This is a genomic window from Ancylobacter tetraedralis, assembly GCF_014195655.1.
Taxonomy (GTDB): Bacteria; Pseudomonadota; Alphaproteobacteria; order Rhizobiales; family Xanthobacteraceae; genus Ancylobacter; species Ancylobacter tetraedralis.
This window is the reverse complement of the sequence record NZ_JACICD010000004.1, coordinates 339,396-396,130: the sequence shown is the minus strand read 5'-3', so window position 1 is coordinate 396,130 and position 56,735 is coordinate 339,396. Positions and strand designations below refer to the sequence as shown.

51 protein-coding genes (2 of these 51 cut by a window edge) are annotated in these 56,735 nt (G+C 67.4%); 27 read left to right on the top strand and 24 right to left on the bottom strand.

What is annotated here, in order from left to right; all coding sequences use genetic code 11:
- Positions 1–655 carry the 3' portion of an SNF2-related protein gene (locus FHS55_RS23825; RefSeq protein ID WP_183190142.1) on the top strand. It extends 2,363 nt beyond the left edge of the window, so the window shows 655 of its 3,018 coding nt (coding positions 2,364–3,018); its start codon lies beyond the left edge, outside the window; its stop codon occupies positions 653–655.
- Between the two features lie 17 nt (positions 656–672).
- Here FHS55_RS23825 and FHS55_RS12875 read toward each other — a convergent pair whose 3' ends face one another.
- The 8 genes from FHS55_RS12875 to FHS55_RS12840 all read right to left on the bottom strand — a co-directional run bounded on the left by FHS55_RS12875 (position 673) and on the right by FHS55_RS12840 (position 8,909).
- Positions 673–2,769, bottom strand: coding sequence for a 3'-5' exonuclease (locus FHS55_RS12875; protein ID WP_183190141.1), 2,097 nt, complete (start codon positions 2,767–2,769; stop codon positions 673–675).
- Between the two features lie 117 nt (positions 2,770–2,886).
- A complete protein-coding gene (locus tag FHS55_RS12870; RefSeq protein ID WP_183190140.1) occupies positions 2,887–3,582 on the bottom strand; it encodes a flavin reductase family protein in 696 nt (231 codons plus the stop codon).
- On the bottom strand, positions 3,579–4,361 hold the full coding sequence (locus tag FHS55_RS12865; protein WP_183190139.1) for a GntR family transcriptional regulator: 783 nt from the start codon (positions 4,359–4,361) through the stop codon (positions 3,579–3,581). Before FHS55_RS12865 ends, FHS55_RS12870 begins: the two co-directional genes overlap by 4 nt.
- A gap of 30 nt (positions 4,362–4,391) precedes the next feature.
- A complete protein-coding gene (locus FHS55_RS12860; RefSeq protein ID WP_183190138.1) occupies positions 4,392–4,901 on the bottom strand; it encodes a nucleoside deaminase in 510 nt (169 codons plus the stop codon).
- A 22-nt stretch (positions 4,902–4,923) separates the two neighbouring features.
- Entirely contained in the window at positions 4,924–6,003 is a 1,080-nt protein-coding gene (locus FHS55_RS12855; protein ID WP_183190137.1) for an ABC transporter ATP-binding protein, read from the bottom strand.
- Between the two features lies 1 nt (position 6,004).
- Positions 6,005–6,826, bottom strand: a complete 822-nt coding sequence (locus FHS55_RS12850) for an ABC transporter permease (protein ID WP_183190136.1) — start codon at positions 6,824–6,826, stop codon at positions 6,005–6,007.
- A complete protein-coding gene (locus tag FHS55_RS12845) occupies positions 6,823–7,752 on the bottom strand; it encodes an ABC transporter permease (RefSeq protein ID WP_246340097.1) in 930 nt (309 codons plus the stop codon). The genes FHS55_RS12850 and FHS55_RS12845 overlap by 4 nt, the downstream gene beginning before the upstream one ends.
- A 26-nt stretch (positions 7,753–7,778) precedes the next feature.
- Complete coding sequence (locus tag FHS55_RS12840; RefSeq protein ID WP_183190307.1) at positions 7,779–8,909, bottom strand: ABC transporter substrate-binding protein; 1,131 nt, start codon at positions 8,907–8,909, stop codon at positions 7,779–7,781.
- 213 nt (positions 8,910–9,122) lie between these two features.
- Here FHS55_RS12840 and FHS55_RS12835 point away from each other — a divergent pair, with 213 nt between their 5' ends.
- The 7 genes from FHS55_RS12835 (at position 9,123) to FHS55_RS12805 (ending at position 18,456) form a co-directional block, all read left to right on the top strand.
- The gene (locus FHS55_RS12835) at positions 9,123–9,398 is read left to right on the top strand and encodes a hypothetical protein (RefSeq protein WP_183190135.1); all 276 of its coding nucleotides are present in this window, start codon (positions 9,123–9,125) and stop codon (positions 9,396–9,398) included.
- A gap of 240 nt (positions 9,399–9,638) precedes the next feature.
- Complete coding sequence (locus FHS55_RS12830; RefSeq protein ID WP_183190134.1) at positions 9,639–9,902, top strand: hypothetical protein; 264 nt, start codon at positions 9,639–9,641, stop codon at positions 9,900–9,902.
- 676 nt (positions 9,903–10,578) lie between these two features.
- Complete coding sequence (locus tag FHS55_RS12825) at positions 10,579–10,944, top strand: hypothetical protein (RefSeq protein WP_183190133.1); 366 nt, start codon at positions 10,579–10,581, stop codon at positions 10,942–10,944.
- A gap of 102 nt (positions 10,945–11,046) precedes the next feature.
- Positions 11,047–12,567, top strand: a complete 1,521-nt coding sequence (locus FHS55_RS12820; RefSeq protein ID WP_246340095.1) for a collagen-like domain-containing protein — start codon at positions 11,047–11,049, stop codon at positions 12,565–12,567.
- Positions 12,568–12,677: 110 nt separating this feature from the next.
- The gene (locus FHS55_RS12815) at positions 12,678–15,260 is read left to right on the top strand and encodes a peptidase domain-containing ABC transporter (RefSeq protein ID WP_246340093.1); all 2,583 of its coding nucleotides are present in this window, start codon (positions 12,678–12,680) and stop codon (positions 15,258–15,260) included.
- Positions 15,223–16,623, top strand: a complete 1,401-nt coding sequence (locus FHS55_RS12810) for an HlyD family type I secretion periplasmic adaptor subunit (protein WP_183190131.1) — start codon at positions 15,223–15,225, stop codon at positions 16,621–16,623. Before FHS55_RS12815 ends, FHS55_RS12810 begins: the two co-directional genes overlap by 38 nt.
- 12 nt (positions 16,624–16,635) lie before the next feature.
- A complete protein-coding gene (locus FHS55_RS12805) occupies positions 16,636–18,456 on the top strand; it encodes a tetratricopeptide repeat protein (protein ID WP_246340143.1) in 1,821 nt (606 codons plus the stop codon).
- 135 nt (positions 18,457–18,591) lie between these two features.
- On the opposite strand, the gene FHS55_RS12800 is transcribed toward FHS55_RS12805, so the two are convergent.
- A complete protein-coding gene (locus FHS55_RS12800) occupies positions 18,592–19,473 on the bottom strand; it encodes a hypothetical protein (RefSeq protein ID WP_246340091.1) in 882 nt (293 codons plus the stop codon).
- A gap of 77 nt (positions 19,474–19,550) precedes the next feature.
- Between FHS55_RS12800 and FHS55_RS12795 the strand changes: the two genes are divergently transcribed.
- The gene (locus FHS55_RS12795) at positions 19,551–21,623 is read left to right on the top strand and encodes a glycosyltransferase (protein WP_183190129.1); all 2,073 of its coding nucleotides are present in this window, start codon (positions 19,551–19,553) and stop codon (positions 21,621–21,623) included.
- A gap of 42 nt (positions 21,624–21,665) precedes the next feature.
- Here FHS55_RS12795 and FHS55_RS12790 read toward each other — a convergent pair whose 3' ends face one another.
- The 6 genes from FHS55_RS12790 to FHS55_RS12765 all read right to left on the bottom strand — a co-directional run bounded on the left by FHS55_RS12790 (position 21,666) and on the right by FHS55_RS12765 (position 27,157).
- Entirely contained in the window at positions 21,666–22,367 is a 702-nt protein-coding gene (locus FHS55_RS12790; RefSeq protein ID WP_183190304.1) for a Crp/Fnr family transcriptional regulator, read from the bottom strand.
- A 371-nt stretch (positions 22,368–22,738) separates the two neighbouring features.
- Positions 22,739–23,908, bottom strand: a complete 1,170-nt coding sequence (locus tag FHS55_RS12785; protein WP_183190128.1) for a M20 aminoacylase family protein — start codon at positions 23,906–23,908, stop codon at positions 22,739–22,741.
- A gap of 18 nt (positions 23,909–23,926) precedes the next feature.
- On the bottom strand, positions 23,927–24,721 hold the full coding sequence (locus FHS55_RS12780) for an ABC transporter permease subunit (RefSeq protein ID WP_246340142.1): 795 nt from the start codon (positions 24,719–24,721) through the stop codon (positions 23,927–23,929).
- Positions 24,722–24,792: 71 nt separating this feature from the next.
- Positions 24,793–25,515 (bottom strand): ABC transporter permease, encoded by a 723-nt coding sequence (locus tag FHS55_RS12775; RefSeq protein ID WP_183190126.1) that lies wholly within the window; start codon positions 25,513–25,515, stop codon positions 24,793–24,795.
- A 59-nt stretch (positions 25,516–25,574) separates the two neighbouring features.
- On the bottom strand, positions 25,575–26,357 hold the full coding sequence (locus FHS55_RS12770) for a transporter substrate-binding domain-containing protein (protein WP_183190125.1): 783 nt from the start codon (positions 26,355–26,357) through the stop codon (positions 25,575–25,577).
- A gap of 26 nt (positions 26,358–26,383) precedes the next feature.
- A complete protein-coding gene (locus FHS55_RS12765; protein WP_183190303.1) occupies positions 26,384–27,157 on the bottom strand; it encodes an ABC transporter ATP-binding protein in 774 nt (257 codons plus the stop codon).
- A gap of 457 nt (positions 27,158–27,614) precedes the next feature.
- Between FHS55_RS12765 and FHS55_RS12760 the strand changes: the two genes are divergently transcribed.
- From FHS55_RS12760 to FHS55_RS12740, 5 genes are all read left to right on the top strand, one after another.
- Positions 27,615–30,773, top strand: a complete 3,159-nt coding sequence (locus tag FHS55_RS12760) for an ATP-binding protein (protein WP_183190124.1) — start codon at positions 27,615–27,617, stop codon at positions 30,771–30,773.
- Entirely contained in the window at positions 30,773–31,993 is a 1,221-nt protein-coding gene (locus tag FHS55_RS12755) for a YcaO-like family protein (RefSeq protein ID WP_246340141.1), read from the top strand. Before FHS55_RS12760 ends, FHS55_RS12755 begins: the two co-directional genes overlap by 1 nt.
- Complete coding sequence (locus tag FHS55_RS12750; RefSeq protein WP_183190122.1) at positions 31,990–32,760, top strand: TfuA-like protein; 771 nt, start codon at positions 31,990–31,992, stop codon at positions 32,758–32,760. Before FHS55_RS12755 ends, FHS55_RS12750 begins: the two co-directional genes overlap by 4 nt.
- A 129-nt stretch (positions 32,761–32,889) precedes the next feature.
- Entirely contained in the window at positions 32,890–34,086 is a 1,197-nt protein-coding gene (locus FHS55_RS12745; RefSeq protein WP_210286961.1) for a gluzincin family metallopeptidase, read from the top strand.
- 121 nt (positions 34,087–34,207) lie between these two features.
- Positions 34,208–34,696: a hypothetical protein gene (locus FHS55_RS12740; RefSeq protein ID WP_210286960.1), complete on the top strand. Its 489-nt coding sequence runs from the start codon at positions 34,208–34,210 to the stop codon at positions 34,694–34,696.
- Positions 34,697–34,809: 113 nt separating this feature from the next.
- Here the strand turns inward: FHS55_RS12740 and FHS55_RS12735 are convergent, their stop codons facing one another.
- Positions 34,810–35,145 (bottom strand): hypothetical protein, encoded by a 336-nt coding sequence (locus FHS55_RS12735; protein WP_183190120.1) that lies wholly within the window; start codon positions 35,143–35,145, stop codon positions 34,810–34,812.
- A 348-nt stretch (positions 35,146–35,493) separates the two neighbouring features.
- Here FHS55_RS12735 and FHS55_RS12730 point away from each other — a divergent pair, with 348 nt between their 5' ends.
- Complete coding sequence (locus FHS55_RS12730) at positions 35,494–38,619, top strand: cyclic nucleotide-binding domain-containing protein (protein ID WP_183190119.1); 3,126 nt, start codon at positions 35,494–35,496, stop codon at positions 38,617–38,619.
- 147 nt (positions 38,620–38,766) lie between these two features.
- Here the strand turns inward: FHS55_RS12730 and FHS55_RS12725 are convergent, their stop codons facing one another.
- The 4 genes from FHS55_RS12725 to FHS55_RS12710 all read right to left on the bottom strand — a co-directional run bounded on the left by FHS55_RS12725 (position 38,767) and on the right by FHS55_RS12710 (position 41,865).
- Complete coding sequence (locus FHS55_RS12725; protein WP_210286959.1) at positions 38,767–39,537, bottom strand: amino acid ABC transporter ATP-binding protein; 771 nt, start codon at positions 39,535–39,537, stop codon at positions 38,767–38,769.
- A gap of 37 nt (positions 39,538–39,574) precedes the next feature.
- Positions 39,575–40,231 (bottom strand): ABC transporter permease subunit, encoded by a 657-nt coding sequence (locus FHS55_RS12720; protein WP_183190118.1) that lies wholly within the window; start codon positions 40,229–40,231, stop codon positions 39,575–39,577.
- A gap of 30 nt (positions 40,232–40,261) precedes the next feature.
- Positions 40,262–40,909, bottom strand: a complete 648-nt coding sequence (locus FHS55_RS12715) for an amino acid ABC transporter permease (RefSeq protein ID WP_183190117.1) — start codon at positions 40,907–40,909, stop codon at positions 40,262–40,264.
- 170 nt (positions 40,910–41,079) lie between these two features.
- Positions 41,080–41,865, bottom strand: coding sequence for a transporter substrate-binding domain-containing protein (locus FHS55_RS12710; protein WP_183190116.1), 786 nt, complete (start codon positions 41,863–41,865; stop codon positions 41,080–41,082).
- Positions 41,866–42,005: 140 nt separating this feature from the next.
- On the opposite strand from FHS55_RS12710, the gene FHS55_RS12705 reads away from it, so the two are divergent.
- The 8 genes from FHS55_RS12705 to FHS55_RS12670 all read left to right on the top strand — a co-directional run bounded on the left by FHS55_RS12705 (position 42,006) and on the right by FHS55_RS12670 (position 49,343).
- Positions 42,006–42,971 (top strand): LysR family transcriptional regulator, encoded by a 966-nt coding sequence (locus FHS55_RS12705; RefSeq protein ID WP_183190115.1) that lies wholly within the window; start codon positions 42,006–42,008, stop codon positions 42,969–42,971.
- Positions 42,972–43,102: 131 nt separating this feature from the next.
- Complete coding sequence (locus FHS55_RS12700) at positions 43,103–44,428, top strand: NAD(P)/FAD-dependent oxidoreductase (RefSeq protein WP_183190114.1); 1,326 nt, start codon at positions 43,103–43,105, stop codon at positions 44,426–44,428.
- Between the two features lie 19 nt (positions 44,429–44,447).
- Complete coding sequence (locus FHS55_RS12695) at positions 44,448–44,855, top strand: RidA family protein (RefSeq protein ID WP_183190113.1); 408 nt, start codon at positions 44,448–44,450, stop codon at positions 44,853–44,855.
- 182 nt (positions 44,856–45,037) lie between these two features.
- A complete protein-coding gene (locus tag FHS55_RS12690) occupies positions 45,038–46,396 on the top strand; it encodes an aminotransferase family protein (protein ID WP_183190112.1) in 1,359 nt (452 codons plus the stop codon).
- Positions 46,393–47,334 (top strand): 3,5-dioxohexanoate:acetyl-CoA acetone transferase, encoded by a 942-nt coding sequence (gene kce / locus FHS55_RS12685; protein WP_183190111.1) that lies wholly within the window; start codon positions 46,393–46,395, stop codon positions 47,332–47,334. Before FHS55_RS12690 ends, kce begins: the two co-directional genes overlap by 4 nt.
- Positions 47,335–47,359: 25 nt before the next feature.
- Positions 47,360–48,421, top strand: coding sequence for a histone deacetylase family protein (locus FHS55_RS12680; protein WP_183190110.1), 1,062 nt, complete (start codon positions 47,360–47,362; stop codon positions 48,419–48,421).
- A complete protein-coding gene (locus FHS55_RS12675) occupies positions 48,421–48,837 on the top strand; it encodes an acyl-CoA thioesterase (RefSeq protein WP_183190300.1) in 417 nt (138 codons plus the stop codon). The genes FHS55_RS12680 and FHS55_RS12675 overlap by 1 nt, the downstream gene beginning before the upstream one ends.
- A gap of 2 nt (positions 48,838–48,839) precedes the next feature.
- On the top strand, positions 48,840–49,343 hold the full coding sequence (locus tag FHS55_RS12670; RefSeq protein ID WP_343056140.1) for a GNAT family N-acetyltransferase: 504 nt from the start codon (positions 48,840–48,842) through the stop codon (positions 49,341–49,343).
- A 26-nt stretch (positions 49,344–49,369) separates the two neighbouring features.
- Here FHS55_RS12670 and FHS55_RS12665 read toward each other — a convergent pair whose 3' ends face one another.
- The gene (locus FHS55_RS12665) at positions 49,370–50,266 is read right to left on the bottom strand and encodes a LysR family transcriptional regulator (protein ID WP_183190109.1); all 897 of its coding nucleotides are present in this window, start codon (positions 50,264–50,266) and stop codon (positions 49,370–49,372) included.
- An 89-nt stretch (positions 50,267–50,355) separates the two neighbouring features.
- Here FHS55_RS12665 and FHS55_RS12660 point away from each other — a divergent pair, with 89 nt between their 5' ends.
- Positions 50,356–50,784, top strand: a complete 429-nt coding sequence (locus tag FHS55_RS12660) for a CidA/LrgA family protein (RefSeq protein WP_183190108.1) — start codon at positions 50,356–50,358, stop codon at positions 50,782–50,784.
- Positions 50,750–51,469 carry an LrgB family protein gene (locus FHS55_RS12655; RefSeq protein ID WP_210286957.1) on the top strand — a complete coding sequence of 240 codons (720 nt, stop codon included), beginning with the start codon at positions 50,750–50,752 and terminating at the stop codon, positions 51,467–51,469. The genes FHS55_RS12660 and FHS55_RS12655 overlap by 35 nt, the downstream gene beginning before the upstream one ends.
- 15 nt (positions 51,470–51,484) lie before the next feature.
- On the opposite strand, the gene FHS55_RS12650 is transcribed toward FHS55_RS12655, so the two are convergent.
- Genes FHS55_RS12650 through FHS55_RS12640 form a run of 3 tightly spaced genes read right to left on the bottom strand, consistent with a single transcriptional unit; the run spans position 51,485 to position 54,872 of the window.
- Positions 51,485–52,558, bottom strand: a complete 1,074-nt coding sequence (locus tag FHS55_RS12650) for a response regulator (RefSeq protein WP_183190107.1) — start codon at positions 52,556–52,558, stop codon at positions 51,485–51,487.
- The gene (locus FHS55_RS12645) at positions 52,555–54,333 is read right to left on the bottom strand and encodes a sensor histidine kinase (protein ID WP_183190106.1); all 1,779 of its coding nucleotides are present in this window, start codon (positions 54,331–54,333) and stop codon (positions 52,555–52,557) included. Before FHS55_RS12645 ends, FHS55_RS12650 begins: the two co-directional genes overlap by 4 nt.
- Positions 54,330–54,872: a molybdopterin-dependent oxidoreductase gene (locus tag FHS55_RS12640; protein ID WP_210286956.1), complete on the bottom strand. Its 543-nt coding sequence runs from the start codon at positions 54,870–54,872 to the stop codon at positions 54,330–54,332. The genes FHS55_RS12645 and FHS55_RS12640 overlap by 4 nt, the downstream gene beginning before the upstream one ends.
- 497 nt (positions 54,873–55,369) lie before the next feature.
- On the opposite strand from FHS55_RS12640, the gene FHS55_RS12635 reads away from it, so the two are divergent.
- Complete coding sequence (locus FHS55_RS12635; protein ID WP_183190105.1) at positions 55,370–55,897, top strand: hypothetical protein; 528 nt, start codon at positions 55,370–55,372, stop codon at positions 55,895–55,897.
- A 551-nt stretch (positions 55,898–56,448) separates the two neighbouring features.
- A protein-coding gene (ilvD, locus tag FHS55_RS12630) for a dihydroxy-acid dehydratase (RefSeq protein ID WP_183190104.1) crosses the window boundary here: on the top strand, positions 56,449–56,735 show its start. The gene runs 1,549 nt beyond the window's last position; only the first 287 of its 1,836 coding nucleotides appear in the window; its start codon is at positions 56,449–56,451; the stop codon falls past the right edge of the window.

Sequence of the window (56,735 nt, the reverse complement as noted above, 5' to 3'; positions counted from 1 at the left end):
GCTGCACGCGCTCCACGCCTTTCGCAGCATATCGCTGCATCCGCGCGGCGCCAACGATTGCGATCCCCTCGATCGCGGCTCGGTCGACGCCTGGCTCGGCCAGTCGGCACGCCTGGTCTATGCGGTGGATGTGCTCCAGACCATCCAGTCGCGCGGCGAGAAGGCGCTGGTTTTCATCGAGGACCTTGCCGTGCAGGCGCTGTTCGCGACCGCAATCGCCACGCGGTTCGGGCTCGACCGGCAGCCGGCCATCATAAATGGCAGCATTGCCGGCGAGCGGCGGCTGGAAATCGTCGAGCGCTTCCAGTCATCGCCCCGGCCCTTCGATCTTCTCGTTCTCTCGCCCAAGGCGGCGGGAATCGGCCTGACCATCACCGCGGCCAATCATGTCCTGCACCTGTCGCGCTGGTGGAATCCAGCCGTCGAGGACCAGTGCAACGACCGATGCTACCGGATCGGCCAGCACAAGCCCGTCACCGTGCACAATCCCATCGCGGTCCACCCCGACTATGGCGACGCCTCCTTCGACGTGCGCCTCGATGCGCTGCTGGAGAGCAAGCGCAAACTGTCGCGCGACATGCTGCTGCCGCCCGTGGGAGACGGCGACGTGTCGTCGCTTTTCGGGCAGACCGTTCGCGAGGGCGCCGGCGCCTGAAGGGGCCGCGTGCGCTCTCAGGGAAGAGCGGCCTCGGCCAGGAAGGGTGAGGGAATTGTCACCTGGTCGCCGATGCGGTGCGACGATGTCAGGATCAATCGCTTCTTCGCCCGGGTCATGGCGACGTAAAACAGCCGCCGCTCGCCCTCGATCGCCCGCTCGGACTTGGCGGTCCGCAGCGGCCAGATGCCGTCGACCACGTCGAGCATGGCGACGGTGTCGAATTCGCGGCCCTTGGCCCGCAATGCCGTCATGAGATGAACCGGCTTCTTCCAGAGCGCGTCCGCGCTGTCATCGGCGTCCATGCCCGGCAGCTTCACCAGCGTATCCTTGGCCTTTTCCAGATCGTCGACAAAGCCGTGGAAATCCTCCCCGTAGCTCTCCGAGAACTCCGCGAGATAGGCAAAGGGCGGATCGGCCAGGAAGATATCCTCGACGCCGCGCCCGTAATCCTTCTTGAAGCCGGAATAGAGCGTCTGCAGGGCTTCGATGGCGGCACGCACGGAAGGCGCGTGAATGAGCCGCCGCAGCTTGATGGCGAAATCGGCCGCCGTCGCGCCCTCGTCCACCTGCCCGCGAATGGTTCCGTCATAAGTCTCCAGCCGGTCGATGGCCGCGTCATAGGATTTCGGCCGCGCGGAGCGGATATGCCGCGCCATGGCATCGGCCTCCACCTTGCGCAGCGGAAAGCGCTGCACCGAATGGCATAGCGCCATCACGTCATCGACAATGGTGGGGACAGCCACGCCGAGCCCCGCCATGGTCCGCGTCCGCAGCGCGCCCAGCAGGCGATCGAACGTGTCCGACAGGAACAGGTGCAGGTCCTCCGCCGCACAGAAGGGAATGTCCTCACGCGCCAGCAGGATCTGGTAGGGAATGAGTTGCGCCCGCTTGCGCGACAGCAGCGCCATGCGGGCCCCGGGGGTCTTCCTCTCGACGAAATGGCGAATTTCGGCCAGCACGTTCTGCACCGACTCCAGAAAGGTCGCGCCGGGATAGATCGCGATCTCCGCATCGACCGTGGAGACGGGATGCATCGCCTTGTCGACGCGGCGGATATTGTGGCGGATGAGCCGGGCGGATTTCTGCACGATATTGCGCGGGCAGCGGTAGTTCTTCTCCAGAACATAGGTGGCAAAGCGCCGCCCCAGATGGCGATCCGGCTCAAGGATGAAGTCCGGCGCCGCGCCGCGCCACTCGAAGATCGCCTGGTCGTCATCGCCGACAATCGTGAGCGCGGACTGATTCAGCTGGGCGATCTGCAGGATCAGCGCGAGGTCGAGCGGATTGATGTCCTGGAACTCGTCGACCAGGATATCGGTGATCCTGTCGGCGCCGGAGGACGGGGCACCGGCCGCGGACTGCCGCCGCTGATCGAGCCAGGCAGCGTATTTCTGATCCTCGAGCGTGAAGGAACCGGTGGCGAATTGCTGCGTGCAGGCCGCGTTGAAGAAGGGCAGCGCAACTTCGAGAAACGGCTCCCACCGGCGGTTGGCCAGCACGTCGAGCTGGTGAAGGCGCAGCATGAAGTCTTCGAGCAGCGGCAACAGACCCAGTTGCTCCAGCATTTCCAGCCGGTCGTCCGCCATTCCCAGGGAGCCGTCCTCATGATCGAAGCCGAGCGTCTTCATCATGTCGAGCAGCCCGGCCAGAAGCTGGGGCAACTTGAAGGGCTGGCGCTTCATGCCCGTTTCCAGAGCCGGAATCGTCGACCATGCGGGCGCGAGAATGGACTTCAACATTGTCGCGCGCTCGAAATCGGAAACATGAAGGCGAGGCTGCGCATGCATCGCCTTCAGGCGGCGGTGGCCCCAGCCATTGAGTGTGACGACATCCGCCCGCGCCGCGAAGCCGGCGAAGGCGTCGTCGGTCAGCCGCGCCCGCAATTCGTCGCGCGCGGCGCGCGTGAACGACACGATGAGGAAAGACGCGTTGCCCCCGGAGCGACGATGCAACTCGGCGCAGCGATACAGGAGCGACATGGTCTTGCCGCTCCCCGCCGGTGCCAGCAGGCGGATATCCCTCTCCGCCGCGTTGATGAACGCCAGTTGCGTGTCGTCCATCCTCCGCGAGCCGGAAATCTGCCCCTCCCCTTCCAACTCGAGGCCCCCCATCTGTCATCTGGATTCGACGTCAAACCTGTCGTCGAAGCCGAAGGCTAGAGGATCCCGCGCTCGTTGCGTAAGCAAAACGCCGCCTTTGCCCATATCTCCACCGCGAACGCGCGCGTCTCAGGGCTTCACGGGTTGGCCCGCCCTCTCGCCCCGCCCGGATCGTGCGGACCATTCGGCGAAGGTCGGGGTCGGCATGTCGAAACGATCGCGTATCGTCGCGCAGGTGCTGCCGCCGAGCCGGGCGATGGCGTCGAGCCGGGCGGGGTCCACCCGCAGGCGCTCGGTGTCGACCACATCGGCGCGATAATGCGCATAGAGGATCTCGCCGAGGATGATCTGGCGGGACTTGCCGAGCTCCAGCGTCATGTGGCGCCGGCACTCGAAGGCGGCGGGCGCCTCGCGGATCCACGGGGACGCAACCTTGACGCCCGGCACGGCGGTAAAGCCGGCTGCCGCCAGTTCGTCCTCCCCCGGCGGGAAGTCGGCCGCGCACAGATGCATCCCCTCGGCGATGGCGTGCGAGACGATGTTGACCGTGAACACTTCGGTGAGCCGGATATTCAACGCCGTGTCCTTGAAGGACATGTCGGCATGGTTCTCCACACCCAGCGCCAGGATCGGCGGATCGGCCGAGAGGCAATTGAAGAAGCTGAACGGCGCGGCATTCACCAGCCCCTGCGGGTCGACCGTCGTCACCAGCGCGATGGGACGCGGCACGATGGTGCCGATCATCAGCTTGTAGCGCTCGCGCTCGCCGAGTTCGCGGAAATCGAAGGCGACGGAACCGGTATCCGGCTCTGGAGCGTGGCTCATGCTCCCAGCCCCCTTATGCGCGCGGCATAGGGCGCGAGCACATCGCGAATGTCGCGCTCGGCCTTCTCCTGCAGCAATGCGCGGCTGGCGACGGCGGCGAGATGATGATCCATCAGTTCGCAGGCCCGGCCGGCATTGCCGGCGATCAGCGCATCCACGATCTCGCCATGCTCGCTCACGCCGCAATCGGAGGAATGCGGACGGCCATACATGGCGAGGATCAGCGAGCAGCGCGACACGACCTCGGTGACGTAGCGGACCAGCACCTGGTTGCCGGTGAGCCGCGCGAGCAGCAGGTGGAATTCCCCAGCGAGCCGGATGGATTCGACCTCGTTATGGCCGGAGACGGCGAGTTCCCGGGCGACATGGTCGCGCAGCACCGCGATCTCGCCGGGCTTCAGCCGGCCGGCCAGGCACTCGGTGACGATGCGCTCAAGCCCGCGCCGGACGACGAACACGTCGCGCCCCTCGTCGAGGGTCGGGTTGGCGACGAAGGCGCCACGATTGGGTTTCAATTCGACCAGTCCTTCCACCGCGAGGCGGCCGAGCGCTTCGCGCGCGATGGTGCGGCTGGTGCCGAAGGCGTCGCCAATCGCGTCCTCGGGAAGCTTCGCCCCGGGCTGCAGCCGTTGCTCGATGATGGCCTGCCGAAGCCCGTCCTGGACCGCCTCGGTACGGGAGATGGTGGCCGCCTCCCCGCTCGCGGGCGGACCCTTGCCCTTCGCGGTCGGGTCGTTGACCGAGCGCGAGGCTCCGCTTTTGGCGCGTGAAATGTTCATGCGAAGTCTCTTTCTTTCGTATGCACTGAATCAGCCGCCCGAGGCGGTGGCAGCCTTGCGCGCTTTCACCCAGCTGTCGAGGATGGCCACGGCATCCGCATCCATCGCCTGCTGCGAGGGCATGGCGCGGTCTTCGATGCGCGCGCCGGCGGCCGCACGCACGGCGTCGACATCGATCGGGTGCCGCTCACTGGCCGTCAGCGAGGCGAAGGCGATGCCGGCTTGCGCCATCGAGGCCGCGTAGTAGAGCTTCGAGATGCCCGCCACTTCCATGGTCGCCACGCACATCGCGCATGGCTCGCACGAGGTGTAGAGCTCGCAGCCGGTGAGGTCGACGCATTCCAGCCGGCGGCAGGCGTCGCGGATCGCCTCCACCTCGCCATGCGAGGTCGGGTCGAAATGCGCGCGGGAATGGTTCAGCCCCTCGCCGACGATCGCCCCGTCCTTGACGATGACACAGCCGAACGGCTCGGTTCCCGGCAGATCGAGCGCCTGCCGGGAAATCTCGACGGCGCGGCGCATGAAGTGATCGCGGTACATGTCTTCCTCCTCCTGAAAAATCTTACGCCGCCTGCGGCAGCAGCCAGGCGTGGCGCGGGTCCCAGCTGAGCGTGACCCGGCGCCCCGGCACGAGGTCGAGCGCCTCGATCTCGTGCTGCTGCTTCTGCACGCGGAATTCCGCGCCGCCGGCGATCTCGATGAAGACGGTCTGCGTCGAGCCGACGAATTCGAGTCCGAGCACCGTGCCGGAAATGCCCGGCCCGTCCGCCTCGGGAGCCAGCGTGATGCGGTCGGCGGCGATGACGAAATCGGCGGGAGCACCGGCGGGGCGCGGCGCTTCGGCCGGCACCTCGAATGTGCCGAGGGCGCTGCCGACCTCCAGCCGCCCCTCGGCGCCGCCCCTCGCCTCGCCCCGGACCAGATTGTTCATGCCCATGAACTCGGCGACGAAGGCGTTGGCCGGCGCGCGGTAGACATCCTGCGGACGCCCGACCTGCTGGATGCGCCCCTCGCTCATGATGACGATGCGGTCGGCGAGGGCGAAGGCCTCGGACTGCGCGTGGGTGACATAGACGAAGGTGATGCCGAGTTCGCGGTGCAGCCGCGACAGTTCGGTCTGCATGCGCACGCGCAGATGCGCGTCCAGTGCGGAGAGCGGTTCGTCGAGCAGCAGCACGGAAGGCTCCGTCACCAGCGCGCGGGCAATCGCCACTCGCTGGCGCTGGCCGCCGGAGAGCTGCGCGATGTTGCGTTCCGCCATGGTGGCGAGGCCCAGCCGGTCGAGCCATTCCAGCGCGCGCTTGCGGCGCTGGGCGGCACCCACCTTCTGCATGCGCAGCGGGAAGGCGACATTCTCGACGACGCTGAGGAACGGAAACAGCGCGAGGCTCTGCCACACCATCGGCGTGTTGCGCTGGAAGGCCGGAACGCCGCGCATGCTGTCGCCGCCGATGCGGATGTCGCCGCCGGTCGGCTCGTCCAGCCCGGCGATGAGCCGCAGCATCGTCGACTTGCCGCAGCCGGAGGGGCCCATGATGGCGATGAACTCGCCGGCCTCGATCGCGAGATCGATCGACTTCACGGCGTGGTGGTCGGGATAGCGCTTGTCCAGCTTGTCCAGCACGATGAAGGGCGTCGGCATGTCACTCTCCGGGATCGGGGTTGGGGCGACGTCCGGCGCGCACGCCGGTGAAGCGCTGGGCGAGGAGCACCAGCGCCACGCTGATGACCAGCACCACCGCGCCGATGGCATTGATCTTCGGATTCACCTGCCCCTGCAGCAGGTTGAGGATGCGCACCGGCAGCGTCTCATGCACGCCGCCGACAAACCAGGCGATCAGGAACTCGTCGAACGACACCGCCGCCGACAGGAAGAAGGAGGCGATCAGCGCCGGCCGGCAGAAGGGAAGGACCACATGGATGAGCGCGGACAGGGGCGAGGCCCCGAGATTCCACGCGGCGGGTTCGAGATCGCGGCTGAGATCGTTCAGCCGCAGCCGGATGATCGCCATAGCGAAGGAGGTGGCAATGGCGACATGGCAGGCCATCACCGTCTCCAGCCGGCCGAACAGGCCGATGCGGGAGAGGAAAGCGAGCATCGCCATGCCCAGGATGGTGGCCGGCACGGCGGGCGGCACCGCCACCAGCAGGATGAAGGGCAGCTTGAGACGGAAGCGGTAGCGGAAGTCGAGATAGGCCGCGGCGAAGCCGAGCGCGGTGGCCAGAACCGCCGTACCCAGCCCAACCAGCACGCTGTTGAGAAAGGCATCCCGGATCATCGGGTCGGCGAGGATGGCGCGGTGCCATTCGAGACTGAAGCCGCCCCAGGGGATGGTGGGAAAGCGGTTGGCATCGAAGGAGAACACCACGATCACCAGCATGGGCGTGGCGAGGAAGACAAAGAGCGCGCCGAGCAGGCCATATTGGGCGAGGCGCGACAGGCGGGTGGCGAGCGTGCGGTTCATCGCGCGGCCTCCTTGCGCGCCGCGCGACCGCGCGCGAGCCATTGGCCAAGGCCCAGCACGAGCGCCAGCATGACCAGCATTGAGACGCCGATCACCGAGGCGCGCGGCCATTGCGAACCGGATTTCACCGTGTCGACGATGAGAATGGAGAGCGTCGGCGGCTTGGAGCCGGTCATGAAGAGCGGGCTGATATAATCGCCAAAGGCCAGCAGGAAGCTCGTCGTCGCCGTCAAGGCGATGGCCGGCCGCAGCGAGGGGAGGATGACATGCGCGATCACCCGCGCGCGCCGGCAGCCGAGATTTTCCGCCGCCTCGATGAGCGTGCGGTCGATGCCCGCCATGGCGAAAACCAGGATCAGCATCGCGATCGGCAGGGTGAGGGTGAGGAGCCCGACCTGCAGCGAGACGGCGCCCCCCAGCAGCGGCAGCGGGCCGATGCCGACGGCGCCCGCCAGCGCGTTGATGATGCCCTCCGGGCTCAGCACGATCTGCCACGCATAGATGCGCAGCATGTAGCTTGAGAACACCGGCACTATGAGGAAGGCGACGGCGAGGTCCCGCGCCCGGGCGTTCAGGCGGAAGGCGATGGTGTAGGCGGCGGGAAAGGCGATGAGCAGCGCCAGCACGGTCGTCGTGCCGGCCACCGCGATCGTATGCACCAGCGCGCGCTGGAACGTGGTGGAGAACAGGATGCGGGTCCAGTTGTCCAGCACGAAGGCCGGCTCCAGCCGGAACGCCTTCACCTGCCAGAAGGTCACGATGACAAGGAAGACCAGCGGCGCCGCGAAGAACACCGCCTGCCACAGCAGCACGGGCAGGCCGAGGACGGCCGGCAGCACCTTGGGCGAACCCGCCAGGCGCGGTCCCGGCATCCGGAACCAGCGCCATCGGGCGCTGGCACGCGTCGTCACAGAGGCAGCCGTCATGGCGTGGCTCCTTGGCTGGCGAGGGATCAGAGGCTCTTGAACTCGCTCCAGGCGTCGTTCCAGTCGGCGATGTCCTGCTGCTTGGGCAGCTGGCGGAACTGGATCTTCTTCGCCTTGTACTCGTCCATCACATTCGGGCCGGTCAGCGTCATACGCAGGATCTCGGCTTCCTTGGGCGTGGTCTCATTCAACAGCTTCCAGCCGGGAATCGAGGGTATCGACTTCTTGTTGTCGACCTTCGTGGCCATCTTCACCTGCCCTTCGGGCGAGGTGGTGTACTGGATGAACTTGCGGGCGAGGTCGCGCTTGGGGGTGCCCTTCACGATGGACAGCGACTCCGTCCATTGCAGGCCGCCTTCCTCGGGAATGATCGTATCCACCGGCACGCCGTTCATGCGCAGGCCGAGCGTGATCCACTCGCCGATGCCGGGCACCAGCTGCGCGCGGCCATTGGTGAGCGAGGAGAAGATGTCGGCAATGGTGTAGAAACCCGAGGCCTGCGGCTTCAGCGAGAACAGCTTCTCCTTCACCGCCGCGAAATGCGCGTCATCGATATCGAAGGGCGGGCGGTTGCCGTTGGACAGGCTGATCGAGCCCATGGACGGCAGGTACCAGTCGAAGAAGCCGACCTTGCCCTTGGCCTTGTCGCTCCACATCGCGGCATAGGAGGCGACCTCCTTCGGCGTGAATTCCTTGGTGTTGTAGGACAGGCCGAGATAGCCGAAATCCGTCATCACCCCGTAGAGCTTGCCGTCGAACCAGTGCAGCGGGAATTTCTGGAATTCCGGCCAGTAGTCCTTCAGCGGGTAGTCGGCCGGATCGAGCTCCTCGATGAAATCGGCCTCGTGCAGCAGGTGCATGTATTCGGCATCGGCCATCACCACGTCGAAGGAGCCGGGCGGCGACTGGTTGATGACCGCCAGCATCTGGTCGCCGCCGACATATTCCTTGATGCGGATCTTGACGCCATTCTCCTTCTCGAACTGCTCGACCAGATAAGGGTCGGCATTGCCGGGCCAGGAGAGATAGTTCAGCACCTTGGGATCCTCCGCCTGCGCGGTGGACCAACGGGACGTGGCGGCGAGGGCACCGGCAGCAATGCCGGCCTTCAGGAAGGAGCGGCGACTGACGTCGCCCGCGAAATCGGAAGTGCGCATCGAGGTCTGTTCCTGCATCTGGGCTATTATCGTATGCATCAAGTGCATGCGATATCAGAAGCAAGGCGCATGCCAAAAATTCCTATTGCTACTTTTTCTGTTTTATCAATGACTTGGCAAAAAGTGAAGTGAAAGGGCTCAACAGGCGGCTGCTGACACCCGAAGCTCTCTGATTATTTTGCGTGCACCAAGTGCGTGCACTTTTGAGCAGAGATGCAGGCGAAGCTCCGTCTCGGGCTGCCGCGTTGGATGCAGGGACGGTTCGCCATTACTGCCGGCGACGGAGTGCTGAAGGACGAGCCATCCGGAGCGCTTGGCCTGCTCGTCAACTCCATATGTGCCGACTGGGCGGAAAGACCTGTGGATGGCGCACGCAATGCCGGCCGCAGCACTTCTATCGCATGGCTGAAATCATACGAGAAGAATACATCACATATACCGATTAAATCACCATTCCTTGCGAAAAACCTGTGCTTCGCGATGATTTAATTGCCGGTTTTTGAATTCTTTACAAGAAAACATGGCCTATTTTCACCGGAAGCGACGCACCACAACGCTAGAGTGATTCAATACAGCCGGCGTCCACCCTTTACCGCCGTGGGAAATTTTATGGGCACGCGCTCTCACCTTGAGACGAGCTTGCAGACGCGAGCGCTGCATAACGGATGAGCACACTGCGACGGTATTATGAACTTGGATGGCAGCCCGCGAATCAACGAAGCTCTGACCATGAAACCGCTTCAGATCGTTAGAAAAAGACTTGTCAGGCACGGCGATGCCTGGCGTGTCGCGCCGGATGATGGTCCGCCGGCAACGAGCGTATGGGCGGGAACGTTCGTCTACATTCCGGGCCCGCTTCGGGAAACGCGCGCCCGGATCGACGCCGTGCGCACCTTTGGCACCGCGGCCCTGTATCCTGCGGAGGGCGGCGCGTGGGTGCAGGCACAGATGCCCGACCTGGAACGCATCGTCCGCGCCATCACGGCCGCCTGACGCCTCCACCAGCTTCGATCGACGACCTGCCCTCGCACCCTGCCCTCACGATCCTCCCTCGCGCCCAAAGATTGCGGATTCAGCGCGCGGCCGATGCCGCATCCCGCTGCGGAAGATCGCGCATCCGAAACTTCCAGTTCTTCAAGGGACCAACATGCTCGGGCGTTCTTGAGCGAAGTGGGTTCCGGTTCGCGTGAAGAAGACGCGTCAAACCAAGAACCTGGAGCATTTCCGGTGAACCGGATTTCACCGGAAATGCTCTAGGGAAGGCTCGACGTCATCCGCCCCTGCCCGGTTTTTCCGTGGCATCGGATGCATCTTGCCGCCATGCGACAGACCATCCGGGCCGATCGCGCAAACCTTTGCCGGATATGTTTTTCCGCCAATGAGCCGACGCGAGCCATTGCGGGCGCCGTGATCGTTGAGACCCGTTCCAGCCGGTGCGAACGGCACGCGCAACTATTTTTGGATTCTTTCGCTGCCTGAGCAAATCTGCTCAGAACTCATCCCGCAAAGTCCATAGCATCTCATCTACGGGATGCACTTTATTCCCTTGAGCGTTGGCTCCATGTCCACCGTAACCCCTCAGGTTCCGATCGAGAACCCGTGTCCTTCACGCGGTGCGACAGCTTTGACCGAAGCTTTCCGACAACCATATCATGAAAGGTACGTCGATATGAGCGACGAATTCTTCAGAGCATCCGGAATCGATACGAACGCGGGCGCGAATAACGTGTTCGTCTGGTGTCGCCTCAACGGCCAGGATAGCCACGTCCTCGTGGGCTCCGGCCATGTCGTCCCCGCGGGCAGCGTTTTCCCGCCGGGCATCAAGGCGGGACAGTTTTCCGTGGTCTTTCCGCTGCCGTTCGACAGTTCCAGCGAGACCATCATCGTCACCGACGACAAGGACGGCAAGAACCGCCTGCCGGGGGTGAGCATCATGCCCTGCGTCATCCGCGCCGGCGCCGGGCGGGCCATGACCGCCGCACCCGCCGTCCTGTCGGTGCCAGCGCCCCGCAACAACAGCCACCGACCGAACTAAGCAGACACGTCAAGGACCGGACAGGGCGAAACGTCCATAACAGGAGAAGAAACCATGAGCCAATTAGCAACAGTCATAGGTCGAGACATCGCCGGAACGACGATGTTCATCTACTATAACGACGGCGTCAACTTCACGCTTCTGGCCAGCGCCTCCAATACCACGGCCGCGAATGACGCCCAGGATGGCGGCAATGTCGGCCTGGCCTCCTACGCCGCGCTGGTCTACCTGCCGGACGGCTACGACATCGGCAATGTCGTTGTCTACAATCAGGCGGGCACCATTCAGACACCGGGCACCAACCCGCCCGCCAGCGGCTCGTTCACCATCGCCGCCGTCACGCCCATCGGGGCGACCGGAGCGACAGGGGCGACCGGCGAAACGGGTGCGACGGGAACCACCGGCGCAACGGGTGAAACCGGTGCCACGGGCGCAACGGGAGCAACGGGTGCCACCGGTGCCACGGGCGAAACCGGGCAGAATGGCGCGACAGGCGCGACCGGTGCCAGCGGAGCCACCGGGCAGGATGGCGCCACAGGCGCGACTGGTGCCAGCGGAGCGACCGGACAGGATGGCGCGACCGGCGCCAGCGGAGCCACAGGTCAGGCCGGCGCGACAGGCGCAACGGGCGCCAGTGGAGCGACGGGTCAGGACGGCGCCACCGGCGCCAGCGGCGCGACCGGCGCCACCGGCGCTTCGGGCCAGGACGGTGCTACGGGGGCGACAGGTGCCGCCGGCGCAACGGGCGCCAGCGGAGCGACCGGGCAGGACGGCGCCACGGGTGCCAGCGGCGCGACAGGCGCCACCGGCGCTTCGGGCCAGGACGGTGCCACGGGGGCGACAGGTGCCGCCGGCGCAACGGGCGCCAGCGGAGCGACCGGTCAGGACGGCGCCACGGGTGCCAGCGGCGCCACCGGCGCGACCGGCGCGACGGGTGAGACCGGTGCCACGGGCGCTACCGGCGCAACGGGCGAAACCGGTGCCACGGGCGCTACCGGCGCAACGGGCGAAACCGGTGCCACGGGCGCTACCGGCGCAACGGGCGCTTCCGGCGCGACGGGCGCTACCGGCGCAACGGGCGAAACCGGCGCAACGGGCGCTACCGGCGCGACGGGTGAGACCGGTGCCACGGGCGCTACCGGCGCAACGGGCGCTACCGGCGCAACGGGCGAAGGTTCGACCGGCGCAACCGGGCCGACAGGACCGACCGGACCGACAGGCGCAACTGGGCCGACCGGTCCCTCGGGCGCGGGGAGCAGCCCGGGTCACGGGCATGGCAACCACCACGCCCCGTCAGGCTGGAACCGCCATGTCTGCCAGAACGACCGCATGACCTTCCGATCCGGCTCGTCCAACAATGACCATGGGCGCACGGGGTCGAGGGGCGGCAGCGGCGGCCATGAAGGGGGCGACGGCTCGTACCGCAACGTCCTCAAGACGTTGGGCTCAAGCTTGACAGCCCACGATATTGGCGGGCGTGGCCTGGCCTCGCTGGGTGCGGCCAACAACAACCATCGCCCGTCTGGCGCTGGCGCTCCGGTCAACACGGGGAACAACTCGGGCTCGATCGCTCCGAGCTTCGAGAACCACGGGCACATGATGAATCTCCCCAAGCATTGGTGAGCTTCTGAACAGGTGGAGACCGGCCGAGAGGTCGGTCTCCACCGACGTCTATTTCATGAACGCGTGTCCGCCTTTCGCGAGCGCTGGCCCGCCCATCGAGGATCCGACACATGGAACATCGCTGGGGCATTTTCATCGCCGGCTTCTTCTCTTCGGCGCTCAATGTCTTCTTCCCCGCCGTGCTGGTCGTCTTCTTCCTGATGTCCGAACTGGGAATCGCCCGGGAGGGAATGGGGCCACTGGTCGCGCTGGCCTGCGCGCTGGCGGCGGCCCTCAGCCTGCAAGGGCTGCTGGAGCGAGGCGGCAGGATCTTCGCAAGGGCACCCCGGGCCCGCGGGCGGGCAGCGCCGCGACAGGCCCCGTCCACGCCGCGCTCGCCGGCCGCAGCCGTCGCCCGCGTCCCCGGTGGGGGCAGCGCGCCGGCCGTTCCCGATGAGGTGGATTGGCAGGCCGAAATCGACGCCTGCGCCGCCTCGATGAATGCCCACACCATCGTACAGGCCGGCGGCCAGCTTCCGGCCCGGCTCGCCGCCGCGACGGCGGTCGCCCGCTATCACGGTGTCGATCCCGATCCGCGCGAGGCCAGGGCCGATACGGCGGGAGCGGCGCCCACCGGCGGCCTGCTGGTGGAATGGTTCCGCCGCTCCGGCCTGTGGGCGAAGAGCGTGAAGCTCAGCTTTCGCCAATTGATGAAGATCGACAGCCCGGCGCCGATCCTGCTGCTGCTCACCAATGGTGACGCCGCGCTGGTGGTCGGCCGTGATCGTGAGCACGGCGTGCTGCTGGTGCGCGATCCGCTCGCGCCGACCCACGAGCCGCCGATGGCGGTGACGGAACTGCGCCTGAAGCAGGTGTGGGATGGCGAGACCGTGCTGGTGCGCGCCTCGCGCGCGGGCAACACGGACGAGGAGCCGTTCGATCTCGGCCTGCTGACCCGGCTGGTCTGGGGCGAGAAATCGATCCTGCGCGACGTCGCGATCGGTTCGATCACCATCACCATCCTGAGCGTGCTTCCCGTGCTCATGATCATGACGACGCTCAATACCGTCGTCATCTACAAGAGCTTCAACACGCTAACGCTGATCGTGGTCGTGCTGGTCATCGCGCTCATCTTCGAGATGCTGATCACCTGGTCGCGGCGCATGCTGCTGGTGGTCCTCGCCTGCCGCCTGGATACACGGCTGAACCTCGCCATCTTCGACCGGCTGATGACGCTGCCGATCGATTTCTTCGAGCGCAACCAGGCCGGCGAACTCTCCTACAAGATCGCCCAGTTCTACCGCGTCCGCGATTTCCTCACCGGCCGGCTGATGACCACGTTCATCGACGTCGCCATGGTCGCATTGCTGCTACCGGTGCTGTTCTACATGGAGGCGACGCTTGCGTGGACGGTGCTGGTCGCCGCGGGCTGCATCACGCTGGTCATCGCCGCCTTCCTCCGGCCGCTGGCGCGCATGACGGCGAAGCTGGTTCAGGCGGAATCCAACAAGGGTTCGACGCTGGTCGAGAGCATCTACGGCATTCGCACCATCAAGTCGCTCGGGCTGGAGCCCACCCGCGCGGCGGAATGGGACCAGCGCGTGGCGGAGCTGGGCGAGCTCAACCTGCAGATGGGCAAGCTGAGCAACTGGCCGATGGTGCTGGTGATGCCCTTCGAGAAATATACCGTGGCCGGGGTTCTGGCGCTCGGCGCCTTCATCGCGCTCAACTCCGACAACCCGCTCTCCCTCGGCGGCCTGATCGGCTTCATGATGCTGGGCGGGCGCGTCGCCGGCCCGCTGGTCAGCCTCGCCCGGCTGCTGCAGGACGTGCAGGAGGCGCGTCAGGCGCTCTCGCAGGTCGGGTGGGTGCTCAACCGGCCAACGGAGAAACGGGCGCTCACAAACGGGCTGCGGCCGCGCTTCTACGGCGCCATCAGCTTCGAGGACGTGACCTTCACCTATGAGGGCACCAAGCAACCGGCGCTCGACAAGGTCAGCTTCGCCATTGAGCCGGGCTCGATGCTCGGGCTGGTCGGCCGCTCCGGTTCGGGCAAGTCGACCATCACGCGGCTGCTGATGGGCATCAACCGCGACTATTCGGGCTCGGTGAAGATCGACGGCACGGATCTGCGCGAGATCAACCTGCGTTATCTGCGCCAGAGCTTCGGCGTCGTCTTGCAGGACAATTTCCTGTTCCGCGGCACGGTGAAGGACAACATTCTCGCCGGCCGTCCCGGACTGACCTTCGAGGACGTGGTGCGCGCGGCGCGGCTGGCGGGCGCCGAGGAGTTCATCGAGCGGCTGCCGCAGGGCTATGAGACTCTCATCCAGGAGGGCTCGCCCAACCTCTCCGGCGGTCAGCGCCAGCGGCTCGCCATCGCCCGTGCGCTGATCGTCGATCCCCGATTGCTGATCCTCGACGAAGCCACCTCTTCGCTCGATCCCGAGAGCGAGGCGCTGATCAACGCCAATCTCCAGCGCATGGCGGCCGGGCGCACGATGGTGATCGTCTCGCATCGCCTCTCGTCGCTGGTCGATTGCGACCAGACCCTCGTGCTCGACCGCGGCAAGGTGCTGGACATCGGCCCGCACCGCGAACTGGTCGAGCGCTGCGCCGTCTATCGCCATCTCTGGATGCAGCAGAACCGTCATATGGACCCGCAAGGAAAAGCTCATGTTGCGCCTGCTCCGAAGCTCAGCCAAAGGGGCTGATGACGAGGCGGCGGGCGGCAACGCCCTGCCGCTGGCCGTGCTCGAATTCGGCAGCCCGTCGGCCGCGATCATCGCGACCCGCGTGCCGACGATGTCGCGGGCGATCAACCTGTTCGTCTTCCTGCTCGTCGTCTCCATGCTGGCGGCCAGCGGGCTGATCCACATCGACAAGGTTGTCTCCGCCACCGGCAAGCTGGTTTCCGACGCGCCGAACATTCTCCTGCAGTCCTTCGACCAGACCATCGTCGAGAGCATCGATACGCGGAAGGGCGACATCGTCCGCAAGGGCCAGGTGCTCGCCCGCCTCAACCCGACCTTCAGCTCCGCCGACCTGATCGCCATGAAGGACCAGGTCGATCTGCTGAGCGCCAAGTCGGCGCGGCTGCTGGCGGAGGGTGCCGGGACCGTCTATCTCGCGGACGCGGCCAACACGCATGCCGCCTTGCAGGCCTCGATCTTCCAGCAGCGCTCCAGCGAACACAGTTTCGCGCTGCTGAATTTCGACCAGAAGATCAACCAGCTGAAGACGCAGATCGCCGGCAACGATGCGCAGGCGTCCTATTATGTCGAGCGTCTCGAACTGGCCTCCAAGGTCGAGACCATGCGCCAGAAGCTGCAGGACGTGCAGGCCGGCAGCCTGCTCAATACGCTGCTGGCCAAGGACGCCCGGCTGACCATGGCGGCCTCGCTTTCCCAGGCGCAGTCGGAAGGGGCCGAGGCGGGTCGCAAGGCCGCCGCGCTGGAGGCCGAGCGAGAGACCTTCGTCCAGCGCCGCAACAGCGAAACTTCCCAGGAACTGGCCGATACCCGCCGCCGTCTCGTGCAGGCGCAGCAGGATTTGACCAAGGCCGACCTGCACAACGAGCTGGTCGTGCTGACCGCGCCGCGCGACGCGGTGGTGCTCTCGGTCGCCAAGATCTCGGTCGGCTCGGTCGTCACCAGCGCCGAACCGCTGATCTACCTCGTGCCGCTCGACGCGCCGCTCTCGGTCGAGGCGGATATTTCCGGCATGGATAGCGGCTATGTCCGCCCGGGCGACGAGGTCACGATCAAGTTCGATACCCTGCCCTACCTGCAATATGGCAGCGCCCGCGGCTCCGTGCGCAGTATCAGCGCGGACAGCTTCAGCCCGGAGACGACCATTCAGGAAGGCGGCTCGGCCATGCCGAACCGGCCGCGCTCGCTCTACTACAAGGGCGACATCGTGCTCGACGAGATGATGATGCACGACACCCCGCCGGGCTTTCGGCTGGTGCCGGGCATGCCGGTCGTCGCCGACGTCAAGGTCGGCACCCGTTCCATCCTTTCCTACTTCATCACCAAGATCCTTCCCGTCGCCTATAGCAGCATGCAGGAGCCCTGAGCCGTGGCCCACATGACCCTGCCGGGCTTCCTCGCCATGCGGCTGGACCGCCTGGCCTCGAGCTCTCCCACGCGGGCGCGCCAGCGCGCCGAACGCCTGTTCGCCCGGGCGCCGGAGCGCTCGCTCGCCCTGTTCGCGGCGGCGGCCGAGGCGGGCGATGCCGAGGCGTCTTTCAGGGTCGGCGAATGCCTGCTGGAGGGAACGGGCACGGCCAGCCACCCCTCGGAAGCGGCGCGCTGGTATCACCGGGCTGCCATGGCCGGCCATGTGCGCGCGCAATGCCGGCTGGCCCAGCTCCACCTGTTCGGGTTGCCGCAGCAGGAGGTGGGGCCGCGCACCGGCCTGTTCGAGCCGGTCGTCACCGACCGCGCAGATTTTCGCGCGGCCGCCGTCTGGGCGCGCCGAGCGGCCGACGCGGGCGCGGCCGACGCCCAGGCCATGCTGGCCTATATCTTCACCGCCGGGCCGGACGACATGCGCCATCCCGAGGCGGCGTTCGAGTGGTATCGCAAATCCGCCGAGCAGGGCTGCCCGCAGGGCCAGCTCGGCTATGCCACCGCGCTGATGGCGAGCGCCAAGACGCCCGAGGAAGTCGCCGCCGCGCGCTGGCACATTGTCCATGCCGCCAAGGCCGGCCTGCCGACGGCGCATTTCCTGCTCGGCCTTGGCGCCGAGCACGCGATCGGCGTGACGCGGGACGAAGCCGAGGCGCGCCGGCACTACGCCGTCGCGGCCAAGGCGGGCATGGCCAAGGCGCAGGCCCGCCTGGGCCTGCTGCTCTTGGAGGGACGTGGCGGTCCGGTCGACCTGCTGGACGGCGAAAGCTGGCTGCGGCGCGCGGCCCTTGGCGGCGATGCCGACGCCGCCGCCCGGCTCGGCGACATCTATGCCCAGGGCGGCGAGTTGCCGCCCAACTTCGCCGAGGCCGCCCATTGGTTTCGATCGGCGGCGGAGGGAGGACACAGCGCGGCAGCGCGCTCGCTCGGCATGCTCTATCTCACGGGTGCCGGCGTGATCCGCGACTCGGACGAGGCGGCCATCTGGTTCCAGCAGGCCGCCCGCGCCGGCGATGCCCCGGCACAGGCGGATCTCGCGGCGCTGTGGCAGGCGGGTTCGGCCGTGCGGCTCACGCAGGATCCCCCGCCGGTGCATGTGTGGTTCGAGCATGCGGCCGCGCAGGGCGACCTCGCCGGCGCGTTCAACTACGCCGTCTGCCTGGCCGAGGGCATCGGCGTGCCGCGCGATGACGAGAGGGCCGCCTTCTGGCTCCGGCGAGCGGCCGAGGATGTGGTGGACGCGCAATACTGGTACGGCCGCTTGCTCGCGGAAGGGCGCGGCGTGGCACGGGATGAGGCCGAAGCCGTGCTCTGGTTCTCCCGTGCCGCTGCGGCGGGGCTGACCGATGCGCAGGTCGCGCTGGCCGAGATGCAGGTCGAGGGGCGCGGCATCGCGCGCGATCATCCCGCCGCGAAGGCCCTGTTCCTGCGCGCAGCCTCGGCGGGGCATGCCGGCGCCATGTTCGCTCTTGGCGCGCTGCAGGGCGGCGGACACGACATCGAACCCGACCCGCAGGAAGCCCGGCGCTGGTTCGCGCTCGCCGCCGAGGCCGGCCACCCGATGGCCGCCCTCATGCTGGCGCGCTACGCCGCACGCGGCATTGGCGGCCCCTGCGACAGCGAGGCCGGTACCTACTGGTACGCGCAGGCCGGCGCGCGCGGCCTGGCCGGAGATGCCGACGAATGGGCAGCGCTGGAACCTGAGCCGACACTGGCCCGGCATTTGGAACCGCTGGGGGAGCCGGCCGCCCTGCCGGCCGACGCGGTGGAGCGCTGACCCATGCCGCGCGCCACCCGCCCCGTCAGCCTTGCCGCCCCTGTCAACCTCGCCGCCCCCGGCCCGGTACAGTCGCCCCTGCGGCCCCTGAAGGCGAGGATGACGCCTTCCGCGCGTTCGCCCGGCGCCAGTCTTTCATCCAGCGGCGAGAAGCTGCCGGATCCGGCGCGGCAATCGGCCGGGTGCGCTCACCTGCGCGCAACTCTCCTCCCAGCGGTGGAGATAGTCCGGCAGCGCAATGCCGCTCCGTTCCGGCCAGCGGTTGAGCGCGCCCAGATCGGCGATGGCTGCCGGATCCTCCTCCAGCACGCCGAACAGGGTCGAGACCGCACCCTTGGCATCGACGAGACCGCCATGCGCCTCGAAGAATACCGCGTGCGCCTCGAACCACGAACCAAAGCCTGCCGCCATGCCCTGTTCCCGCGCGGTGGCGCGATAGCCGGCGAGCAGGGTGTCCCGGTAGCTTCGGATGAAATCGGCATAGGCGCCATCACCGGGAAACGGAGGCTCTTGGGCCCATCCATCCGCGAGGCGCCCGAGCCCATGCAGGGAGAAGGCTTCCACCAGCGCCTCCTCCACCCATTGGCAGGGCGTGCGCGGCGCGGCATCCGGCTTCCAGCTGTTGCACAGGACATGACCCAGTTCATGGCCGAACTGATAGGCGAGATTGCACCAGTCGCGCGGGCCGACGATCACCGTGACCCAGGCCGTGGCCGGATCCTCCGAATGCAGCCAGACCGAGGGGTAGCCGCCCGGCTTGTCGTCGACGCGCAGTTTTTCGGGCTGCTGGTCGGAGACGAGCGCCACCCCCGCCAGACAGGCGAGGCGCATGCGGCCAATCACGGCGGCGGCATCCGCCTTCGCCGAGCCGCCCCAGTCGCCACCCAGTTGCAGCGGAGCGGTGAGCAGGGTGAAGCGGGCATCGGTTCGAGCCGCATCGGCGCGCGCCGGTACCCGGCGGAACGGCAGCAGCAGGCAGCCGCCAAACAGGGACAGGAGGCACCGTCGGCTCATCATCGCACGGCGACGGTCATGACCATCCCTTTCATCGGGACCGGGCGCATCGCCAGCCCCGCGCACGGAGGCACAATACGATGAACGCTTCAGGTCAGATGGTCTGTCTGAACATGATCGTCAAGAACGAGGCCGACGTCATTCGCCGCTGTCTCGACAGCGTTCGGCCGATCATCGACTACTGGGTGATCGTCGACACCGGCTCCACCGACGGCACGCAGGACATCATCCGCGAGCATCTGCGCGGCGTGCCGGGCGAATTGCACGAGCGCCCCTGGCGGGACTTCGCGCATAACCGCTCCGAGGCGCTGAAACTGGCGCGCGCCAGGGCGCACGGCCCGGGCGACTACACGCTGATCATCGATGCCGACGACGCGTTGCAGATCCGCGCGGGGGATGAGCTTCCCGCCCTCACCGCCGATTCCTACATGGTGACGATTCACGACACATCCCTCGTGTACCAGCGCCCGCAACTGGTGCGCAGCGCGCTGGCGTGGCGCTATGAGGGCGTGCTGCACGAATATCTCACCTGCGAGGGCGCCGCGCCGCACGGGCAGATCCCCGCCATCAGCATGCGGCGCAACCATGACGGGGCGCGACGCAAGGACCCGACCACCTATCGCCGCGACGCGGACATGCTGGAGGCTGCGCTGCGGACCGAGAAAAACCCGTTCCTCATCGCCCGCTACCGCTTCTATCTCGCGCAAAGCTATCGCGACTGCCGGAACTGGGAGAAGGCGCTGGACAACTATCTGCTGCGGGCCGATCTCGGCTTCTGGCAGGAGGAAGTTTTCATCAGCCTCTATTGCGCGGCGCAAATGATGGAAACACTCGGCCACCCCGAGCGGCAGGTGATCGACGCCTGCCTGCGCGCCAGCGACGCCCTGTCCACGCGCGCCGAGGCGCTGCATCGCGCGAGCCGCCTCTGCCGGCAGAAGGGGCTCTATGAGGAAGGCTACGCGATCGCCCAGCGCGGGCTTGCCATTCCGCAGCCCAACGGCGCCCTGTTCGTCGAGCCATGGATCTACCAGACCGGCCTGCTCGATGAACTCTCACTCAATGCCTATGGGTGCGGCCGCCGGCGGGACTGCCTCGACGCGACGCTGAAGCTCCTGGCCACCGGCGACCTGCCGCCCGCCGATGTGGCGCGGGTGCTCGCCAATGCCCGGCTTGCCGCCGAAGGGCTGCCGCGGGATCTCGCCCCGGCGGCGCCGGGTGCGCTGGGCCTTGCCGCGCGGCACGCCCTCACGCCCCCGCGCGCGCTCCACTCTCGCCTCAAGGGCGCACCGCGCGTCTTCGTCACCCTCCTCGCCAGCCAGCAGGAAGCCCTGGTGCCGCTGTTTCTGGAACGCCTTGAGGCACTCGACTATCCAAAATCCGCCATCACCCTGTCGATCCGCACGCCCGACAGCACGGACGGCACCGCGGCGCGGCTGCGGGCGTGGATCGCGCTCAAGGGCGCTCTCTATGCCGGGGTGGAATTCGAAGCCGAAGACGCGTGCGCGCCGCCCGACGCCTCCATGGCCCCGCGGCGCGACGGCTCCCGCCCCCCCCGCCTCGGGCGTCTGCGCGACGCCGGACTGCGACGAGCCGTGGAGGCCGGCTGCGATTTCTGCTTCGTCACAGAAATCGGCCACGTCCTGCGGCCGGGCACGCTGCGCGAGTTGGTGGCGCTGGATCTGCCGATCGTCGCGCCGCTGCTGCGGGCGATCGAGCCGGCCGATCCCTATTCCAATTACCATTCAGACATTGATGCGAACGGCTACTACAAGGAATGCGGCCAGTATCCGCTCATTCTCAATCGCGCCATCTGCGGCGTTCTGGAGCAGCCGGTCGTCAATGGCAGCTATCTCATCCGCGCCGACATGCTGGACAATCTGTCGTATCAGGACACGACGCTTCGCGATGACTACGTGGTCTTTTCCGAAAGCGCCCGCAGGCAGGGGATAGGGCAATATCTCGATAATCGGCAGATTTATGGATACATAATCGGGCGCGACAGCCAGACATCAAAGCTCTCCGGCGAGATGGCTCGTGCGAGAGACCTTATGAAGGATGATCCCGGCATCACGGACGCCGGGCAACACACGATGGCGTCCATCGAGGGGGAAGGGCGGCGGCACGCATCCGCCATGCTGGAGAGAGCCGGATAGCCGCATCCCGCAGCCGAAATCGCACGGCGCGGCGCGGCCGCGTCACTCCTCGGAGAGTTCCTCCTTGAAGGAATGGTCGCGTATGCGCGGCTGGTCCAGCAGGACGACATTCAGCAAGGAACTATGAACTTCGATGCGTCCATTATAGTCGATGAACCCAAGGCGGCGAAATTTGTTCATGAAGAAGCTTACGCGAGACCGCGTTGTTCCGATCATCTCCGCCAGAGTTTCATGGCTGATCTTCATGATGATCGGCTCCGGCTTTCCTTCTTTGCCAAAATTGGCCAGAAGAAGCAGAAGCCGCGCCAGTCTCTTTTCGCTTGAATTGAACAATTGATCGACGAGATCTTCCTCCACGCGGATATTGCGTGACAGGAGATGCGCGATGAACAGATCCGAGAATTCCGGCTCATCATGCAGGACACCGAGGATGGTGGCCTTCTCCAGTCGTGAAATCACCGAGTCCGCCATCGCCGTGACGGTCGCCATGCGCAGGACCTGCCCGGCAAGGCAACCCTCGCCGAAAAAGTCGCCCACCCCGAGAATGGCGACAATGGCCTCCCGCCCGTGCTCCGATACGACGGCAATCTTCGCCTTGCCGCTCTGTATGTAAAAGACAGCGTCCGCCGGCCCTCCCTGAGAGAATATAATGTCCGACTTTTTGTAAGTGATTATGCTGCGCCCGTCGCCAACTTTGGCGAGGAACGCTTTCGGATCGAATGAACGGGATAGACCTCGTGGCATGAAATATCGCTCACCTTTCCCCCACATGGAATTATTTTATTTTTTGAGCGATCGTATTTGATGAACATTCATTCATCTTACAGATATAAGAACGCTAAATGTCGACACGCATCGACAATTGCCTAAAACTACCTTGAATTACGATTTCAAGCAATGTTCATTTACAGTCAGTATGGTCTCTTCTTACCATTCAACGGTACATCTATCCCCGATACGTCACGAAACAGCGCGAATGCGCGGGCGAACCCCGCCTTGGCAGGGCGCAGGCACTCGGGCGAAGGGCCGCGGCCGCCGTCTCCAGGTCGCGCGGAAGCGACGCCGCGACACCGCGCGAGCGTCCTCGCCGGGCCGGTCAGGCATGATGATCGCGATCACGCGCGCGGCAGATAGGCCTCGACCAGCTCGGTCCAGAAGGCGGCGCCGATCGGCAGCAGGTCGTCGTTGAAATTGTAGCCGGGGTGGTGGAGCGGACGATCCGCCTCCGACGCGCGCGCGCCGAGGAAGAAATAGCTGCCCGGCCGCTCCCGCAGCATATAGGCGAAATCCTCGCTGCCCATGCTGGGGCGGGCCATGTCCCTCACCTGCCCGGCCCCGGCGAAGCGGATGGCGAGGTCGCGCACGAAATCGGTCTCGGCCTTGTGGTTGATGGTGGCGTCGTAGCTGCGCTGGTAGTCGACGCTCGCGCTCAGGCCGTAGCTCGCCGCCTGGCCTTGCGCGACCAGCCGGATGCGCCGCTCCAGTTCGTCGCGCACGGCCGGATTGAAAGAGCGCACGCCGATCACCAGTTCGGCACGCTCAGGGATGACGTTGCTGGCCGCCCCCGCATGGAACGCGCCCACGGTGACGACGGTCGGGTCCATCGGGTGGATGTTGCGCGCGACGATGGTCTGCAGCGCCATGACGATGGACGCCCCGGCCACGATGGGGTCGGCGGTGGCCTGCGGCTCGGCACCATGGCCGCCGAGTCCGTTGACCCTGATGCGGCACTCATCCACCGCCGCCATGATCGGCCCCTCCCTGACCGCGAACTGGCCGAAGGGAAGGTCGGGGTCGTTGTGCAGCGCGAACACCGCGTCGCAGGGGAAACGCTCGAACAGCCCCTCCTCCACCATGATCTTCGCGCCGCCGAAATTCTCTTCCGCCGGCTGGAAGATGAGATGGACGGTGCCGTCGAAATTGCCCCGCTCGGCGATCGCGCGGGCCGCGCCCAGCAGCATGGCGGTATGGCCGTCATGGCCGCAGGCATGCATCAGCCCCGGCGTCGTGCTGGCATAGGAGAGCCCCGTCTCCTCGAAGATCGGCAGCGCGTCGATATCGGCGCGGATACCCACCGAGCGCCCGCTCGTGCCGCTGGACAGCGTGGCGACGATTCCGGTCCGGGCGAGCCCGCGCGTCACCGCGTAGCCCAGCGCGGCAAGCTCGCGGGCGATGATCTCGGAAGTGCGCACTTCCTCAAGCCCGAGTTCGGGATGCGCATGCAGGTCTCGCCGCAGCGCGACGAGTTCCGGGAGCGCGTTGGTGAGCGTTGCGCGCACGTTCATGTCAGGCACTCCTGCATCTCAGACGCTTCGGGTCGGGATCTTGTTCTCGAAATAGCGGAAAGCCACCACCAGAAGAGCGGTGAGCAGCAGATAGATCAGCGCCAGCAGCAGCAGCGGCTCATAGGTGAGATAGGTCACCTGCCGGATCTTGGACACCACGGCATAGACGTCGATCACCGTGATGGTAGCCACCAGTGGCGTCGACTTAAGCTGCAGCACGGTTTCGCCATTGAGCGTCGGCAGCGCCCGGTGCACGGCGCGTGGCAGCCAGATGCGCCAGAACAGCTTCCAGCGGCTCATGCCGAAGGCGCGGGCGGCTTCCAGTTCACCCCGCGGCACGCCGGCGAACGCCCCGCGCATCACCTCGCCTTCATAGGCGGCGAAGGAGAAGGTCAGCGCGGCGACGCCATAGGGCCAGGCCTCGCGCAGATAGGGCCAGAGAAACGATTGCCGAATGGCCGGAAATTGCGGAAACAGCGAGCCGAGCCCGTAATAGAGCAGCCAGAGCTGCAGCAGCAGCGGCGTGCCGCGGATGATGGTGCAGAACCCCTGCGCCAGCGCTTTCAGCGGCCACGGCCCCGTTACCTGCACCAGCCCGATCGGCACCGCGAAGGCGAAGCCGAGGATCGAGGTCGAGGCCAGCATCAGCAGCGAAACGCCGACACCCCAGGCCAGCGCCCCGGCATATTGCGGCAGCCAGTCCCAGCGCAGGAACCAGATGGCGCAGAACACGAGCCCGCCCGCGATGGCCATCAGCACGATGCGGTGCGGCTTGAGAAAGCCTCGCGCGCTCGGCAGGTGGGTCAGCGCCATGGCATCGACGGTTGTCTCCTCGGGCGGCAGCTCGACGAGCGAGGCGGCCTCGCGCGACCTCTCCTGCGCTCTCATGACGGCGCCGCCCATCCGCGCCGGGCGCGGGCCTCGATGAAGCGGATGATGAGATTGGAGACGAGCGTGAGGAGGAGGTAGAGCGCCCCGGCGGCGCAGAAGAACAGCATGTAGGCCTTGGTGGCCCCAGCGGCCTGCCGCGTCACCAGCGTCAGTTCGCTGAAGCCGACGACGGCCAGCAGCGCGGTATCCTTGGTGGAGATCAGCCACAGGTTGGAAAGGCCGGGAATGGCATGCGGCAGCATGGCCGGCAGCGTGACCCGCCGAAGCGTGAGCAGCGGCGACATGCCATAGGCGCGCGCCGCCTCGATCTGCCCGGCCGGTACGGCGAGGATCGCCCCGCGCAGCACCTCGGTCGCATAGGCGCCCTGCACGACGCCGATGACGAAGATGCCGGCCGCCAGCCCGCTGATGTTGACCGTGCCGTAGCCGAGCGCGGCGGCGGCGCGGTTCAGCACATCCGTGCCGGCATAGTAGAGCAGCAGGATCAGCACCAGCTCCGGCACGGCGCGCACCAGCGTCGTGTAGATCTCCATCAGGTCCTTCACGACAGGCCCGCCATAGAGCTTGCCGCAGGCGCCACCCGTGCCGAGCACAAGGCCGAGCGAATAGCCGCCAATGGCGATCTTGATCGAGTTGAACAGGCCGGCCAGCAGCACGCCGCCCCAGCCCGGCGGCTCCAGCGCCAGCAGGCCCCAGTTGATCACGTCTGCCGTCATGGCGTTCCCTCGCCCTGGAGGAAGGGGCCGGCGCGCGCGGCCGGCCCGCCCCGGGTGGATCAGCCGCCGTAGACGTCGAAGTCGAAATACTTCTTCGAGAAGGCGTCATAGGTGCCGTCGGCGCGGATCGCCTTGATCGCCGCGTTGACCTTGTCCTTCAGCTCGGTGTCGCCCTTACGCAGGCCCACGCCCACGCCCGCGCCGAGAACGGCCGGATCATCCTTCACGTTGCCCTTCAGCTCGCAGCACTGCTTGCCCTGGTCGGTCTTCAGGAAATCGGTGAGCGCGATGGCATCCGCCTGCACGGCGTCGAGACGGCCGGCGGCGAGGTCGTTATTGGCCTCGTCCTGCGTCTGGTATTCTTTCACCGTGGCACCGGCGGGCGCGAAATACTTGTTCGCATAATCCTGGTGGATGGTGGCGACCTGCACGCCGATGGTCTTGCCCTTCAGGCCCTCGGGCGTGGCGGTGAAGGTCTCGCTCTTGGGACCGATCACGCCGGTGGGGGTGTTGTAATACTTGTTGGAGAAATCGATCGTCTTCAGGCGCTCGGGCGTGATCGACATCGAGCCGACGATCATGTCGATCTTCTTGGTGGTGAGCGCCGGGATGATGCCGTCCCAGGCCACCGGGGTGATGACGCAGTCGAGCTTGGCCTGCTTGCAGATCGCCTGCGCGAACTCGATTTCCCAGCCCTCCCACTTGCCGGAGGCATCGGGCGAGGCGAAGGGCGGATAGGGCTCGGCGGCGACACCCACCTTGACCGGCTCGGCGGCGGCGGCGCAGACGCCGGCAAGGCCGAGGATGGCGGCGGCGACGATCGTCTTGACGGTGTGCTTCATCGTTTTCCCTCTGGTTCTTGAGCTTTTCAGTGAACGGAGCTGATGAACTTCTTCAGCCGCTCCGATCTGGGATCGCCGAAGATCTGCTCCGGCGGCCCCTGTTCCTCGATCACCCCCTGAGCGAGGAACACGATGTGGCTGGCGACGTTGCGGGCGAATTTCATCTCGTGCGTCACGAGGATCATCGTCCGCTTCTCCTTCGCGAGGTCGCCGATCACGCCGAGCACCTCGCCGACCAGTTCGGGGTCGAGTGCCGAGGTCGGCTCGTCGAACAGCATGGCGTGCGGCTGCACGGCGAGCGCCCGGGCGATCGCCGCCCGCTGCTGCTGGCCGCCCGAGAGGAAGGAGGGGTAGACGTCGCGCTTCTCGAACAGGCCGACACGCCGCAGCAGCGCCTCGCCCCGCTCCATGGCCTCGGCCCTGGGCACGCCGAGCACATGCACCGGCGCCTCGATGACGTTCTGGAGGATGGTCATGTGCTGCCAGAGGTTGAAGCTCTGGAACACCATGCCGAGCCGGGCCCGCAGCCGCTGCACCTGCCGGCGGTTGGACGGCGCGAGGCCGCCATGGCCGTCGCCCTTGAGGGCGATGGCCTCGCCTCGGATCGCCACCGAGCCGCTGCTCGGGGTTTCCAGCATGTTGATGCAGCGCAGGAATGTGGATTTGCCGGAGCCGGAGCCGCCGATGATGGCGATGACGTCGCCTTCATGGGCGGTGAGCGAGATCCCCTTGAGGACCTCCAGTGCGCCGAAACGCTTGCGAAGATCCCGGACGGCGATGGCCTCGGCGCGCTCCGTCATCGCGGGCATTTCGCCGCCGCCGGGCGTTTCGCCGCCGCCGGGCCTTGGGACATCTCGCGCATGCCACACCTTTCGCTGCTGGGGACCCGGCTCCGGCGGAACACGCGACACCGGGATCGCCGGACGATCCACCGGTTCCCGCGCCGCTCCGACATCCTCAGGTTGCCCTGTGTGAACCAGTTATTCAAGCGTACAACAAGATCGACGGTGCATTTTTATGCAGATTGGCAAAAGCCTCTTTTGCAATCAACGAGATGGGTGATGTCGGCAATCGCGCGATCCGCCGCGCGCGGCAGGCTCTGGCGGTATCCCTGTCGGAACCCGCACGCGGTGATCGCCGCCCTCCCTCGCCCGCCGCAGCCTCGAAAGCGGGGCGGGAATCAAAGCTGTCGCGTTGCCGCGGCGGCATGGGCTAGTATGCGCGGGAGGGATCCGTTCCGCGTCTCGGAGTTCACCAATGACGCCAGCACGCGAGATCACGTCGCGATCGAGCTCGCTGTCAGGCGAACGCCTGCAGGTGACGGCCCTTTTCTATGACATCGTCGGCTCGGTGCAGTTGCTCAACCGCCTTGATCCCGAAGAGTTCGGGGGGATGCAGCGGAGGCTGCACCACGCGGCCGCTGATGCCATCCAGCATTTCGGCGGCACGGTTCAGCAATTGCAGGGCGATGGGGGATGCGCCTATTTCGGGCTCCCGGTTCCCCTGGAGGATGCGGCGGAGGCCGCCGTCGGCGCCGCCCTCGATCTGATCGCGCGTTGCGAAAGACAGCAGCGCGAGCAGGGCACGCCCTTGATGATCCGCATCGGCATCGCCACCAGCATGGTGGTGGTGGCCGCCACCAAGGGCACCGGGCTGCCGGGACAGGCGGAAATCATCGGCATCGCCCCCGCGCTGGCCGCCCGCATCCAGGCGGATGCCGCGCCCAATTCGGTCGTCGTCGCCGATTCCACCTATCGCCTCGCCGCCGGGGCGTTCGACTTCGAGCCGCTCGGCGAGCGGCTGCCCAGCGGCTTTTCCGAGCCGATCAGCCTCTGGCGCGCCCGCGCGCGGCGGCCGACGCCGGATCGGTTCACCGCAAGCCGCCGCGTGGGCGCGCCCCTCATCGGCCGCGAGGAGGAACTGGAGGCCTGCCGCCGCCACTGGGCGCTGGCGCGCGCGGGCAAGGGGCAGTTGCTGGTGCTGCATGGCGAGGCCGGCATCGGCAAGTCGCGGCTGGTGGCGGAACTGCGCGCCGAACTGGGCGAGGCGGGCCATGCCGTCACCCTGCTGCAATGCCGGCCACGCGGCGACACGCGCCCTCTCCATCCGTTTCTCGATCTGCTGGAGCCGGGCCTTGGGTCGACCGCCGACGGCGCGCTTTCGGCGGCTCAGGTGCGTGCCGGCCTGCACGACCGGAATCTCGAGATTTCCGTCGACGATGCCGCGATCATCGCCTTTCTCTGCGGGCAGCAGGCCGGCCACCAGCCGCCCGCGCCGCAACCACGGGTCACGCAATCATCCGGTCCGCACGGGCTGGACCTGACGGCGGAGGAAATACGCGCCCGCGGCCAGGATGCCGTGCTGCGGCTTCTGTGTGGGCAGCCGGGCCCGTGCCTCGTCGTCATCGAGGATTTCCACTGGGCGGACAGCCTGACCGGGGCGGTGGTGGCGCGGCTGCCGCGGGTTATCGCCGACCTGCCCGTGCTGGTGCTCGTCACCGCCCGCGACCGCGCGACCTGCGATGCGCTCGCCGGGCCGAACGTGTCCTCGCTGGCCCTGTCGCGCCTCGAAGCCGAGGAAACCTCGCAGCTGCTGGAAACGATCTGGAACGCGGCGCGGCCAGCCGGGGAACTCCCCGCCGGATCGCCGCCGGCCGAACCTTTGCCGGCATCGTTGCCCCCGGGGCTTGCCGCCTTCGTCCACGGGCGCTGCGATGGCGTGCCGCTCTTTGCCGAGCAGCTCACCTCGCTGCTCAAGGAGACGATGGAGAAGCAGCTGGCCGAAGGCCGCTCGCTGCCGACCGACTGGAACGACGCGCTGCCGGGCGGCACCGTGCTCAAGCTGCAGGATCTCATCGCCGCCCGACTGTCGGCGCTGGGCCCGCTGCGCCGGCTGGCGCAGGTCGCCGCCGTCATCGGCCGCGCCTTCACCCTCGGCCTGCTGACCCGCATCCTCGATGGGCCCGCGCTGCCGGTCTTGCCGGAGGAGGCGGTCCGCGAACTGGTGCGGGCCGGCATTTTCGAAGCCCAACCCTCCGGGGTCACGGAAGCCTGCCGCTTCCGCCACGTGCTGATCCAGGAAGCGGCCTATGACAGCCTGCTGAAGGCCGAGCGGCGCCTTTTGCATGCCCGCATCATCGATCTCGTCAGCACCGGCGCGGTGCCCCCGCTCGCCGACGATGCGCTCGCCTGGCACTATGAGCAGGCGGACCGGCCGCTCGATGCGGCCCGCTGCGCGATCAACGCCGCCATGGCATGCATTGCCCGCTCGGCCATGCTGGAGGCCGACCGGCTGCTGAATGTCGCCCAGCGCCAGCTGGCCGACATGGCGGCGGAACGGACCCGCGACCTGCGGCTCGAACTGCTCTCCGCGCGCGGTCCCGTCGCGGCGGCGCTGTTCGGGCGCGGCTCACCGCAGGCCAGCGCGGTCTATGACGAGGGCGTGGCGCTGTGCAGCGCCTCGGCCACGCGCGACCGGGCGCAATGGTTTCCGCTCTACTGGGGCTGGTGGTTCACCGCGCCGAATTACGAGGCGCAGAAGGCACGCTCGGATATCGTGGTGCGCGACCTTGAGGCGACGGCCGACCCGGAGGTGCGGCTGCAGTCCTTTCACTGCGCCTGGGCGACCAATTTCGATGCCGGCCGCCACGCCTATTGCCTCGATTGCGTCGAGGCCGGGCTGGCACTCTATGACGAGCCGCGCGCCCGGCTCAGCCGCGTGCGCTATGGCGGGCATGATGCGCGGGTGTGCGGCCTCGGCGAGCGGGCGCTCTCCTCCTGGTTCACCGGCGATGAAGCCGGCTCGGCGCGCGCCATGGCGGCGGCGCTGGACTGGGCCGAGCGGATCGACCATCCCGACAGCCTGTTCCACGCGCTGGACTACGCGGTCGGCCTCGCCCGCTTCACCAACGATTTTCCCCGCGTGATCAAGGTCGCCGCGCGCATGAGCGCCATCGCGCAGGAGCGGGCCCTGCCGGGAGGCCGTGCCAAGGCAAAGCTGTTCGGCGGCTGGGCGCAGGCGCGGCTTGGCGCGCTGGACGCCGGCGTCTCCGAATTCAACGAAGGCTTCGCGCTACAGCGGGAGATCGGCACGGAGGAGAACCTGCCCATCTATCGCGACATGGAAGCCGAATTGCTGGCGCAGTCCGGCCGATATGACCAGGCCTGCGCCATCGTCGAGGAGGCGATCGCCAGCAGCAGCCGCAGCGGGCAGGTGTTCTGGCTGCCCGAGCTCTACCGACGGCGCGCCCGGCTGCGTCGCCATCTGGGAGCGGGCGCCGACGAGACCCTGCTCGATCTTCACCGCGCCGTGGCACTGGCGGAGAGCCAGGGCGCGGTGGCGCTGGTCCGGCGCGCCCATGCCGATATCGATGCGTTCGGCGGACCGCCCGGCCCCGTCACGGGGCCCTCGCCGTGATGAGAGCCGAGCCGCTCTCCCCCCTCGGCGTGAGCGGCACCCTGACCGACGAGCGCCGGCAACGCGTGCCGGCAGCGGAGGAGGCCCACGCCCGAATGAGAGCGCTGGTGAGCGGCCTGCTCGCCCGGCGGCGCCAGTTCGGCATCACCCGGCTCGGCTCGATCACGCGGCTCGACCGCATCGGCATCACGGTCACGCAGGTGGTTCGCCCCCTCGCCCTGTCCAATGCCGTCTGCCAGGGCAAGGGGCTCGATCCCCTCAGGGCGGCAGCGTCCGGGCTGATGGAGGCGCTGGAGAGCTGGGCGAGCGAGACCATCGCGCCGTCGCGGCTCACCAGCCGGGCGGCCACCGACATGGAAAGCGACCTGCGCGCGCTCTACGCCGGCAGCCTGCTGAACCGCAGCGATGCCGGCTGGGACCGCATCGCGCTCGGCTGGATCGACGGCTGGGACCTGCTCGCCGGCAGGAGCCGGCCGGTGCCGGCGGCGCTGGTCGATACGATCTACACCTATCCGTCCCCGCACCCGGTCGCCTTTCCCCGCACCACGACCGGGCTGGCGGCGGGGAGCACACTGCACGCGGCGATCCTGCATGCCGGCCTGGAGGTGCTGGAACGCGCCAGCGTCGCCGATGCCGCGCGCCGGCCTGGCTTCTTCGATCGCTCGCAGCTGGACAGTACGGCGATCGGCTGGCCGCTATCCGCCTTCCTCCTCGGACGGATCCACGCGGCGGGGCTCGTGGCCGGCATCTGGCGGGTGGAGGCGGATCACGGCCTTCCCGTCTACTGGTGCCATGTGGTCGAGAATGCGGGCACGGCGGAACTCGCCCCGCTGCCGGGCGAGGGCTTCGGCTGCGATTTCACCCATGATGGCGCGCTGGCCAAGGCGCTGCTGGAGGCCTGCCAGGCGCGCGCCACCGCCATTGCCGGCACGCGGGAGGACATCACGCGCGGCTTTTACCCCGCGCGGCACGACCGCGCCGGTCTTGAGGCGTGGCGCCGCCGCATCGTGAAGGTCGCCCGCCCCTGCCCGCCCCCACGCGAGGTGGCGGCGCCCGATGGCCCCACGCCGGCGTTGAACCGTCTGCTTGAGGCCCTGCACAAGGCCGGCGCCAAGGCCGCGCTGGTCGTGCCGTTGCTGTCTCTCGACGTGCCGGGCGTGGAGGTGATCCGCCTCGTGGTGCCGCCGCTGCGCCACGGCCCGGCGCCGGCGACGTCATGACCGCGTCGGGCGACATCATCGTCTTCCTCGGCCCCACTTTGCCGCACGAGGAGGCGGCAGCGTGCCTCGATGCCACCTACCTGCCGCCCGCCGAGCAGGGCGCATTGGCACAAGCCGTGCGGGACGACAGGCCGCGCGCGGTGGTGCTGATCGACGGCTCTTTCGCCCGCGTGCCGGCGGTGCGGCACAAGGAAATTCTCTGGACGCTCGCGCAGGGCATTCCGGTATTCGGCGCGGCGAGCATGGGCGCGCTGCGGGCGGCGGAGCTTGGCGCGGTCGGCATGCAGGGCCATGGCGTCATCTATCGCTGGTATGCCCTCACGCCGCTCGCCGATGACGACGAGGTGGCGGTGGCGATGATGCCGCTCGAACTCGGTGCCGGCTCGCTGAGCGAGGCGCTCATCAACATCCGCCTGACCCTGCGCGCCGCCCGCCGCGCCGGCATCGTCTCGCGCGAGCAGCAGCGGGCGCTGGAGGCGGCGGCGCGCGCGACCTATTTCATCGATCGCCACTACCCCACGATCATCGCGGCGGCCCGCCTCGCGCTAAAGGATGCGGACAGGGCCGGGCTGGATCGGTTCGAGCAGTGGTGGCCCACGAACGCGATCGACCAGAAGCGGGCGGATGCGCTCGGACTCCTGCGCCGGCTGGCGGCCGCGCCCTACCTGTTGCGCCCGCTCGCCCATCGCCCGGCCTTCCGCATGACGGAAGCCTTCGCGCAGGACCTCGATGCCGCCGGCCTGCGGCCCGACGACTTCCTCCGGTAGAGCCGGTTGGCCAGCCGCGGCCTCCCACGCCAAGCCTCACGCGGCACCGGCTTTCCGCAAAGTGAAGTCGCGTCGTGACACCGGCGCCATTGCTGTGCAAGATGTCGCAACGCTGGGTGGAGGCCACCGATGTACGGCGAGAACGCAGTGCGTTCGGACAGGCGGGCCGACATCGCCCGGCTCGGCACGCGTTTCCTCATTTTTCCGCAGCCTCCCTTCATCCCCGGCTATGAGCGGCCGGAGATGGTGTGGCTCTCGACACCGCTGGGCGGCGTGACGACCGGGCCGGCGGACCGGCGCATGTATGTGGTCGATCCCATCAGCGCCAAGACGCCCTACCTCTACCCCTATCTCCCGCCCTTTTCCGGCGGCCTGCATCCGCCCGCCAGCGCCGGGCCGGACGGGCATTTCGATCATCTCGCCATCGGCTCGCGGGAGTTTCAGGCGGCGCATGTCTTCGCCTGCGTGCGGCGCGTGCTCGACATCTGCGAGAGCTATTGGGGCGCGGAAATTCCCTGGTTCTTCCAGTCCACCTACCCGCGACTGGAAATCGTGCCGCGGCTGAGCTGGAGCAACGCGCAATCGGGCTTCGGCTTTCTCGAACTGGGCGAGGATGCCTCGCGCGGCGAGCCGCAGCCCTTCGCGCTCAATTTCGACGCGGTGGCGCATGAGATTGGCCATCTCGTGCTGTTCGGCACGATGGGCCTGCCGAGCCGCAACCCGCCGCATGAATATTACGCCTATCACGAGGCGGTTTCCGACTTCATCGCGCTGATCGGTCTGCTGCATTTCGACACCTCGCTCGACCTCATCCTGCGGCGCACGCGCGGCAACCTGCTGCTGACCAACGAACTCGACCGCTTCGCCGAGCTGAGCGACGAGCAGCAGGTGCGCCGCTTCAACCACTCGCTGACCATGGCTGACGTCGGCCGCGAGGTGCACGACCGGTCCAAACCCTTTGCCGGTGCCCTGTTCGATGCGCTGATCGAGATCTACCAGGTGCTGCTGTTCGAGCGCGGCCTGTCGGATCTCGATCCGCGCGAGTTCTGGAACCTGCGCAACGAACTGTCGGAGGAGCGGCTGGAGGAGGAACTCTCCGCCTCGCTCGGCGACTATGAACGGCGCCATTTCGCGGTGAAATCTATTCTGGAGGAGGCCCGCGATATTCTCGGCGAGGTGCTCGCGGGCTCATGGCGCGTGCTCGATCCCGCCCGGCTGACCTTCGCCGCGGCCGCCGAGGCGATGATCGATGTCGCCGACGCCAGCGCCACGCGGCGCTTCGCCGATCGTTTCGAAGTCTGCTTCGCCTGGCGCGGCATTCTCTAGGCGCCGGAGGGAGCCGCGGTCTCACGCCTTTGAGGGGGAACGGACCGCAGGTCCGTGCGGAAACAACGGAGGAACGACCACCATGCCATCCGAGATGATACCCGCGCCGTCAGGGGCGCCCGTGTACAAGCCGAACGAGATCCTGCTTTACGGGGTGAAGCTCAACGACAAGCACGATTTCGCCGAGATCCCCTTCGATTCCGAGGTCACGGTGCAGCAATCCACCATCGCGCTGCGCCTTCTGGTGCAGAAGACCGGCGACGCGCTGGGCACCAAGCCGGTGGAGCGCGACCGGGTTTCGATCATCGTCGCCTATGGCTATGCCTATGAGGGCGGCTGCTACCGCTTCGACAAGCCGCGCCTCCTGCTGTTCGCGCCGGCCAGCGAGGAGGCCAACGCGCAGGGCTGCGGCTTCGAGGGCTTCAATCCGCCCTACAAGATGTGGCGCATCACCGCCAAGACCATGCTTCTCGAAGTGGCGACCTCCGTCGGACTGGCCGAGGATCTGGTGCTGACGGCCAACCTGCCGGGCAACCGGCCGCCCAACACCTATGGCAACCACATGGAACTGGCCCATCGCGGCGGGAAGCTCAACCGCAGCGGCGGGTGAACGTGCCGATGGCGCGCGTGGCTCCCGCCGACGCGCGCCATCAAGCCCGCGCCTGCAAACCTCTTGCCAGCAATCCTCTTGCCAGCAAGCCTCGTGGCGGCAAGGCGGCGCCGTCAGCTGCGGGTCTTGGTGTCGGGCTTTTCCTCGCGCAGCACGAAGCTGTCATCGATTTCGAGAGGTCGGCCATCGTCGAGGATGGGCAGTTCCGTCTCCTTCCAGCCATTGCCGTCCACCGGCCGGGGGCCGGACTGCCATCGCGCGGCGCGGAGGCGCAGCCGGCCCTTCAGCAGCCCGCCGAGCCCTCCCTCTTCCCGGATGGTGAAGGACACCTCGCCTGAACCGGCGAGGTCTCCATCGTATTTTTCCACGGGATCGAGAAACTGCGCGATGTCGTGAACGACCACCCATTTGGGCGAGCCGGCCGCGATCAGCTTGACGCTCACCGTCATCAGAGCCTCCTCCCAACCGCGAATAGCGTCACGCGCGCCATGGTGGCACAGCCCGAGCATGCGGCCGCCGGCCTGTTCTGTAAAGCATCCCGCGAACGCTGCCGGCCGGAATATATTCCCTTACGGCATATATACACTGTCTCCGCGACAGCCGCTTTCGCTGCCACGCATCGCGTTCATCTGATATCCTGCTCCGGTAAAGCCGCGCGGAACGGAAGATGCGCCGTGGAGCATTTGCAGGGTCTTCCGCTGGAGAGCCGACCGCCGGGAGGGCGCATCGCCCGCCGGTCCATGTGCGGCCGCCTGTCCCGGCCGGCGCCCGTGGCTGCATGACGAAGCAATAGAGATATGATCAATATTTTTGGTTATATCTGGAAGAACAGCAAGCGCGAGCAGATCAAGATACTTGCCGTCGTTCTCTTCTCTCTCCCCTTCTACTATCTATCTCTGGACCTTCCGAAATACATCATCGCCGATGCGCTGCAGGGGCGTGCCTTCCCGGACGGCCAGTCCATCGCCCGGCTGTTCCATGTCGCGGTGAACCTGCCGGCAGGCCTCGGCGGCCCGCGCACGCTGTTCGAAGGGCTGTGGCTCGACCGGCTGTCCTATCTGTTCGCGCTGTCCGGCCTGTTCCTGCTGCTGGTGCTGATCAACGGGCTGTTCAAATATGTCGTGAACATGCGCAAGGGAGCGCTGGGCGAGCGGCTGCTGCAGCGCCTGCGCTTCGACCTGTTCTCCGCCCTGCTGAGTTTCAAGCCCGAGACACTCCAGCGCATCAAGCCGTCCGAGGCGGCCACCGTCATCAAGGATGAGGTGGAACCGATCGGCGGCTTTGTCGGCGACGCTTTCGTGCAGCCGGTGTTTCTCGGCGGGCAGGCGCTGACCGCGCTGGCCTTCATCCTGGTGCAGAACGTGCCGCTCGGGGTGATCGCCGCCAGCATGATCCTCGTGCAGGGGCTGATCATCCCCCGGCTGCGGCGCGAGCAGATCCGGCTGGGCAAGCAGCGCCAGATCGTCTCGCGCGCCTTTGCCGGAAAGATCGGCGAGGTGGTGGAGAGCATCGGCGAGATCGCCAATCATGGCACGGCGGCGGTCGAGAAGGGACAGGTGGCGCAACGGCTGGAGCAGCTCTTCGGCATCCGCTACCGGCTGTATGAGCGCAAATTCGCGGTCAAGATGCTCAACAACCTGCTGGCGCAGATCACACCCTTCCTGTTCTACGCCGTCGGGGGTTATTTCGCGCTGACCGGGCATCTGGATCTGGGCCAGCTCATCGCCGTCATCGCCGCCTATCGCGACCTGCCCTCGCCGATCAAGGAACTCATCGACTGGGACCAGCAGCGGCTGGATGTCGAGGTGAAGTTTCATCAGGTGGTCGAACATTTCGGCCTGCAGGGCGACGATTTCCCCGGCGATGGCGCGGGCGGCGAGGAGGCGGCGGGGATGCAGGCTGCGGCGGGCCACGCTGCCGCGTGCCAATTGCCGGGGATGCCGGTCGCGGGACGGATCGCCGCGCGCGCGCTCACCGTCGTCAATCCGGCCGGCGACTGCGTGCTGGATCGCATCTCGCTGTCGCTCCCGCTGCAGAAGCATATTGCCCTGCGCGGCGAGGCGAGCGAGGGAGCGGGTGTCCTCGCGCAACTGCTGGGCGGGAGCCTGAGCGCGAGCGAGGGCACGCTGACCCTCGCCGGCGTCGCGCTTTCCAGCCTGTCGCGTACAACGCGCGGGCGGCTGATCGCCTATGTCGGGCCCGAGCCGGTGGTGCTCGACGGCACGCTGCGCGACAACATTCTCTACAGCCTGCGGCGGGCGGAGACGGGCGGCGCGCACCCGCTCGGCTGGTCGATCGATCCGTCCCGCGCGCAGGCCGCCGATGAGGCCGAACTCGCGCGCAAGCTGCTCGATGTGCTGCGCATCGTCGGTCTGGCCGAACCGGTCTTCCGCCTCGGCCTCTCCCGCAAGCTGGATGTCGACGCGGCGCCCGAACTGGTGGCGCGCACCCCCGAGATCCGCGGCCGCATTCGCGCGAAGCTCGCCGCGCGCGGCGCCGGGGCGGCGATCGAGCCGTATGATCCCGCGCGCTATGCGCGCAACGCCAGCATTGCCGAGAACATCCTGTTCGGCGTGCCGAGCGATCCCGCGCTGATCGGCGAGCGCCTTGCCGACCACGCGCCGCTGCGCTCCGTGCTCGCCGGCCTCGACCTCGTCGAGCCGCTGGTCGGCATCGGCCGGCGCATGGCGGCGACGATTCTGGAAATCTTCCGCGACCTCTCACCCGGCCATGTGCTGTTCGAGCGGTTTTCCTTCATCGCGGCGGAAGACCTGCAAGGCTACCGCGAGTTGCTCGCGCGTTTCGAGGCCGGCGCCGCCGCCGAGGCCGACCACACGCGACTGATTGGGCTGGCCTTTCTCTATATCGAGCCGCGCCATCGCCTCGGCCTGCTGGATGGCGCCATCGAGGGCCGGCTGCTGGCGGCGCGGGCCGCCTTCCGCGAACGGATCGCCCCGGAGCCCGCGCCTTCCATCGTCTTCTACGATCCCCAGCGCTATTGCGCCGCCGCGCCCCTGCGCGACAACCTGCTGTTCGGGCTGCTGGCGCATGAGACGGCCGACGAGGCGATCCGCGACACGCTGGAAGAGTTCGCCCTCGACGCCGATGTCTATCGCTTCGGCCTCGACCAGCCGGCCGGCTATGGCGGGCGCCTGCTCTTTCCCGCCATGAAGGCCCAGCTGGCGCTGGCGCGCGGCCTCATCAAGCAGCCCGAACTGCTCATCCTCAACAATGCGCTGAGCGCCTTCAGCCGGACCGAGGCGCGGCTCATCCTCGACCGCATCCGGGCCGCGATGGCCGGCCGGACGCTGATCGTCGCCAGCGGCGATATCGGCCCGGACCACGGCTACGACCTGACCGTGGCGTTCACGGGCGCGCGGCTCGCCGGCGTGCAGGACGCGGCCGGGGCCGCGCTACCGCAGGAGGCGCCGGCTCCTTCGGCGAGCGGATCGACGGAGCCGGGGGTGACGCCCGATCGCGAGGAGGAAATCCGCGCCCTGCGATCGGTCACCATCTTCACCGATCTCGACATCGCGCAGCTCAAGCTGCTCGCCTTCACCAGCGAGCGCGTCACCTTCGCCCAAGGGGAGGTGCTGTTCCGGCAGGGCGACGAAGCCGATGCCGCCTATGTCCTGCTGTCGGGCACGGCCGATGTGCTGATCGAGACCGATGGCGGGCCGCCGGTCCGTGCCTCGCGCGTGGTGCCACACGCCATCATCGGCGAGATGGGCCTCGTCACCGGTGACCCCCGCTCGGCGACCATTCTTGCCACCGCGCCGATCGAGGCCCTGGAACTGCGCAAGGACGTGTTTCTGGCGCTGCTCACCGAATTCCCGCCCATGGCGCTGTCCGTCATGCGCCTCATGGCGCGGCGCCTGCAGGACAATCTCGCCACCGTCCGCCGACAGGGGCGAGACGGCTGACGGCTGACGGCTGACGGCACAGGCCGCGCGCGTTCCCGCTCCGCCACCCTCGCCGGCCTGCGCGGTACGCCCTCCCCCCGGCATGCGATTCCACCGACCAGTGGACGAACAGAACGCCCCCGACAGGCGGCAGCGGCCGGATCGCGGTCAGTCGCGCAGCTGAAGGTGCTTGCGCAGGAAGGCGCGGGTACGCTCGTGGCGCGGCTGGCGGAAGACAACGTCGGGCGGGCCTTGCTCGACCACCAGCCCCCGATCCATGAACAGCACCCGGTCGCAGACATCCTGGGCGAAGCCCATCTCATGGGTGACGATGATCATCGTCATGTGCTCTTCTGCCAGCTGCTTCATTACGAGGTTGACCTCCTCGACCAGTTCCGGGTCAAGGGCCGATGTCGCCTCGTCGAACAGCATCACCTTGGGCTTCATCGCCAGCGCCCGGGCAATGGCGACGCGCTGCTTCTGACCGCCGGAGAGCTGGCTCGGCATGAAATCGACGCGATCACTCAGGCCGACCCGGGCGAGTTGCTGCTCGGCGAGTTCGTCCGCTTCCTTCCGGCCGATGCCCTTGAGCATCATCGGCGCCAGCGTGATGTTGCCCCGCACCGAGAGGTGCGGAAACAGGTTGAAGTGCTGGAACACCATGCCGATGTCCTGCCGCACCCGGTTGATATGCGCCTCGTAGCGGCGCGGAGGCAGCGCCTCGTTGACCTGGGTATCTTCCAGCCACACCTCGCCGCCGGTGAGCGGATCGAGATTGTTGATAGCGCGCAGAAGTGTCGATTTGCCCGAGCCGGACGGGCCGATGATGGCCACGATCTCGCCTTTGCGTACCTTGAGGCTGACATCCCTCAGGACCTCGACCGCGCCGTAGCTCTTGCGGGCGTGCCGGACCTCGATCACGGGGCGCTCGTTCAGCATCCGGACCTCCTGCTGTCGGGCTTCCTGCATCGACACCTCATCGCGCGACCTGCGTGCGGCGTTCGATGCGGCCGAGGATCGCCTCGAGCCCCAGATTGATGACGTAGTAGAATACCCCTGCCGTGGCGTAGAACTCGAACGGCCGGAAGGTCTGGGAGATGGCGAGCTGGGCGGAAAGCGTCAGCTCGGCGACCCCGATCACCGAGACGAGCGCCGAATCCTTCAGCAGCGCGATCATGTTGTTGCCGAGCGGAGGCGCCATGTCGCGCAGCGCCTGCGGCACGATGATCTTGCGAAGGGTCTGGCCTTGGCTGAGCCCGAGCGTGCGCCCGGCCTCCATCTGGCCGCGGTCGACGGCGAGTATGCCTGCCTGAATCACATCCGCATTGTAGGTCGCGTAGTGCAGGCCCAGTCCGAGAATGCCGGCGGCAAAGGCGTCGAGGTCGATACCGATCTCCACCAGCCCGAAATAGATCAGGAATAGCTGCAGCAGGAGCGGCGTTCCGCGGAACAGCCAGAGGAAGCCCTTGATCCCCCAGCGCACCGGCCAGGGGGCATAGAGCGCGGCAACCGCGAATACCACGCCACCGGCAAGGCTGAGCGCGCCGCCGGCGCAGGTCACGATCACCGTCCAGACGGCGCCCTGGAAGAGGCTGCCGAGGTAGGGAACGACCACTGCGAAATCAAATCCCACGCACACCTCCCCGGGCCGGGCCGCCCGCCCTCATCGGATCGCCGCCCGGCGGTCGAGCCAGGACAGGCCGAGGCCGGTCGCCGAGATGATGGCGAGGTAGATGACGCCGGCCAGCAGGAACATCTCGAATGGCTTGTAGGTGGACGCGATATAGCGCTGGGCGGTGTAGGTGAGTTCCACCACCGAGATCGCCGCGACCAGCGAAGTGCCCTTTATCTGCGCGTTGATGTTAACGCCGAGCGGGCGGATCATCAGCCGCATCGCCTGCGGGAGCACCACCCGCCGCATCGCCTGGCCGCGCGAGAGCCCGAGAGTGCGGGCGGCTTCATTCTGCCCCTTGTCGACGGCGATGATGGCGCCGCGCATGGTCTCGGTCATATAGGCCCCGATGTTGATGCCGAGCCCGATGAAACCCGCGGTGAAGGCGTCGAGCTGGATACCGATCTGCGGCCCGCCAAAATACAGGATGAACAACTGGATCAGTGCCGGTGTGCCGCGGAACACCGAGACATAGGCGGCACCCAGGAAACGCAGCACGCGGTGTCGCGACAGCCGGGCGCCCGCGCCAAGCGCGCCACAGCCGAGCCCCAGCAAGATCGACAGCACCGACAGCTCGAGTGTGACGAGCGCCGCCTTCAGGAAGAAGGGATACACCCGCAGCAGAAGCTCGACATCCATGAACGCGGCTCCAGCGGATCAGGGGGGCCAGCCGCTCTCCGGGGGCGGAGGCGGCTGGCGTGGAGCCTGCGCCGATCCAGCGGAACACCGGATCGAGAAACGGCCCCAGATTCACAAGTTCGACCGTGATCGTATCGAACGGATCGTATCGACCCGATCATCCCCGAAGGTCAGCGAATGTCGCCACCGACCCATTTATTGGCGATGGCCAGATAGGTGCCATCGGCCTGGATCTTGTCGAGCGCCTGCTGCAGGGCCTCGTGCAGCTCGGGATTGTTCTTGCGGATGGCGATGCCCACCAGATCCGACACGCCCTCATTGCCGGGAATGGCAATCTCCTTGAACGTACGGCCATCGGTCTTCATCGCCAGCAGCACCGGAATATCGTCGGTCACAATGGCGTCCACGCGCCCGTTGTCCAGCTCCAGAAGGAGCTCCGGCAACCCCTTGTAGGTGCGCAGCTTCCAACCCTGCTGGCGTGCCCATTGCTCATGGGTCTCGCCGAGCGTGGCGCCGACGGTGGCGCCCTTCAGCTGGCTGAAATCCGTTATCTTGCCGCCATCCTTCACGAACACCGCGCGGGCGGTCTTGTAATAGGGGCCGACGAAATCGACGACCTTCTTGCGCTCGTCAGTAATCGACATGGAGCCGACGATGGCGTCGTACTTGTTCGCCAGCAGGCCGCCGATAATGCCGTCCCAGGCGGTGGTGATGATTTCGACCTTCACGCCCATCTGCTTGGCGAGGGCCTCGCCGATCGATGGGTCGAAGCCGACCACCTCGTTCTGCTCGTTCACGAAGTTGAACGGCGGGTAGGCGCCGCTCATGGCAATGCGGATGACACCCTTCTGCTTGATGGCATCGAGGTCGTCGGCATGGGCCGGGCCGCCGAGCGCGGCAACCGCCATGGTACCGGCGACGGCGAACGCCGCAAGCATGGTCCTGATGATCGTCATGACAAAGCCTCTTGCTGTTTCCCAAGAGCCGGCCGCCGGTCGGTGCAGCTTGTTGTCCGTGCTCGGACGAAATGAGTGGCATATCGTCGCTTCATAGATCAAAAAGATAATCGCAATCGTCACCATTGAGATAATCAATCATGAAGCCCTATGAGCAGAGGCTGCCCTTCACGCTGGACTGGAACCTGCTGCGCACCTTCATGGTGGTGGCGGAGCAGGGCGGGATCACCCGGGCGGCGGACTTCCTCGGATTGAGGCAGCCGACTCTTTCAAGCGCGCTGAAGCGACTGGAGGACACGGTCGGCCATCGCCTCGTCGACCGGGGGCCGAGCCATTTCGCCCTCACCGAGGCCGGACGGATCCTCTATCAGGAGAGCCGCGCCATGTTCGAGGCGGTGGCGCAGATCCCCGGCCTGATGAGTGTGGCGGAAGGACGGGTGAGCGGGCATGTCAACATTGCCATGACCAGCCATGTCGTCTCGCCCCATCTCGACACGCTGCTCACACGCTTCAATGAGCTGCATCCGGACGTCACCTACGCGATCTCGGTGACGGAAAGCGAGGAGGTGCTCAATCGGCTGCGACAGAACCGGATGACTTTCGGCCTCTGCCTCATGAATCGACCCGATCCCGCACTCACCGCCCGCGTGCTGTTCCGCGAGTTCTTCGGGCTGTTCTGCGGGCCCGGCCACCGGCTGTTCGGACGGGAGGGGATCGAACTGTCGGATCTGCAAGGTGAGGATTCGGTCTCGTTCCAGACCGACGTCGAGGGCGGCTCGCTCCATTGCGTCACACAGCTTCGCGAAATGGCCCTGCTGAAGCCGAAACTGAAAGGTGTTTCCGCCAATCTGCCGGAAGTGCTGCGCATGATCGTGGCGGGGATCGGCATCGGTGCCCTGCCCGTCCATGTCGCGCGGCGCGACGTCGAGGCGGGCCTGCTGTGGCGGCTGCCACCCTATACGGACCTGCCGGCGGTAGATGTCTTCTTCGTCACGAACCCGCAGCGCAGCCTCAATCCCGCGGAGCACGTGCTGGTGCAGTGGATCGATGACATGCTCGACACCGTCCCCGTCGGCGAGCGCTCCTATCCGCCGGACATAGATTGACGCGATGTTGCCCATGTCGATTATCTATTTGCGCAATGATATGTCGCCGCCCACCTTCACCGGCAGGGAACGGCCCCGGCTTCAGACAGGTGCGGGGTCAAGGTTGCGGCGGAAGGCGGCGGCGGAAGACAATGAGCGGGAGCGAGGTCGGGCGCCTGCCAGCGAATGACCCAGGCTGCGGCTGGCTGGCACAGCTGCCGGCGCGCGCATCGCGCCCCGCGCTGAGGGGCGACGAACGAACTGACTGGGCGATCGTCGGCGCCGGATACACCGGCATGGCCGCCGCGCGGCAGCTGGCGGCGGTGCAGCCGCACGCGCGGATCGTGCTTATCGAGGCGAACCGCGCGGCCGAGGGCGCGAGCGCGCGCAATTCCGGCTTCCTGGTCGACGCGACGCTGAACGAGGGCACCGGCACCGCCGCCGACATCGAGACCTTCAAGCAGAAATACCGGCTGAATCTTGCCGCCATCGCGGAGGTCAAGGCGCAGGTCGAGCGCTTCGGCATCGATTGCGACTGGGACGGCGCCGGCAAGCTCTATGCCGCCCGCCACCCGCGCTATGGCGAGAAGCTGGATCGCTTCGCCGCCCTACTCGGCGAACTCGGCATGGAACACGAGGTGCTGGGGGCCGATGCGCTCGCCGCGCGCACCGGCACCGCGTTTTACACCATGGCCGTCTGGACCAAGACCAGCGTCCTTCTGCAGCCCGCCAAGCTGGCGCGCGGCCTGCTGGACGCACTGCCGCCCGCGGTCGATCTGTTCGAGGGCTCGCCAATCCTCGCCTGGGCCTCGGATACAGGAGGCTACAGGCTGACGACGCCGGAGGGTACGCTGCGCGCCCGAAACGTCATCATGGCGGTCAACGGCTTCATGCCCGAGCTTGGCATCGAGCGGAATCGCAGCTTTGCCCTGCTGCTGACCGCCAGCTTGAGCCGCCCGCTCACCCAGGCCGAATATCTGCGCCTTGGCGCGCCCGCTCCCTATGGTGTGCTGTCCGCCGACGCGATGGGGGCCACCGTCCGCCTCACCCGCGATCGCCGTCTGCTAGTGCGCAATACCTGCGAGGTGCCGCGCGATCTGTCGCTTGATGCCGAAGCGCTGGCTCAGCGCCATCGATCCAACGGCCGGGCCTTGGCCGCCCGGTTTCCCACCCTCGACCCCGCCATCCTCACGCACCACTGGTCCGGGATCGTCTCGCTCAGCCTGAATGGCCACCATGTCTTCGGCCGCCTCGGCGAGGGGCTGTTCGTGGCGGGATGCTACAACGCCAACGGCATCGGCACAGCGAACCTCCTGGGCCGCGAGATTGCCAATCTGGCGGCCGGGCAGGACAGCGACCTCATCAGCCTGATCAAGGCCCGCAGCCGCCCGCGCGCCTTGCCACCGCAGCCGCTGCTCGGCTGGGGCGCGCGTCTCCGGCTGATGCGGGATGCCTGGCGCGGCCGCAGCGAACAATAATCACGTCCGGAGACCCGCCATGCCCGACGATAACCTCGATGACAGCCGGATCGACGACGACATCCGCCATATCGAACCCGGACCGCGCTACAGTCAGGCGGTCGTCTATGACGGAATCGTTTACCTGTGCGGTCAGGTCGGTGCCCCCGGCGCCCCGATCACCGAGCAGACCCGCGGCGCGCTCGCCAATATCGACCGCATCCTGGCGGAAGCCGGCTCGGACAAGTCGCGCATCCTGCAAGCCACCATCTGGCTTTCGGATATCCGGCATCTGGAGGAAATGACGGCCGTCTACGAGGCGTGGATTCCCAAGCACGCCATCCCCGCCCGCGCCAGCGTCGAAGCGCGCCTGGTGGCCAATTACGACGTGGAGATCATGCTCGTGGCGGCCCAGCACCGCCGGCGCAAGGCGGCCGCGCCGGCCTGAGCCGATACGAAGGGCGACGCGCCCTTGAACCATAGACCCAACGGATGATTAATATGACGACTATCTATTTGATCTATGATTGCACCCCTCGCACACTCCCGGTCACCCGGCATGCGGCACCCGCGTGCGACGCCGAAGCGGATGATCGCCGCCAGTCGGCCGGGTGACGAGAAGGATTGCCTATGTCCGACGGCCTGCCCCCCTCCAACCTGTTCTACCAGACGCGCCTGCGCCGCCCCCAGCTGGCGCGCGGCGCCGGCGTCTATCTCTGGGACAGCGCGGGAAAGCGCTATCTCGATGGCTCCAGCGGCGCCATGGTCTCCAATATCGGCCATTCCAATCCGGCGGTGCTGGCGGCCATGCGCCGGCAGATGGAGCTGTCCACTTTCGGCTATCGGCTGCATTTCGAGAACGAGCCGGCCGAGAAGCTCGCCACCCGCATCGCCGGGCGCATGCCGGAGGGGCTGGACCGGGTGTTCTTCGTCTCCGGAGGTTCGGAGGCGGTGGAGAGCTGTCTCAAGCTGGCCCGGCAATATGCGATCGCCCGCGGGCAGGCGCAGCGCTGGAAGGTCATCTCACGCTTTCCCTCCTATCACGGCTCGACGCTGGGAGCGCTTGGCGTCACCGGCATGTCGCTGATGAGCGCGCCCTTCGCGCCGATGCTGCGGGAAAGCCCCAAGATCCCCGCACCCACCTGCTATCTCGACCGCGACGCACTGACCCTTGAGCAGCGCGGCCTGCGCTATGCCCGGATGCTGCGCGAGGAAATCCTGGCGCAGGGGCCGGAGACGGTGCTGGCCTTCATCATGGAGCCGGTCGGCGGCGCCTCGACCGGCGCGCTGGTGGCCCCCGACAGCTATTACGCCGAGATCCGCGCCATCTGCGACGAATTCGGTATTCTGCTCATCTGTGACGAGGTGATGAGCGGGGCCGGCCGCACGGGCCGCTACCTCGCCAGCGAGCACTGGAACCTGCGACCCGATATCGTCGCCCTCTCCAAGGGCTTCGGCGCCGGCTACGCGCCGCTCGGCGCCATGGTGGCGGATGGCAGGATCGCCGAAGCGGTGATCGACAATGGCGGCTTCATCCACGGCCACACCTATGCCGGCAATCCGCTCGCCTGCGCGGCCGGCCTCGCCGTGCTGGAGGAAATCGACCGGCTCGACCTCATCACCGCCGCCGAACAGCAGGGCCAGGCCCTGAAGGCCCGGCTGGAGGCCACGATGGAGCGCTTCCCCTTCATCGGCGATGTGCGCGGCAAGGGCCTCCTGCTGGCCTTCGAACTGGTGGCGGAGCGCGCGACGATGGAGCCGCTCCCGGTCGGCCTGAATGCGCATCTGCGCCTCGTCGATATCGCCTATGACGCGGGCCTCATCATCTATTCACGCCGCACGCGCGGCGGGCGGATCGGCGACCATTTCCTCGTCTGCCCGCCACTCATCGTCAGCGACGACCAGATCGACGAGATCATGGAAAAGCTCACGGCATCGCTCGAAAGCTTCGCCCGCGAGGCAGGACTTCCCGTCGGAGAGCGCGCATGAGCCCCCCAAATGGCCGCCCGGTCATCATCACCTGCGCCGTGACGGGATCGATCCACACCCCGACCATGAGCCCCTATCTGCCGGTCACGCCGCAGCAGATCGCCGATCAGGCGGTGGAAGCGGCGCAGGCCGGCGCCGCGATCCTACACCTTCACGCGCGCGACCCGCAGACCGGCTTTCCCTCCGCTGACCCGGCGCTGTTCCAGGAGATCCTTCACCGCATCCGCGAGCGCTCGGATGCGGTGCTGAACATCTCCACCGGAGGCTCTTCCCGCATGACCCTCGACGAGCGGCTGGCCGCGCCACGACGGATCCAGCCGGAAATGTGCTCGCTGAACATGGGCTCGATGAACTTCGGACTGTTCCCGCTCGCCGAGCGCTATGATAGCTGGAAGCATAATTGGGAGCGCGATTTCCTGGAGGCGACCCGGTCGGTCATCTTCAAGAACAGCTTTTCGGATATCGAGACCATCCTCGGCGATCTTGGCGGCGCGAGCGGGGGCCGTTTCGAGCTGGAATGCTACGATGTCGGCCATCTGCAGACCGTGGCCTTCTATCTCAGGAAGGGCCTGCTCAAGGCGCCGATCTTCGTGCAGTTCGTGCTTGGTGTTCTCGGTGGCATCGACGCAGCGCCCGAGCAATTGCTGCATATGAAGGCGACGGCCGACCGGCTGCTCGGTGCGGACTACCAGTTCTCCGTGCTCGCCGCCGGCCGCCAGCAGATTCCGCTCGGCACCATGGGCGTGATCCTCGGCGGCCATGTTCGCGTCGGGCTGGAAGACAACCTCACCATTGCGCGCGGCCGGCTTGCCAGCTCCAATGCCGAGCAGGTGGCGAAGATACGGCGCATCGTGGAGGAGCTTGGCCACCGCGTGGCCACACCCGACGAGGCGCGCGCCCAACTGGCGCTGAAGGGGTCCGCGCAGGTCGCGGGGTAAGGGTCGCGGGGTGAAGGGCGAGACGATGAAGGTCATCTATGACGAGGCGCAGAAGAAGCACTATCCCGGCTTCTTCCTCACAAGCGGCGCACGCGCTCCAAATCCGGAGCGGCCGGAACGCGCGGATATCCTGTTCGATGCGGCGCGGAAGGCCGGCCTGATCCACGCGGAGCCGCCCGATTTCGGCCTGGCGCCGGCCGCCTCGATCCACACGCCGGAATATCTGGAGTTCCTGGCGAATATCCATGCTCGCTGGCAGCATATCGCGCTCGCCTCCGACGAGGTGATCCCCAACATCCACCCCGACCGTCGCGACGGTGCCTATCCTCTCTCGGCGGTCGGACAGGCCGGCTACCACATGGCCGACACATCCTGCCCGATTGGCCCGCAGACGTTTGCGGCCGCCCTGCGCAGCGCGCACGCCGCCACCCACGCCGCTCATCTGGTCGCGGCGGGCACGCCGGCCGCCTATGCGCTCTGCCGCCCGCCCGGGCACCACGCCTTCCGGGATCTTGCCGGCGGCTTCTGCTACCTCAACAATTCCGCCATCGCCGCTCAGCGGCTGCGCGAAGGCACGGCCCGCGTGGCGGTGCTCGATGTCGATCTGCACCACGGCAATGGCACGCAGGGTGTGTTCTACGAACGGGCGGACGTGCTCACCGTCTCCATCCATGCCGATCCCGTGCGTTTCTATCCCTTCTTCTGGGGTCACGCCGACGAGCGTGGCGATGGCGCCGGGCGCGGCTACAATCTGAACCTGCCGCTCGCCCGCAAGACCGGAGACGAGGGGTTCGTCGATGCGCTCGATCGCGCGCTCGGGCGCATCGCCGCCTTCGTGCCGGGCGCGCTGGTCGTCGCACTGGGGCTCGATGCCTTCGAGGGCGACCCCTTCGGCGGCCTCAGCGTTTCCACGCCGGGCTTTCGCCGCATCGGCGAGCGGATCGGGGGGATCGGCCTGCCCACCGTCATCGTGCAGGAAGGCGGCTATATCTGCGACGCGCTGGGCGACAATCTGATTGCCTTCATGGACGGCTTCCGCAGCGCGCATCGCGTGCCGACGGAGCGTTCGCTCGGGAGCGAGCCGTGATGGTGCGGACCTATCAGGGCGTGGTCTATCCGGCGCAGTGCGACGCGATGGGCCACATGAACATCCAGCACTATGTGGCGGCATTCGATCAGGCGTCGTGGCATCTTCTGGCCGCGTGCGGCTATGACGCCGGCTGGATCGCATCAAGACGCGAGGGCTGGGCCGATGTCCGCCACGAGATCGACTATCGGCGGGAAACGCGCGCCGGGGAACTGTTCGTGATCGACAGCGCGGTGCGCCGGGTTGGGGGACGATCGCTGACGGCATGGCACCGCCTGTCGACCTCGGCGGGACCCCACGCCGAAATGCTGGCCGTGTCGGTCTATTTCGATCTGGAGCAGAGGCGCGCGCGCGAACTTCCCGCCATCATCCGCGAGAGCGCGCTTCGGCTGATCGAGACCGGCGCGGGAGACTAGACGTGGCCATCGCCACTCATCCGGCAGGCACCATGATCCGTGCGGCGGAAGCGGCGGACCACGCCGCCATCGTCGACATGCTGGCGAAGCTCGCCGACCATGTGCGCCCCGGCTTCGTGCCGCGAGTGACAGCCGAGGATGTCGCCCGCTACGGTCCCGCCGGGCGCGGTCTGTTCAAGGCGCTGGTCGCCGGCCGCGAGGGGCGCGCCGTGGGGTTGTGCCTCTACACCTATGCCTTCTCCGGCTGGCGCGGACGGCCGGGCCTCTTCATCCAGGACCTTTACGTCGCGCCTTCCGAGCGCGGATCGGGGCTCGGCCGGGCGCTGCTGACCGCGGCCCTCCGGCACGAGGCGCCCAACGACTGTGCCTTCCTGCGCCTGGACGTGGACATGACTAATACCAGCGCCATCGGGTTCTACGCCCGCCTCGGCTTCACGGTCGATGCGCACGACCACGCCATGCGGATCGACGGCCCGCCGCTTGAGGCGCTGCGCGCGGGCGATTGAGCGCCGCCCGCCCGGCTCCCCGTTGATCAGACGGATGTATCGGGCCGCGAGATGCTCTCGCCCACCAGCGCCAGCCAGGCCTTCGCCGCCTCGGAAAGGAAGGCCCCGCGCCGCCAGCACATGGCCATGATCCATTCGGTGCCGGGTTCGTCGAGCAGCACCTGCCGCACCGCAGGATCGGGCCTCTGCGCGGCGATCAGGCGCGGCAGGAAAGCGACGCCGAGCCCCGCGGCGACGAGTTGCACCATGAAGTCGATCTGGCTGCTGCGCGCCACGATGTCGGGCTCGAAGCCGGCGCGTCGGGTCGCGTCAAGGATGATGCGGTTCAGCGTGAAGCCGCTGTCGAACAGGATGAGCGGCGTCTGCCGGAGGTCCGCGAGGGTGAGACGGCTTTCGACGCTGAGCGGGTTGCCGACCGGGACGAGGGCGACCAGCGGCTCATGCCGCACTTCCTGCCACTCGAATTCCGCCGATGTCGGCAGCAGCGCCCCGGCAAAGTCGATCTCACCCGCGCGCAACCGCTCCTCAAGTTCGTCGCTGCCATATTCCGCGAGCCGCACCTCGATGCCGGGATAGCGGCGGCGATAGACCGCGAAGAGCGGGGCGAACAGCGTCGCGCTGCCCACCGGCGGCAGGCCCAGCTTGAGCACGCCGCGCTTCAGCCCGCGAATCTCGTCCAGCTCGGCGATGAGGTCGTCGCGATCGGCCAGCAGCCGCACGCCGCGCCGGTACACGACCTCGCCTACCGGCGTCAGCAGGCTGCGATGGCCGATGCGGTCGAGCAGCGGCGCGCCAATCTCCTCCTCCAGCTGCTTCACTGCCTTGCTGATGGTGGACTGGGTGGCGAAGACGGCCTTGGCGGCTTGGCTGAAGCCGCCCTGCCGCACGACCTCGACAAAGGCACGCAGGGTTCGGAAATCCATCTATATTCCATATCAGAATGAATATTAGTCCAACAATTCATTTTCATCATGCTGCATTGCGACATATATCGGGAACAGGAGCCTTTGCCATGTCGCATCACACGCCCTTCGATTCAGCTGCCCGCATCGTCCGCCACAGCGCGCTGTGGCAGGCCACCGTCGTCGGCGGCTTCTGGCTGGCGGGCGAAGCGGCGGTTCGCGTGCTGGGCATTCCCCTGCCCGGCGGCATTGTCGGGCTGGCGCTGGTGCTGGGGCTGCTCGCCACCCGCCGCGTGCGCGTGCGCAGCGTGCGGCGCGGGGCCAACCTGCTGCTGGCCGACATGCTGCTGTTCTTCGTGCCGGCCGTGCTGGCCGTGCTCGACCATCACGAGCTGATCGGCCTCATCGGCCTCAAGATCCTGTTCGTCATCCTGCTCAGCACGGTGGCGGTGATGTTCGTCACCGCGTTCACCGTGGACCTCTGCTATCGCTGGAGGGCCGACCATGCCCATAACCATGCCGAGCCCCTGGCTCGCTGACGCGGCCGGCCGCGTCCTCCTCTGGTCGCTCGTCACCATCGGCTTCTACTGGGGCGCCAAGCGGCTCTATCGCCGCTGGCCGCGCTGGTGGCTGTCGCCGCTTCTGGTGACGCCGCTGCTCATCGGCACCATCGTGCTCGCGCTGCATGCGAGCTATCGCGACTATATCGGCGGCACGCGCTGGCTGATCCTGCTGCTCGGCCCGGCGACGGTGGCCTTCGCCATCCCGATCTATGAACAGCGCGGGCTGATCCGCCGGCACTGGCCGGTGCTGCTCATCGGCATGGTGGCGGGCAGCCTGACCGCCATGCTCACCAGCTGGGCCCTGGCGACGCTGGTCGGGATCGACGGCGCGCTCCGGCTCAGCCTGCTGCCGCGCTCGATAAGCACGCCCTTCGCGATGGAAGTGGCCGGCGACATCGGTGGCATTCCCGATCTGACCGCGGTCTTCGTGGTCATGACCGGCATTGCCGGCGCGGCGATCGGCGATCTGATTCTGGCGCGGCTGTCGCTGGGTTCGGCACTCGCCCGCGGCGCCCTGTTCGGCATCGGCGCGCATGGCGCCGGCACGGCCCGCGCGCACCAGATCGGCGCGACAGAAGGCGCGGTGGCGGGCCTGGTCATGGTGCTGGTCGGCCTCATCAACGTGCTCTGCGCGCCGCTTCTGGCCGCCCTGCTGCGGTGAAGCCGCGCCGCGACGCTAGAGCACCAGCGGCGCGGTCGCGCGGATCAGCAGCGCCATCAGGTCCACCTGCCGGTGGGTGCGGGTCTTCTGGAACAGGTTCTGCAGATGGAAGGTGACCGTGGTCGGCTTGATGCCGAACGCCTCGCCGATCTCCTCCAGCCGCTTGCCGGCCGCCAGCGCCGCCGCGATGCGCGCCTCCGTCGCGGTGCAGCCGAACAACGTCATCAGCGTTTCGGGAGGAACCTCCGGCTGCCGGTCCGGGTCGACCACCAGCGCCAGCACGTGCCGCGCATTGCCGCCGGGCACCGCCACCATGGACAGCTGCAACACCAGCGGCCGCCGCTCCTCGCGCTCGATGGGGACGAGCCGCGCCCCCTCCCCGGCCTGCCGCAGATCGGCGATCGCGCCCCGCAATTGCCGCGCCGAAGCGGGCGCGCGCGCGGCGAGGCCCGCGCTTGACAGGACCAGCCCGTCGCGGCTCTCGGCCAGCACCCGCCCGGCCTCGTTCACCAGCCGCACCGCGCCGGCTTCGTCGATCAGGAACAGGCCGACCGCCACCCGGTCGAAGGCCGCGGCCAGCGCGGCCAGCGTGCCCTCGCCCTCGCGCAGCGCCTTGTCGATGAGCCGCCGCTTCTCGGCCTCCAGCTCGGCCAGCAGCCCCGCGCGCACCCGCTCGACGAAGCGCAGCCGCGCGCCGATGGTCGCCAGCAGGTCGTCGAAATCGACCGGCTTGACGAGATAGTCGTCCGCCCCGGCGCGCTTGCCGTGCAGCACCTCGGTGCGGTCGGCCAGCGCGGTGAGGAAGATGAACGGCACCTCGGCAAGATCCGGCCGCTCGCCGCGCAGCTGTGCCATGAAGGCGTAGCCCCCGAGCCCGGGCATGGTGATGTCGCACAGGATGAGGTCGGGCCGCGCGGTGGCGAGCATGGCGAGCGCCTCGCGCCCATTGCCCGCCTCGATCACCCGGTAGCCGGCCGATACCAGCTCCTCCGCGATGTCACTGCGCAGGTCGACCTCGTCCTCCACGCACAGGATGGTGGCGATGGGCTGGAGAGGATCGTGCCCGGAAGTCTCGACCAATGCCGTCATGCCGCCATCGCCTCGCGCGGGATGGAGAGGGTGAAGGTCGAGCCGCCGCCCTCGCGCGGCGCCGCGTCGACATCCCCGCCATGCATGCGGGCAATGGTGCGCGCCACATGCAGGCCGATGCCGGTGCCCTCGATGCCGGCCGAGGTGGTGGCGCGGAAGAAGCGCTCGAACAGCTGGTCGCGCTCGTCCGGAGGGATGCCGACGCCGCGGTCGCAGACCGCAAGGCGGATCCATTCATCCTCGACCACCGCCCGCACCTCGATGGGATCGGGCCGCGTGGAATATTTGACCGCGTTGGACAGGAGGTTGGAGACGATCTGGTCCATCAGCAGCGGATCGCACATCACGCTCTCCGGCAATGCCTCCAGCGACAGCTCGAAATGGCGGTCGGAGGCGGTCTCCCTCTGCCGCTCGCAGGCTTCCTGCACCAGTTTGGCGAGGTCGCAGCGGCGCATGCTCACATCGATCTGGCCGGCGTCCAGCTTGGCCGCGTTGAGCGTGTTGGTGACCAGACGGGTGAGGCGCAGGGCCGCCGCGCGGATCTTGCCGGCGCGCTCGCGGATTTCCTCGCCGCTCATCTCCGCGCCGCGCCGGATCATGCGCTGGGCGCCGGAATCGACGATGGAGAGCGGGGTGCGGAACTGGTGCGAGACCATGGCGACGAAACCCTTGTAGAGTTCGCGCAACCCCGTCTCGCGCGTCAGGGCGTCTTCCAGGTCCTTGGTACGGCTGTGCACCAGCGCCTCCAGCCGGTCGCGATGCTCAAGCACTTCCAGCTTGGCAAGGTGGGCCTCGGTGACGTCACGGACGAAGGCGATACCGCCGATGATGGCCTCCTCCGCCTTCACGGGATAGCCGGTCATCTCGATATAGCGGTCGCCGCCCGGCAGCTGCCGGGCGGCGAGGAAGCTGGTGCGCCCGGCCAGCGTGTCGCGCATCAGGCCCATCCCCACATGCTCGGGTGGCAGGTTTAGCACCTCGGGAAGATTGCGGCCGACCAGCGTCGCGCCGTCCGCGCCGGGCAGCAGCGAGCCCATCGCCGCGTTCCAGTGCGTGCAGCGCATGTCGCGGTCGAAGGCGACGATCCCGTCGCCGCTCGATTCCAGCAGCAGGCGGGAGAAGTCGCGCTCGCGCCGCATCGCCGCCTCGGCCCGCGCGGCGGCGCGCGCATGCGCCCAGAGCCGCGCGACGATGAAGGCACCGCAGGCAATGGTGATGGCGACCGCCACCGTCACCTCCAGCAGCGCCCGGCGATAGGCGTCGCGCTGGGCAGCCAGATTGTAGCGCTCGGTCAGCAGGATCTTGTTGCTGGCGGCGCGCAGATCGGCGACATCGCGCAGGACCGGCTCCACCGCCTGCGCGACGATCGGGGCTTGGTCGGCCAGCGCCGCCTGCAACCGCTCGTCGAGCGTGGCAAGGCGCGCGCGCGGCCCGGTGATGACGTCGCCGCCGATCTTGGCCGCCAGATCGCGGCTGAACGGGCCGTCCGCCAGCAGCTGGAGGCGGCTATAGGCGAGATCGGCCAGCAGCCGCAGCTTGTCCGCGTCCGCCGCGCTCCGCGCTCCGGCGTTCCAGTCCTGCACGGCGATCACCAGCGCCTGGTTTTCATACTGCGCCTGGGTGAGCGCCCACATCAGGCTCTCGCCGAAACCGCCCGACATCTCCTTCTCGACCTGGAGCAGCCTCTGGACGGCGAAGGTGAGCAGCGCCGCGCAGGCGAGAACCGCCAGAAAGGTGAGCGCGATGGTGACACCCCTGCCGCGGTCGCCGGTCATCGAACATCAAGGCCGTTCAGCTGCCAGACCCAGCGGGAATCATACCGCTCGTCCTGCACCTTCGGCACGCTGTCGCGCGGATAGACGATCCAGATCGGCCCCTTGTCGCGCCGCGAGAGCGGCTTGCCGTCCATGCGCAGCGCCAGCAGCATGTCGAATTCGCGCGCGTCGGAGGCGGGGATGTCGATGCTGTAGTCGTTGAGCGCTCGTGCCTTGAGCGTCACGGCCGCGCCGGCGCCGACCTCGTCCAGCACGTCTTCCAGCCGCACGCCCTCGAAAATCTTCCGCCCGTCCGTCCACGGCGTCGATGTTTCGATGCGATGTCGGGGAAGCGCGAGCAGCATGGCCTCGTCGAACAGGGCGGCGTCGTTCTGGTTGGTGCGCGCGATCTTGCCGGTCACGGTCAGCAGCACCGGCCCGGTCGGTGTGGGCAGATCCTGCGCACGGGCTTGCTGCGCTTGCGCTTGCGGTGCTTGCGCGTCCTGCGCGCGGGCTGGCGGCGCTGTCAGGCCGGTCCCGAGACCCAGGCCCAGCGCCACCAGCAGCGACCCACGCCGTGCGCCAGCCCAGGTCGCCGACAGGGCGTAGCCCCACGCACGCCGGGGCGCCACCCACCCCATGCCGGCTCGGCCGGCTGCCCTGTCCTGTTTCATGATCCGCCCCCGCGAAAGAAACTGTCACATGCCAACGCTAAAAAACCATCCGGGTTTGCGAAAGTCGCCCGATCGGCTGAATTTCTTGCCGTTCCCCTCCAATCATAGGGGGCAGAACGGGCTCCAGTTCAACTAGCACTTGGACACAGCCATCGATCGATCTCGGCTTGGCCGACGACCGCCGCACGCTGGAAGACTGTCATGAGTTTCGCCGTTCTCCGCTTGATCTGGACCACACTTAGGGGCCGCTCCCGGCGGGCGGCCCCTTTTTTCCGCCGTCCGACCCCGTCTCGGGAGGCCGGACGGTCCCTGTGCGCCGCGCGAGAAGCCGCGCGGCGCGAGGCGGTGGCCCATGATTGGGAACGCTGCGTAGGAGCCGTGGTGTGAGCGCGTTCGGTCTCTTCATCGCCTCCGGGCCTCTGCGGCGGCTGGCGCGCACGCTTCCCCTCGTCGGCCTGCTGGCGGGAATGGTTGCCCCGCCCGCGCTCGCGCTCGACACGCGGCAGGCCGAGCGCGTCGTCGCGGTGCTCGAAGAACTGCACGAGGAAACCGGCGACACGGTCTATTTCGACGAGCAGGCGGCACTCGAATGGTATGAGCGCGACGAGCACGCCTCGCGGCGCATCGCGGCGGCGGGCTTCGACCGGCAGAGCTGGAAGGAAGCCTTCGACGAGACGCTGACCGGCTTCCTCGCCGCGGTGCCGCAGGCCGATATCGACCGGATGTTCGCGGCCTTCGACGACCATCTGGCGGCGACACCGCAGCTGACCGAACGGGAGAAGCGGCAGGCCGCCTCTATCTGGGAAGCCCAGCGCAGCAAGCTGCGCAGCATTCGCGCCGATGGTGCCCAGCATGCCACGCTGGTCGCGCCCTATGTCGGCCGCCTGAAACAGATCGCGGCGTCGCCGTGATCGGGATGGCCTGCCGCTTGATCCGGCAGGTCGGAGTGGCAGCCTTCCGCGCCGCCGGCCTTTCGAGGCCGGATTAAGGGGGGCGGTGCGGAAGGCTGCACTTCATCCGGTTCACCCCGCGGATGGACGGGCGCGGAGCTGCCGGGCCCCCACGTATCCCCGGCCATCACCTCGTCGGCGTCGACGGGCACGCAGGTCGGGCGCGCCGGGCGGAGTGGCGCGGAATGGCGTCATCCGCCGCCGCGTCATTCCGGCGCTCCCCGTTCATCCCCCAACACGGCCCCCAGGCCTCGTTTCCGTTCATCGATCCAGAAACGCCCACGCCCTGCTTCACGGAAATCAAGTGGCGGGCGACCCGTTGCCGCCCTGGCTGCGCGATTGAGGTGCCCGCCCACCGCCACCGCGGCCGTGCCAGCAAGCCGAAGCGGCATCGGGGGCAGAGCGCGGCTACCGCGCGTACCCGCGATCACGAGGTGCCGACCGGCCGGGCGAAACGGTTGCGCCGCGCGGTCTCTGGGCGCATAAGCGCGGCAAAGATTTGGAGGAATTCCATGCCGGCCTATCGCTCCCGCACCACCACCCACGGCCGCAACATGGCCGGCGCGCGCGGCCTCTGGCGCGCCACCGGCATGAAGGACGGCGACTTCGGCAAGCCCATCATCGCGGTGGTGAACTCGTTCACCCAGTTCGTGCCTGGCCATGTCCACCTGAAGGACCTCGGCCAACTGGTGGCGCGCGAGATCGAGGCGGCCGGCGGCGTCGCCAAGGAATTCAACACCATCGCGGTGGATGACGGCATCGCGATGGGCCATGACGGCATGCTCTATTCGCTGCCCTC

What these genes read in the sequence shown, in the direction of transcription:
- FHS55_RS12875 (WP_183190141.1), bottom strand. Translation starts at nt 2,769, where the DNA reads ATGGGGGGCCTCGAGTTGGAAGGGGAGGGGCAGATTTCCGGCTCGCGG.
- FHS55_RS12870 (WP_183190140.1), bottom strand. Translation starts at nt 3,582, where the DNA reads ATGAGCCACGCTCCAGAGCCGGATACCGGTTCCGTCGCCTTCGATTTC.
- FHS55_RS12865 (WP_183190139.1), bottom strand. Translation starts at nt 4,361, where the DNA reads ATGAACATTTCACGCGCCAAAAGCGGAGCCTCGCGCTCGGTCAACGAC.
- FHS55_RS12860 (WP_183190138.1), bottom strand. Translation starts at nt 4,901, where the DNA reads ATGTACCGCGATCACTTCATGCGCCGCGCCGTCGAGATTTCCCGGCAG.
- FHS55_RS12855 (WP_183190137.1), bottom strand. Translation starts at nt 6,003, where the DNA reads ATGCCGACGCCCTTCATCGTGCTGGACAAGCTGGACAAGCGCTATCCC.
- FHS55_RS12850 (WP_183190136.1), bottom strand. Translation starts at nt 6,826, where the DNA reads ATGAACCGCACGCTCGCCACCCGCCTGTCGCGCCTCGCCCAATATGGC.
- FHS55_RS12845 (WP_246340097.1), bottom strand. Translation starts at nt 7,752, where the DNA reads ATGACGGCTGCCTCTGTGACGACGCGTGCCAGCGCCCGATGGCGCTGG.
- FHS55_RS12840 (WP_183190307.1), bottom strand. Translation starts at nt 8,909, where the DNA reads ATGCGCACTTCCGATTTCGCGGGCGACGTCAGTCGCCGCTCCTTCCTG.
- FHS55_RS12835 (WP_183190135.1), top strand. Translation starts at nt 9,123, where the DNA reads ATGCAGGCGAAGCTCCGTCTCGGGCTGCCGCGTTGGATGCAGGGACGG.
- FHS55_RS12830 (WP_183190134.1), top strand. Translation starts at nt 9,639, where the DNA reads ATGAAACCGCTTCAGATCGTTAGAAAAAGACTTGTCAGGCACGGCGAT.
- FHS55_RS12825 (WP_183190133.1), top strand. Translation starts at nt 10,579, where the DNA reads ATGAGCGACGAATTCTTCAGAGCATCCGGAATCGATACGAACGCGGGC.
- FHS55_RS12820 (WP_246340095.1), top strand. Translation starts at nt 11,047, where the DNA reads ATGTTCATCTACTATAACGACGGCGTCAACTTCACGCTTCTGGCCAGC.
- FHS55_RS12815 (WP_246340093.1), top strand. Translation starts at nt 12,678, where the DNA reads ATGGAACATCGCTGGGGCATTTTCATCGCCGGCTTCTTCTCTTCGGCG.
- FHS55_RS12810 (WP_183190131.1), top strand. Translation starts at nt 15,223, where the DNA reads ATGTTGCGCCTGCTCCGAAGCTCAGCCAAAGGGGCTGATGACGAGGCG.
- FHS55_RS12805 (WP_246340143.1), top strand. Translation starts at nt 16,636, where the DNA reads ATGACCCTGCCGGGCTTCCTCGCCATGCGGCTGGACCGCCTGGCCTCG.
- FHS55_RS12800 (WP_246340091.1), bottom strand. Translation starts at nt 19,473, where the DNA reads ATGATGAGCCGACGGTGCCTCCTGTCCCTGTTTGGCGGCTGCCTGCTG.
- FHS55_RS12795 (WP_183190129.1), top strand. Translation starts at nt 19,551, where the DNA reads ATGAACGCTTCAGGTCAGATGGTCTGTCTGAACATGATCGTCAAGAAC.
- FHS55_RS12790 (WP_183190304.1), bottom strand. Translation starts at nt 22,367, where the DNA reads ATGCCACGAGGTCTATCCCGTTCATTCGATCCGAAAGCGTTCCTCGCC.
- FHS55_RS12785 (WP_183190128.1), bottom strand. Translation starts at nt 23,908, where the DNA reads ATGAACGTGCGCGCAACGCTCACCAACGCGCTCCCGGAACTCGTCGCG.
- FHS55_RS12780 (WP_246340142.1), bottom strand. Translation starts at nt 24,721, where the DNA reads ATGGCGCTGACCCACCTGCCGAGCGCGCGAGGCTTTCTCAAGCCGCAC.
- FHS55_RS12775 (WP_183190126.1), bottom strand. Translation starts at nt 25,515, where the DNA reads ATGACGGCAGACGTGATCAACTGGGGCCTGCTGGCGCTGGAGCCGCCG.
- FHS55_RS12770 (WP_183190125.1), bottom strand. Translation starts at nt 26,357, where the DNA reads ATGAAGCACACCGTCAAGACGATCGTCGCCGCCGCCATCCTCGGCCTT.
- FHS55_RS12765 (WP_183190303.1), bottom strand. Translation starts at nt 27,157, where the DNA reads ATGACGGAGCGCGCCGAGGCCATCGCCGTCCGGGATCTTCGCAAGCGT.
- FHS55_RS12760 (WP_183190124.1), top strand. Translation starts at nt 27,615, where the DNA reads ATGACGCCAGCACGCGAGATCACGTCGCGATCGAGCTCGCTGTCAGGC.
- FHS55_RS12755 (WP_246340141.1), top strand. Translation starts at nt 30,773, where the DNA reads ATGAGAGCCGAGCCGCTCTCCCCCCTCGGCGTGAGCGGCACCCTGACC.
- FHS55_RS12750 (WP_183190122.1), top strand. Translation starts at nt 31,990, where the DNA reads ATGACCGCGTCGGGCGACATCATCGTCTTCCTCGGCCCCACTTTGCCG.
- FHS55_RS12745 (WP_210286961.1), top strand. Translation starts at nt 32,890, where the DNA reads ATGTACGGCGAGAACGCAGTGCGTTCGGACAGGCGGGCCGACATCGCC.
- FHS55_RS12735 (WP_183190120.1), bottom strand. Translation starts at nt 35,145, where the DNA reads ATGACGGTGAGCGTCAAGCTGATCGCGGCCGGCTCGCCCAAATGGGTG.
- FHS55_RS12730 (WP_183190119.1), top strand. Translation starts at nt 35,494, where the DNA reads ATGATCAATATTTTTGGTTATATCTGGAAGAACAGCAAGCGCGAGCAG.
- FHS55_RS12725 (WP_210286959.1), bottom strand. Translation starts at nt 39,537, where the DNA reads ATGCTGAACGAGCGCCCCGTGATCGAGGTCCGGCACGCCCGCAAGAGC.
- FHS55_RS12715 (WP_183190117.1), bottom strand. Translation starts at nt 40,909, where the DNA reads ATGGATGTCGAGCTTCTGCTGCGGGTGTATCCCTTCTTCCTGAAGGCG.
- FHS55_RS12710 (WP_183190116.1), bottom strand. Translation starts at nt 41,865, where the DNA reads ATGACGATCATCAGGACCATGCTTGCGGCGTTCGCCGTCGCCGGTACC.
- FHS55_RS12705 (WP_183190115.1), top strand. Translation starts at nt 42,006, where the DNA reads ATGAAGCCCTATGAGCAGAGGCTGCCCTTCACGCTGGACTGGAACCTG.
- FHS55_RS12700 (WP_183190114.1), top strand. Translation starts at nt 43,103, where the DNA reads ATGAGCGGGAGCGAGGTCGGGCGCCTGCCAGCGAATGACCCAGGCTGC.
- FHS55_RS12695 (WP_183190113.1), top strand. Translation starts at nt 44,448, where the DNA reads ATGCCCGACGATAACCTCGATGACAGCCGGATCGACGACGACATCCGC.
- FHS55_RS12690 (WP_183190112.1), top strand. Translation starts at nt 45,038, where the DNA reads ATGTCCGACGGCCTGCCCCCCTCCAACCTGTTCTACCAGACGCGCCTG.
- kce (WP_183190111.1), top strand. Translation starts at nt 46,393, where the DNA reads ATGAGCCCCCCAAATGGCCGCCCGGTCATCATCACCTGCGCCGTGACG.
- FHS55_RS12680 (WP_183190110.1), top strand. Translation starts at nt 47,360, where the DNA reads ATGAAGGTCATCTATGACGAGGCGCAGAAGAAGCACTATCCCGGCTTC.
- FHS55_RS12675 (WP_183190300.1), top strand. Translation starts at nt 48,421, where the DNA reads ATGGTGCGGACCTATCAGGGCGTGGTCTATCCGGCGCAGTGCGACGCG.
- FHS55_RS12665 (WP_183190109.1), bottom strand. Translation starts at nt 50,266, where the DNA reads ATGGATTTCCGAACCCTGCGTGCCTTTGTCGAGGTCGTGCGGCAGGGC.
- FHS55_RS12660 (WP_183190108.1), top strand. Translation starts at nt 50,356, where the DNA reads ATGTCGCATCACACGCCCTTCGATTCAGCTGCCCGCATCGTCCGCCAC.
- FHS55_RS12655 (WP_210286957.1), top strand. Translation starts at nt 50,750, where the DNA reads ATGCCCATAACCATGCCGAGCCCCTGGCTCGCTGACGCGGCCGGCCGC.
- FHS55_RS12650 (WP_183190107.1), bottom strand. Translation starts at nt 52,558, where the DNA reads ATGACGGCATTGGTCGAGACTTCCGGGCACGATCCTCTCCAGCCCATC.
- FHS55_RS12645 (WP_183190106.1), bottom strand. Translation starts at nt 54,333, where the DNA reads ATGACCGGCGACCGCGGCAGGGGTGTCACCATCGCGCTCACCTTTCTG.